Annotated in this window: 48 protein-coding genes and 3 tRNA genes (2 of these 51 cut by a window edge); 27 read left to right on the top strand and 24 right to left on the bottom strand. The window is 59.4% G+C overall.

From position 1 onward, the window contains the following. The 3 genes from rsmA to Q5H31_RS03100 all read left to right on the top strand — a co-directional run. Positions 1-83 carry the 3' portion of a 16S rRNA (adenine(1518)-N(6)/adenine(1519)-N(6))-dimethyltransferase RsmA gene (gene rsmA, locus Q5H31_RS03110; RefSeq protein ID WP_270555842.1) on the top strand. Its footprint begins 829 nt before the window's first position, so 83 of the gene's 912 nt are visible here — the last part of the coding sequence; its start codon lies off the left edge, out of view; its stop codon occupies positions 81-83. Then, a complete protein-coding gene (locus tag Q5H31_RS03105; RefSeq protein WP_021912893.1) occupies positions 80-1,006 on the top strand; it encodes a 4-(cytidine 5'-diphospho)-2-C-methyl-D-erythritol kinase in 927 nt (308 codons plus the stop codon). The genes rsmA and Q5H31_RS03105 overlap by 4 nt, the downstream gene beginning before the upstream one ends. Positions 1,007-1,067: 61 nt before the next feature. Next, positions 1,068-1,700: a LytR C-terminal domain-containing protein gene (locus tag Q5H31_RS03100; protein WP_038445289.1), complete on the top strand. Its 633-nt coding sequence runs from the start codon at positions 1,068-1,070 to the stop codon at positions 1,698-1,700. A gap of 130 nt (positions 1,701-1,830) precedes the next feature. Here the strand turns inward: Q5H31_RS03100 and Q5H31_RS03095 are convergent, their stop codons facing one another. After that, positions 1,831-3,249 (bottom strand): CCA tRNA nucleotidyltransferase, encoded by a 1,419-nt coding sequence (locus tag Q5H31_RS03095; RefSeq protein WP_011743909.1) that lies wholly within the window; start codon positions 3,247-3,249, stop codon positions 1,831-1,833. Positions 3,250-3,333: 84 nt separating this feature from the next. On the opposite strand from Q5H31_RS03095, the gene Q5H31_RS03090 reads away from it, so the two are divergent. From Q5H31_RS03090 to trxB, 5 genes are all read left to right on the top strand, one after another. After that, positions 3,334-4,011, top strand: a complete 678-nt coding sequence (locus tag Q5H31_RS03090; RefSeq protein ID WP_021912890.1) for an NUDIX hydrolase — start codon at positions 3,334-3,336, stop codon at positions 4,009-4,011. After that, the gene (locus tag Q5H31_RS03085; protein ID WP_302457480.1) at positions 3,975-6,134 is read left to right on the top strand and encodes a DUF6049 family protein; all 2,160 of its coding nucleotides are present in this window, start codon (positions 3,975-3,977) and stop codon (positions 6,132-6,134) included. Before Q5H31_RS03090 ends, Q5H31_RS03085 begins: the two co-directional genes overlap by 37 nt. Further along, complete coding sequence (gene murJ, locus Q5H31_RS03080; RefSeq protein ID WP_302457479.1) at positions 6,131-7,870, top strand: murein biosynthesis integral membrane protein MurJ; 1,740 nt, start codon at positions 6,131-6,133, stop codon at positions 7,868-7,870. The genes Q5H31_RS03085 and murJ overlap by 4 nt, the downstream gene beginning before the upstream one ends. A gap of 40 nt (positions 7,871-7,910) precedes the next feature. After that, positions 7,911-9,938, top strand: a complete 2,028-nt coding sequence (locus Q5H31_RS03075) for a hypothetical protein (protein WP_302457478.1) — start codon at positions 7,911-7,913, stop codon at positions 9,936-9,938. Between the two features lie 184 nt (positions 9,939-10,122). After that, positions 10,123-11,064: a thioredoxin-disulfide reductase gene (gene trxB / locus Q5H31_RS03070; RefSeq protein WP_039776067.1), complete on the top strand. Its 942-nt coding sequence runs from the start codon at positions 10,123-10,125 to the stop codon at positions 11,062-11,064. A gap of 54 nt (positions 11,065-11,118) precedes the next feature. Here trxB and Q5H31_RS03065 read toward each other — a convergent pair whose 3' ends face one another. The 8 genes from Q5H31_RS03065 to rpmH all read right to left on the bottom strand — a co-directional run bounded on the left by Q5H31_RS03065 (position 11,119) and on the right by rpmH (position 16,999). Beyond that, complete coding sequence (locus Q5H31_RS03065; RefSeq protein WP_302457477.1) at positions 11,119-12,405, bottom strand: ParB/RepB/Spo0J family partition protein; 1,287 nt, start codon at positions 12,403-12,405, stop codon at positions 11,119-11,121. Positions 12,406-12,407: 2 nt separating this feature from the next. After that, positions 12,408-13,388, bottom strand: a complete 981-nt coding sequence (locus tag Q5H31_RS03060; RefSeq protein ID WP_223895891.1) for a ParA family protein — start codon at positions 13,386-13,388, stop codon at positions 12,408-12,410. Between the two features lie 242 nt (positions 13,389-13,630). Beyond that, positions 13,631-14,365, bottom strand: a complete 735-nt coding sequence (gene rsmG, locus Q5H31_RS03055; protein WP_033499642.1) for a 16S rRNA (guanine(527)-N(7))-methyltransferase RsmG — start codon at positions 14,363-14,365, stop codon at positions 13,631-13,633. 78 nt (positions 14,366-14,443) lie between these two features. Beyond that, positions 14,444-14,971, bottom strand: coding sequence for a R3H domain-containing nucleic acid-binding protein (locus Q5H31_RS03050; protein WP_033499641.1), 528 nt, complete (start codon positions 14,969-14,971; stop codon positions 14,444-14,446). A gap of 144 nt (positions 14,972-15,115) precedes the next feature. Then, positions 15,116-16,150, bottom strand: a complete 1,035-nt coding sequence (gene yidC, locus Q5H31_RS03045; protein WP_003807156.1) for a membrane protein insertase YidC — start codon at positions 16,148-16,150, stop codon at positions 15,116-15,118. Continuing rightward, positions 16,150-16,455 (bottom strand): membrane protein insertion efficiency factor YidD, encoded by a 306-nt coding sequence (gene yidD / locus Q5H31_RS03040; protein WP_204367728.1) that lies wholly within the window; start codon positions 16,453-16,455, stop codon positions 16,150-16,152. Before yidD ends, yidC begins: the two co-directional genes overlap by 1 nt. Before the next feature lie 23 nt (positions 16,456-16,478). Further along, on the bottom strand, positions 16,479-16,844 hold the full coding sequence (gene rnpA, locus Q5H31_RS03035) for a ribonuclease P protein component (protein ID WP_003807160.1): 366 nt from the start codon (positions 16,842-16,844) through the stop codon (positions 16,479-16,481). A gap of 20 nt (positions 16,845-16,864) precedes the next feature. Then, the gene (rpmH, locus tag Q5H31_RS03030) at positions 16,865-16,999 is read right to left on the bottom strand and encodes a 50S ribosomal protein L34 (protein ID WP_003807168.1); all 135 of its coding nucleotides are present in this window, start codon (positions 16,997-16,999) and stop codon (positions 16,865-16,867) included. A gap of 316 nt (positions 17,000-17,315) precedes the next feature. Here rpmH and dnaA point away from each other — a divergent pair, with 316 nt between their 5' ends. The 7 genes from dnaA (at position 17,316) to Q5H31_RS02995 (ending at position 27,996) form a co-directional block, all read left to right on the top strand. Then, entirely contained in the window at positions 17,316-18,815 is a 1,500-nt protein-coding gene (dnaA, locus tag Q5H31_RS03025; RefSeq protein ID WP_003807173.1) for a chromosomal replication initiator protein DnaA, read from the top strand. Positions 18,816-19,310: 495 nt separating this feature from the next. Then, positions 19,311-20,435, top strand: a complete 1,125-nt coding sequence (gene dnaN / locus Q5H31_RS03020) for a DNA polymerase III subunit beta (protein WP_085380084.1) — start codon at positions 19,311-19,313, stop codon at positions 20,433-20,435. Positions 20,436-20,513: 78 nt separating this feature from the next. Next, positions 20,514-21,725: a DNA replication/repair protein RecF gene (locus tag Q5H31_RS03015; protein ID WP_302457476.1), complete on the top strand. Its 1,212-nt coding sequence runs from the start codon at positions 20,514-20,516 to the stop codon at positions 21,723-21,725. Further along, a complete protein-coding gene (locus tag Q5H31_RS03010; RefSeq protein ID WP_003807180.1) occupies positions 21,725-22,210 on the top strand; it encodes a DUF721 domain-containing protein in 486 nt (161 codons plus the stop codon). The genes Q5H31_RS03015 and Q5H31_RS03010 overlap by 1 nt, the downstream gene beginning before the upstream one ends. A 292-nt stretch (positions 22,211-22,502) precedes the next feature. Continuing rightward, entirely contained in the window at positions 22,503-24,629 is a 2,127-nt protein-coding gene (gyrB, locus tag Q5H31_RS03005; RefSeq protein ID WP_033499638.1) for a DNA topoisomerase (ATP-hydrolyzing) subunit B, read from the top strand. Positions 24,630-24,670: 41 nt separating this feature from the next. Next, a complete protein-coding gene (gyrA, locus tag Q5H31_RS03000) occupies positions 24,671-27,385 on the top strand; it encodes a DNA gyrase subunit A (protein ID WP_302457475.1) in 2,715 nt (904 codons plus the stop codon). A 74-nt stretch (positions 27,386-27,459) separates the two neighbouring features. After that, positions 27,460-27,996, top strand: coding sequence for a DUF3566 domain-containing protein (locus tag Q5H31_RS02995; protein WP_003807186.1), 537 nt, complete (start codon positions 27,460-27,462; stop codon positions 27,994-27,996). Positions 27,997-28,228: 232 nt separating this feature from the next. Here the strand turns inward: Q5H31_RS02995 and gdhA are convergent, their stop codons facing one another. Next, complete coding sequence (gdhA, locus tag Q5H31_RS02990) at positions 28,229-29,575, bottom strand: NADP-specific glutamate dehydrogenase (RefSeq protein WP_302457474.1); 1,347 nt, start codon at positions 29,573-29,575, stop codon at positions 28,229-28,231. Positions 29,576-29,779: 204 nt separating this feature from the next. On the opposite strand from gdhA, the gene Q5H31_RS02985 reads away from it, so the two are divergent. After that, positions 29,780-30,223, top strand: coding sequence for an MscL family protein (locus Q5H31_RS02985; RefSeq protein ID WP_130082109.1), 444 nt, complete (start codon positions 29,780-29,782; stop codon positions 30,221-30,223). A 164-nt stretch (positions 30,224-30,387) separates the two neighbouring features. Here Q5H31_RS02985 and Q5H31_RS02980 read toward each other — a convergent pair. From Q5H31_RS02980 to Q5H31_RS02970, 3 genes are all read right to left on the bottom strand, one after another. After that, positions 30,388-30,460: transfer RNA gene (locus tag Q5H31_RS02980), tRNA-Ala, on the bottom strand. Between the two features lies 1 nt (position 30,461). Then, positions 30,462-30,534, bottom strand: a tRNA-Ala gene (locus tag Q5H31_RS02975). Between the two features lie 42 nt (positions 30,535-30,576). Then, positions 30,577-30,650 (bottom strand) — tRNA-Ile (locus Q5H31_RS02970). Between the two features lie 205 nt (positions 30,651-30,855). Between Q5H31_RS02970 and Q5H31_RS02965 the strand changes: the two genes are divergently transcribed. Next, entirely contained in the window at positions 30,856-31,452 is a 597-nt protein-coding gene (locus Q5H31_RS02965) for a M48 family metallopeptidase (RefSeq protein ID WP_011742567.1), read from the top strand. Positions 31,453-31,465: 13 nt separating this feature from the next. Here Q5H31_RS02965 and Q5H31_RS02960 read toward each other — a convergent pair whose 3' ends face one another. Beyond that, positions 31,466-32,806 carry a hemolysin family protein gene (locus Q5H31_RS02960; protein ID WP_302457473.1) on the bottom strand — a complete coding sequence of 447 codons (1,341 nt, stop codon included), beginning with the start codon at positions 32,804-32,806 and terminating at the stop codon, positions 31,466-31,468. Positions 32,807-33,186: 380 nt separating this feature from the next. On the opposite strand from Q5H31_RS02960, the gene Q5H31_RS02955 reads away from it, so the two are divergent. After that, a complete protein-coding gene (locus Q5H31_RS02955; protein ID WP_302457472.1) occupies positions 33,187-34,521 on the top strand; it encodes an ATP-binding protein in 1,335 nt (444 codons plus the stop codon). A gap of 13 nt (positions 34,522-34,534) precedes the next feature. On the opposite strand, the gene Q5H31_RS02950 is transcribed toward Q5H31_RS02955, so the two are convergent. The 4 genes from Q5H31_RS02950 to Q5H31_RS02935 form a co-directional block, all read right to left on the bottom strand. Continuing rightward, a complete protein-coding gene (locus Q5H31_RS02950) occupies positions 34,535-35,230 on the bottom strand; it encodes a carbonic anhydrase (RefSeq protein ID WP_151910578.1) in 696 nt (231 codons plus the stop codon). Positions 35,231-35,614: 384 nt separating this feature from the next. After that, complete coding sequence (locus tag Q5H31_RS08215; protein ID WP_353486225.1) at positions 35,615-35,770, bottom strand: hypothetical protein; 156 nt, start codon at positions 35,768-35,770, stop codon at positions 35,615-35,617. A 415-nt stretch (positions 35,771-36,185) separates the two neighbouring features. Continuing rightward, positions 36,186-36,587 (bottom strand): RDD family protein, encoded by a 402-nt coding sequence (locus Q5H31_RS02940; RefSeq protein ID WP_302165769.1) that lies wholly within the window; start codon positions 36,585-36,587, stop codon positions 36,186-36,188. Between the two features lie 209 nt (positions 36,588-36,796). Beyond that, a complete protein-coding gene (locus Q5H31_RS02935; protein WP_302457471.1) occupies positions 36,797-39,553 on the bottom strand; it encodes a phosphoenolpyruvate carboxylase in 2,757 nt (918 codons plus the stop codon). A 201-nt stretch (positions 39,554-39,754) separates the two neighbouring features. On the opposite strand from Q5H31_RS02935, the gene Q5H31_RS02930 reads away from it, so the two are divergent. Both Q5H31_RS02930 and Q5H31_RS02925 read left to right on the top strand, forming a co-directional pair. Continuing rightward, the gene (locus Q5H31_RS02930) at positions 39,755-41,587 is read left to right on the top strand and encodes a threonine/serine exporter ThrE family protein (RefSeq protein WP_302457470.1); all 1,833 of its coding nucleotides are present in this window, start codon (positions 39,755-39,757) and stop codon (positions 41,585-41,587) included. Between the two features lie 57 nt (positions 41,588-41,644). Next, complete coding sequence (locus Q5H31_RS02925; protein ID WP_171024953.1) at positions 41,645-43,240, top strand: sodium/proline symporter; 1,596 nt, start codon at positions 41,645-41,647, stop codon at positions 43,238-43,240. A 138-nt stretch (positions 43,241-43,378) separates the two neighbouring features. Here the strand turns inward: Q5H31_RS02925 and trpS are convergent, their stop codons facing one another. Next, positions 43,379-44,479 carry a tryptophan--tRNA ligase gene (trpS, locus tag Q5H31_RS02920; protein WP_302457469.1) on the bottom strand — a complete coding sequence of 367 codons (1,101 nt, stop codon included), beginning with the start codon at positions 44,477-44,479 and terminating at the stop codon, positions 43,379-43,381. 127 nt (positions 44,480-44,606) lie between these two features. On the opposite strand from trpS, the gene Q5H31_RS02915 reads away from it, so the two are divergent. Next, complete coding sequence (locus Q5H31_RS02915; protein WP_011742581.1) at positions 44,607-44,978, top strand: DUF3073 domain-containing protein; 372 nt, start codon at positions 44,607-44,609, stop codon at positions 44,976-44,978. Positions 44,979-45,113: 135 nt separating this feature from the next. On the opposite strand, the gene Q5H31_RS02910 is transcribed toward Q5H31_RS02915, so the two are convergent. Further along, complete coding sequence (locus Q5H31_RS02910; protein WP_038443756.1) at positions 45,114-45,551, bottom strand: sterol carrier family protein; 438 nt, start codon at positions 45,549-45,551, stop codon at positions 45,114-45,116. 328 nt (positions 45,552-45,879) lie between these two features. Between Q5H31_RS02910 and Q5H31_RS02905 the strand changes: the two genes are divergently transcribed. After that, positions 45,880-48,336, top strand: coding sequence for a glycogen/starch/alpha-glucan phosphorylase (locus Q5H31_RS02905; RefSeq protein WP_302457468.1), 2,457 nt, complete (start codon positions 45,880-45,882; stop codon positions 48,334-48,336). A gap of 327 nt (positions 48,337-48,663) precedes the next feature. Here the strand turns inward: Q5H31_RS02905 and Q5H31_RS02900 are convergent, their stop codons facing one another. Then, on the bottom strand, positions 48,664-48,894 hold the full coding sequence (locus Q5H31_RS02900; RefSeq protein WP_021913506.1) for a hypothetical protein: 231 nt from the start codon (positions 48,892-48,894) through the stop codon (positions 48,664-48,666). A gap of 140 nt (positions 48,895-49,034) precedes the next feature. On the opposite strand from Q5H31_RS02900, the gene Q5H31_RS02895 reads away from it, so the two are divergent. Together Q5H31_RS02895 and Q5H31_RS02890 are read left to right on the top strand one after the other, a co-directional pair. Beyond that, positions 49,035-49,823, top strand: coding sequence for a rhomboid family intramembrane serine protease (locus tag Q5H31_RS02895; RefSeq protein ID WP_151907484.1), 789 nt, complete (start codon positions 49,035-49,037; stop codon positions 49,821-49,823). A gap of 409 nt (positions 49,824-50,232) precedes the next feature. Next, positions 50,233-51,507: a class I SAM-dependent methyltransferase gene (locus Q5H31_RS02890; protein WP_035010404.1), complete on the top strand. Its 1,275-nt coding sequence runs from the start codon at positions 50,233-50,235 to the stop codon at positions 51,505-51,507. Positions 51,508-51,686: 179 nt separating this feature from the next. Here the strand turns inward: Q5H31_RS02890 and crgA are convergent, their stop codons facing one another. Continuing rightward, on the bottom strand, positions 51,687-52,148 hold the full coding sequence (gene crgA / locus Q5H31_RS02885; protein ID WP_021913503.1) for a cell division protein CrgA: 462 nt from the start codon (positions 52,146-52,148) through the stop codon (positions 51,687-51,689). Positions 52,149-52,289: 141 nt separating this feature from the next. Here crgA and Q5H31_RS02880 point away from each other — a divergent pair, with 141 nt between their 5' ends. The 3 genes from Q5H31_RS02880 to Q5H31_RS02870 all read left to right on the top strand — a co-directional run bounded on the left by Q5H31_RS02880 (position 52,290) and on the right by Q5H31_RS02870 (position 54,896). Next, positions 52,290-53,069: a DUF881 domain-containing protein gene (locus Q5H31_RS02880; RefSeq protein WP_011742588.1), complete on the top strand. Its 780-nt coding sequence runs from the start codon at positions 52,290-52,292 to the stop codon at positions 53,067-53,069. A gap of 6 nt (positions 53,070-53,075) precedes the next feature. Further along, a complete protein-coding gene (locus Q5H31_RS02875) occupies positions 53,076-54,170 on the top strand; it encodes a class E sortase (protein ID WP_302457467.1) in 1,095 nt (364 codons plus the stop codon). 81 nt (positions 54,171-54,251) lie between these two features. Continuing rightward, a complete protein-coding gene (locus Q5H31_RS02870; protein ID WP_195526713.1) occupies positions 54,252-54,896 on the top strand; it encodes an aminodeoxychorismate/anthranilate synthase component II in 645 nt (214 codons plus the stop codon). Positions 54,897-55,182: 286 nt separating this feature from the next. Here the strand turns inward: Q5H31_RS02870 and pknB are convergent, their stop codons facing one another. After that, positions 55,183-57,243: a Stk1 family PASTA domain-containing Ser/Thr kinase gene (pknB, locus tag Q5H31_RS02865; RefSeq protein ID WP_270306870.1), complete on the bottom strand. Its 2,061-nt coding sequence runs from the start codon at positions 57,241-57,243 to the stop codon at positions 55,183-55,185. Beyond that, a protein-coding gene (locus Q5H31_RS02860; protein WP_302457466.1) for a serine/threonine-protein kinase crosses the window boundary here: on the bottom strand, positions 57,240-57,671 show its final stretch. Its footprint extends 513 nt past the window's final position; the window shows 432 of its 945 coding nt (coding positions 514-945); its start codon lies beyond the right edge, outside the window; the stop codon is at positions 57,240-57,242. Before Q5H31_RS02860 ends, pknB begins: the two co-directional genes overlap by 4 nt.

Genomic DNA, 57,671 nt, shown 5'->3' with positions numbered 1-57,671 from the left:
ACCCGACCCGTCGTGGCGAGACGCTCACCATCGACGAATTCGTGGCGTTGGCACGCGCATTGGATGAGGTGTTCGCGTCATGAGCACCATTGATTCGCCCGCCATCGGAACGGCCACCATCAACGCCGTGAGCGTGGACTGCCCGGCGAAAACGAATCTGACCCTGCATGTGGGCCCGTCGCATGCCGAATGGGGCGGCCGTCATGAACTCGACACCATCTATTGCGCGGTCGGCGTATACGACACCGTCACCGCCACGCGCAAAGCGCCGGGAAGCGGCTTCTCGCTGAATCTCGAGGGCGCGTATCTGGGCGACCTGGCCTCTTCCGGCAGCGATATGCGCCGCAACCACGCCGTGCTGGCATTGTTCGCCATGGCCGAAGCGAGCGGCCATGAGCCGGACGTGGCGTTGAACATCGACAAGCGCATCCCCGTCGGCGCGGGCATGGCCGGCGGTTCCGCCGATGCGGCGGCGACGATTCTGGCATTGAACACGTTGTGGGATCTCGATTGGCCGATCGAACGCCTGCAGGAAGTCGCGGCCACGCTGGGCGCGGACATGCCGTTCTGTCTGACCGGCGGTTACGCGCGCGGCACCGGTTTCGGCGAACGCATCGAACAGCTTGATGACGATGGCGATATCGTACGCGATCTTACGGAACGTGGGTTTACCGGCCATCTGCTGGTCGGCGCATACCGTGCGGAACTGCGCACGCCGGAAGTGTATGCCACATTCGATCAGATCGGTGCCGGCGATGGCGATGAGAACCACCTGCAGAAGGCGGCGGTCTCCCTGCATCCGCGTAGCGGACAGGCGATCGAGGAAGCCTTGCGTGCGGGAGCCAGCCAGGCGTTCGTCTCCGGTTCCGGCCCGTCCGTCATCGCGTTCGTGCCGACGGAGGATGCGGCGGACGCCGTACAGCGGGCATGGCAGGACAGCCGTTGCGTCGATCGCATCATCGCCACGAACGCCCCAGCCCGACCGATTGTGCATATCACCGCATGACACATATCACCGCATGACAGTAAAGTTGATGGCAATTGGTTTGTTCAAAAGGAATTCGTAAATGACCCAGGCTAACGACGAGCGCGCCGCGCGCAAAGAGTACATTCGCCGCCGTCAGAAGACGGTGTTCAGCATCGTCGGAGCCGTCATGGTGGTCGCCATGGTGGTGTCCCTGCTGTTCTTTTTCCATGTCGGAGGCCTGGGCAACGTCAAGTCGGCCGCCGTACAGCCGAACTACGGCCAGCAGGCACCGTGCCCCATCAAGGAAGCCGACGGCAACAAGGCCAAGTATGTGGAGAATCGCAACATCACGCTGCGTGTGCTCAACGGCACGAAGTTCTCCGGCTTCGCCAAGGCGGTGAGCGACGCGTTGCAGAACCGCGAGTTCAACCCCCAGACGCCGGACAACTACACCAAGAAGGTGGATCGCACGATGATCGTCTTCGGCAAGAACGGCGTGAATCAGGCGTACACCGTGGCAAGCAATTTCACCGATGCCATGCTGGTTATGGACGACCGTCAGGACCAGCTGATCGACGTCATCGTGGGCGCCACATTCGACAATCTGCAGGATACGAAGAAGGTTCCCGCCGCAGGCAAGGCGATCACCGGCATCCAGGGCTGCGTCGCGGTGGACAAGATGACCGACCTGCCCAAGGCGCCCGAACATGATGCGGTGAATCCGCAAAGCTGACCGCCAATCGAAATCGATATAGGCAATATGAAAAACCCGCGCTCCCCCAATCGGGAACGCGGGTTTTCGTATTCGAGCTGTTCCAAGCACACTGTTCCATGCATGCGGCGAAACCACCGCATGTCAATCGCTATTCGCCCTGCTCCTTGTACCAGCGTTCCAGCTCGGCAACGGCCACGTCACGCTCCACCGGACCGTTATCGAGGCGGTATTCCAGCATGTGCTTGTACGCCTTGCCGACCATCGGGCCTGGTTCGATGCTTAGCAGCTGCATGATCTCGTCGCCGTTGAGGTCAGGACGGATCGCGTCGAAGTCTTCCTTTTCTTTCAGGTCGCGCACACGCTGTTCCATCTCGTCCATGGCCGCCGAGAACATCATGGCCTTGCGCTTGTTCTGTGTGGTCGTGTCGGCGCGCGTAAGGCGGTTCAGACGCTCGTACAGCGGGCCAGCGTCCTTGACGTAGCGGCGGACCGCGGAATCCGTCCACGGCTCCTCCACGTAGCCGTGGAAGCGCAGATGCAGGTTGACCAGCTCGCTGACGTCCTCGACCATGTGGTGGTCGAAATGCAGTGCCTTCAAACGCTTGCGCGTCATCTTCGCGCCGACGGCGTCATGACGGTGGAAGCTCACCTTGCCGCCCGCTTCGAAACGACGGGTCTTCGGCTTGCCGATGTCGTGCAGCAGAGCCGCCAGACGCAGCGTCAGGTCCGGGGCCGGCACCGGACCGTCGGAACCGGTTTCGAGGGCGACGGCGCGTTCGATGACGATCATGGTGTGTTCGAACACGTCCTTATGGCGATGGTGCTCGTCGATTTCCAGCTGCAGCGCGGGAATTTCCGGCAGCACGATGTCGGCAAGACCGGAATCGACCAACGCTTCGATGCCGGCGCGCGGGCGATCGGACAGCAGCAGCTTGACCAGTTCGTCGCGCACACGTTCGGCGGAGACGATTTCGATGCGATCGACCATGTCGGACAGCGCTTCGGCGGTTTCCGGCTCGATGCGGAAGCCGAGCTGCGCCACGAAACGCACGGCGCGCATCATGCGCAACGGATCGTCGTCGAACGACTGCCGCGGATCGACGGGGGTACGCAGCACGCCTTTGGCCAAATCGTTCGCACCGCCGAACGGATCGACGAATTCGAGTTCCGGAACACGCAACGCCATCGCGTTGACGGTGAAATCGCGGCGGGAAAGATCGCCTTCCAGCGTGTCGCCGTAATTGACTTCCGGCTTGCGCGAGTCGGGGTCGTACGTGTCGGAACGGTAGGTGGTCACCTCCACTTTCACCTCGGTGCCGTCCTCACGCCTGCGCATCGCGCCGAGCGTGCCGAATTTGCGGCCCATATCCCAGAAGCCATCATGCCCAAAACGGCGCAGAATATGCTCAAACTGCTCGGGACGCGCCGATGTGCAGAAATCCAAATCATGCGATTTGCGATGCAGCAGCAGGTCGCGGACAGGACCCCCGACCAGTGCCAGTTCGTAGCCTTCCGCAGCAAACATACGTCCTAATTCAATGGCCTCTGGCCACACTTCGAAGTTCACGCCATACCTTTCAGCACCACAAGTTTTCCGTTTACCAGCATACCGTTACCCCACCTGCACACAGAATTGAGTATGGTTGGAATCATGATTACGCCCGCAGACCTTGCACGCATGCTTGCCCATGCTGCGGACGACCATGCCCAAAATCCGCTGGAACCGGACGAACTGCTGTACACATCGCAGTCGGTTTCGCTGCAGCAGCTGCAACAACTACAGCAATTGCAGCAGCGCACGATCATCACGCCGAGCGCGCCTACGCCGGCGATGATGCCGCGCCGGCGCACCGCGGATGGTCCGACCACGTTCGCATCGCTTGACGCGCAGGAGCTGCCGGTGGTGCGCGAGTATTCGGCGGGCGGGCTGGTGTTCGACGACAAGGGTCGCGTGGCGATCATCGCACGTCATTCACGCAGCGGGCATTTGGAATGGTGCCTGCCGAAGGGACATATCGAAAAAGGCGAAACGCCGCAGCAGACGGCCGTGCGCGAAGTGCATGAGGAAACCGGCATTCTGGGCGAGGTGGTCGATTCCATCGCCACCATCGACTATTGGTTCACCGGTACCAGCCAACGCGTGCACAAGCTGGTGCACCACTTCGCGTTGCGGCAGATCGGCGGCGAGCTGACCGTCGAAGGCGATCCCGACCATGAGGCCGAAGACGCCATTTGGGTGGATTTTGCTGATTTGGACGATGTGCTGAGCTATCCGAACGAACGGAAGATAGCATGGTTGTACGCAAGGAAACTCAACAGACAGGCGTAATAGTGAATCAATCCGCACAACGGCACGTTTCGCGTGGCCTTCGCGCGTTATCATCCATCCTCGCCATGGTATTGACCATGGCGTTGATGTTGTTATACGCACCCACGCCATCGGCAAGGGCCATGGAATCGACCACATCGGCGGAGTCGACGGACGGTATGTTGTCCATCAACTCTTCCACGGCCGTATTGACGGACACCTCCGGATACCATCTGAACGCCACGGTGACCAACACGACCGGACAGGAGATTCCCGCGGGAACGCTGACGCTGGCCATGAACGCCTTCTACACGTTCGTTTCGCGCAACGACATCCAGGATTGGTCTGAAGGCAACGGGCGAATCCCCACCCCGCAATCCGTGGGACAGGCCGATGTGCCCGCGTTGCAGCCGGGAGCCAGCGCCAACGTGAGCATCGACGCGGACGCCCATCAGGAATCGCTCGCGGCCATCAACTCTTGGGGGCCGAAGCCGGTGCTGCTGAGCTATTCCGCCAACGGAACCCCCCTTGCTCAATCGCATACGTTCGTGACGCGCACCGGCGCGGGACTCCACACGCCCAGCACGCCGGCGCTGCACATCACCGTCGCCCAGCCGCTGGCCGCCAACGGGTGGACCACCGACAGCAAGCTGCTTGGACAGCTGGTCGATGAAGGGGGTATTTCCTCCTCGAAACTGGCGAAAATCGCCATGCCCAGCAAGGATGACGACGCACGGCTCAAATCGTTGCAGCAGACCTTCGCCAAGCACGACATGCTGCAGGTCGTAGGAGATCCGACCTACCTGCAGGCGATGGCGATGCCAACGCGGGTCGACGGCATCACCCAGCCCGCATTGTTCGACATAACCGCCTACAGCGCCATGAACAACGCTCCGGCCTACAGCGCAGCCGGTATCAACGACCGTCAATGGTCCGCAGCCAAAGCCCGGAAAACCTATCAATCGGCATTGGGTGACAGCAACGCGGACATCACCGCATACGCGTGGCAGGGCAACGGCAATTGGACCCTACAAGCGTTGACGAAGGCCCGCCAGCAGGGGTACGGCACCGTCATCGCCACGCATGACTTCGAAGAGGACGATGCGGCTACCGTACGTACCGGCAAGACGGTGGTCTCCACCGACGCCGGGGACGTCACCGTGCTTTCCGCGCAGAATGTGCTTTCCGGCCTGGCCCAAGGCAAGGCGACCAGTGACGATGCCAACGCCGACAGCGAGGGAACCACGGCCGGCAGATTGGCGCGATTCGTCGCGCAAAGCGCGTTCTACCAGATGGAACAGCCTTATGCGGAACGCAACCTGCTGGTCTGTCTGAACGAGGATTCCGACCCCAGTGTTGTAGACGCGCTGATGAGCGACATCGAGCAGTCGCCGTGGCTGAACCTCACTGACCTTGCCACGTTGAAGGATGCCGACATCTCCGAAGATGCGGCCAGCATGTCAACCGATCTTCCCCAAACGGACGGCCTTACCGATAGCATGCGCAGCGACGTCCAGCAGACTCTGAGCGCGCTGGCGAACTCATCGAGCAACATCAAACGTTTCAATACGTCGATCCTCGTCAAGCCGAACGGAAAAGACGAATCCGACGTCAACATCTGGAGCAGGCAGCTGACGAACGCCCACACCATCATGGCCCTGCACGCGTTGGGCGGCGAAAGCCCTTCCAGAAGCACGATGGCGGAAGGCGCGAACCAGCTCGCGGCCCTGCTGATCAACGGTGTGGCGATCACGCCGACGGAAAGCGTGAACGTGGTCAGCGAAACCGCGAAAATGCCGGTGACCATCAGCAACAGCCACCCGTACCCGGTAAAGGTGAAGGTCTCGTCGCTGACCGATTCCATGCAGATCGTCACGTCCCGATTCGACACCGTGCAGGTGCCGCCCCACGGCGAGGCACAGGTGGCGTTCACCATCCGTGTGTCCACGTCCGGCACCGCCAACGCCACCATCAGCCTGTTCGACAGGAATGGTGCAGCGTTTGGAGCCACGCAGGTCACCCACATCACCAGCGCGCTGCAGATCAGCGACAAGAGCGGTTTCGTCATCATCGGCTTCGCCGTGCTCTTGGGCGCTGTGGGACTGTGGCGTCAATTCAACCGTAAGAAGGATCCCGACGAATGAGTTCTTCCGTTGGCCGTAACTCACTGATCATGGCCTCCGGTACCGCCGCTTCGCGCGTGACCGGCCAAATCCGCACCATCCTGCTTGCCTGGGCCTTGGGCACCACCGGCTATGCCGCCAACGCCTACCAGGCCGGTTCGATGATTCCGCAGGTCATCTACACGCTGGTTTCCGGCGGCATCTTCAACGCGGTGCTTGTGCCGCAGATCGTGCGCACGCTGAAATCGAAGGACGCCGAAACCAAGCTCAACAAGCTCATCACCCTTGCCATCACCTTGTTATTGGGTGTGACGCTGCTCATGGCCGTTGCCACGCCGTTGTTGACCAAACTGTATGTCAACGGCAGCGCCGAAACCATGGCTCTCGCCACCTCCTTCACCTTGTGGTGCATGCCCCAGATCTTCTTCTACGGCCTGTATACGGTGATCGGGCAGATTCTCGCGGCGAAGGACCATTTCGTCACGTATGCGTGGAGCTCGGTCGGCGCGAACATCATCAGCTGCATCGGTTTCGGCGCGTTCATCGCGATGTTCGGCAGGGCCACGGAACGTCCGCTGGACTTCTGGACGCCGACGAAAATCGCGCTGACCGCCGGCACTTGGACGCTTGGCGTGGCGTTCCAGGCGCTGGTGCTGTTCATTCCTTTGACGAGAATCGGCCTGAAATACCGTCCGAAATTCGGCGTTCACGACATCGGACTACGTTCGATGGGACCGGTCGCCGCGTGGAGCCTCGGCATCGTCGGCGTCGATCAGATCGTCAACATCATCGTCACCCGCGTGGCCACCAGCGCGCCGTTCAGGGCTTCGGAACAGCTGCATATGAGCCAGTTGGACGTGGCCGGCAACGCCTCGTATCAGAATGCGTACACCATCTACATGCTGCCGTATTCGCTGATCGCCGTGTCCATCGCCACTGCGATCTTCCCGAAAATATCGAAAGCCATCGCGGACCGCAATATCGACGAGGCGCGCAAGGATCTGAGCTCGGCCCTGCGTAATCTCAATCTCATCATGTGCTTCTTCGCAGCGGCGTTCATCGTGCTTCCGTTGCCGATCATCCTCGCACTGCTGCCGTCCATCAGCGTGCGTGAGGCGCTGCTCATCAGCGCGCCGCTCGCCGCTTTGGGCATCGGCCTGCCACTTTCCAGCTCGTATTTGGTCATCCAACGCACGTTCTACGCGTTCGAAGACGGCAAGCATCCGTTTATTTTCATGGCGATCACCATGGCCATCCAGGGTGGCGTCATCATCGCGTCGACGTTCATTCTGCCGCCCACGCAGTGGATCACCGTCATCGGATTGGCGATTTCGGTGAGCTTCATCCTGCCGTATCCGCTGCTTACGCACATGCTCCGTTCCCGTTTCGACGGCGATGTGGACGACAAGCGCATCATCACCGCCTATGCGAAGGCGCTGGTGGCCACGATAGCCGCCTGCGTGATTGGCCTGCTGTGCCGCAACGGCGTCTACCGGCTGGTCGGAGCGCATATCGGCCCCGACGACGGCACTATGAACTGGGGTCAGGCGGTTCTGTCCGCGATACTGCTCACCATCGTCATCGCCATCGTCTATCTGGCGTGCCTGTGGGCGCTGCGTGCCGAGGAGCTCACTTCGGTCGTGGGCATGCTCGCCGCCCGCATACCAGGGCTTGGCAACAAGCCTAAGTCTGGCGGAACGGCCAGCCCCAACGGTAAACTTGAGCAAAGTACCGCCGAAAACGGCGACCAAGAATAACAGCGTAGGTAGAACAATCGTTACAGAGTTGAAGGAAACCATGAAACCTCAACTGGGAGATACCATCAGCAACCGCTATGTGCTGGTTTCGCCATTGCGCGAGGAAACCGGCTTGCAGGTTTGGAAGGCAAGCGATCACGTGCTTGCCCGGGATTGCCAGCTTTTTATCGTCAACAACCGCAAGGCTTTGCAGGACGTCAATGCGACGGCCTCCATGCTGGCGATTTCCCACGACGCCCATTTCACGCAGGTGCTGCAGCTTCAGCACGTGGGCGAGGTGGCGTTGGTGATCACGCAGCTCGATGCCGGCATGTCGTTGAGCGAGTATCTCACGCAGTCCAGCAAGCCGCTGAGCTTCACCGCGATCCGTTCCATTCTTGGTGAGGTCGTCGAAGCCCTGCACGTGTTGCAGAAAGACAATCTCACGCATTTCTCGATCAGCACGGACACCGTGCGATTGACCCGCAACGGCATTGAAATCGCCGACGCGCCGGTAAGCATCATGCTGGCCGATACTTCGCGCGTGCAATCCGTGGAAAACCAGGAGCAGCTTGCGATTCGCCAGGTCGCTTCCCTGCTGTATTCCCTGCTGACGCGCACGCCGTCGACGCTGTCCACGAACTACCATCTTGACGCGATTTCACCGAACGTGCCGATGGAGTTCCGCGTGATTTGCAAGCGTGGTCTGGATCTCAAGGAGAAGGACGGTTTCCCGACCGTTCCGATGGCCACCATCGCCGAATTGGAGGCGTTGCTGGGCGACTACGAGCCGCTGGCGAAGCTTAACGGCCCCGATATTGCGTTACCGTCCGCGGATTCGGAATGCTCGATTGTGAACGTGCCCCTGCTGCAGATTCTCGAGCAGGATGCCATCGCCTTGCCCGATACGCTGGCTGAAACCGGAAGCATTCCGGAAATGACGTTCGAAGCACCTGAACCACACACTGATTTCTCCGACAGCAAGGAAGCCTTGGCCAAGGGTATGGCCGCGACCGGCGGTGCCGTGAAATCGCTGTGGAACAACAGCCGCGAACTACTCAGCGAAGAGGACCTCGACGGATCCTCCGAAGATGTGGATTCGCCGTTCTCCTTCCCCATCCGTGTTTCCACGCCGTCGCCGCAGGGCGATTATCATACGGACGATTCGCAATTGGAGAAGACCGGTCGCATTCCGGTGATCGGACCTGACGGACGGGTCATCGAGCCGGGCGAGGAATCCGCACGCGCGTTGAAGGCGGAGCAGGAAGCGATCGACGCGGCATATCAGAACGAAAACGGAGCCCCCGTTGCGGTGCCGCCGAGCTTTGCCCCTAAAGCCTCTTCCTCCAGTCCGGCCGAGGTCGCCAATGCCAAATTGTTCGGCAAGCTCACCACCAAGGTCGTGGCCATTGTGGTCGCGTTCATTGTGGTGACCGTCGCATTGGGATTCGCCATTCATGGTTTGACCAAGAAGCCGGATGACGGCATCACCAATACGAATTCCAACAATCCGTGGCCGGAAATGAACCTTGACGACGTGCCTTTCGGCAATAATGGCGATTCCGGCAATGGCAGCAGCTCCGCCAGCGATGCAAACAACGATTCCAACGATGCCAACAGCTCCGACAACGGCAGCTCCGATTCCAGCAAGCCGAAGAAAACCACGAAGAAGAGCCATTCCGCCAAGAAGGACGTCGACAAGGTGGTGACTTCGGATAAGAAGGTGCGGAAGGTTCCGGAACCGAAGATGCCAGAGAACACGACTCCGTATGAGATCGACAACCGCCAGTTCCTGTCCAATCCGGACGGACAACAGGGTTACGGTTATTACCTCCACCTCAGCCAGCCCCAGAAAGCGTATCGCATGGTCATCAAGATCCGTTCTTCCGGCGGCCAGGGCTACATTCGCGTGAACGCCAAGTCCAGCCCGAACCAGGGTGAACAGGTCGCCCAGTTCGAGTTCGACGCCAGCGGCACCACCGAAATCAAGTTCAACAAGGCCGTGGAGACCCAGGACATCCTCTTGTGGGTGCCGTTCGACAGCCTTCCCGGCAACCAGCTGTACATCGATTCGGTGCAGATTTTCTGACGCATCGGCAGACAAGGAGGGTGTGCGGATTGTTCCGCACGCCCTCTTTTTGTTTCACGTGAAACAACGTGACGGATAGCTGACTTTTTTGAACGCCTTTTTGAACGCTTTTTTGAACGCTTTTTTGAACGCCATCTGCAAAACCGCCCGCAACCGTCGTGGAAACTGCATTACAGTAGCAACCATGAATGATATGCGTGATGTGGTGATTATCGGTTCCGGCCCGGCTGGCTATACTGCCGCGATCTATCTTGGCCGCGCCGGCTTCGAGCCGCTGGTCGTCGCCGGCGCGCTGACGCCCGGCGGCCAGTTGGTCAACACCACCGAAGTGGAGAATTTCCCAGGCTTTCCCGATGGCATCATGGGTCCGGATCTGATGGACAATATGCGCAAGCAGGCGGAACGGTTCGGCACGCATATCGTTTGGGACGATGTTGTTTCGGTTGCTTCGAATGCCGATTCCGGCATCAAAACCGTCACCCTTGACGGCGGCGACGTGTACGACGCACGCGCGCTGGTCATCGCAACAGGCTCAAACTATCGTAAGCTGGGCGTGCCAGGCGAGACGGAATACGCAGGCAAAGGTGTCTCCTACTGCGCCACCTGCGATGGTTTCTTCTTCCGCAACAAGCCGATTGTGGTGGTCGGCGGCGGCGACAGCGCGTTCGAAGAAGCTGATTTCCTGTCCCGTTTCGGCTCGTCCGTCACCCTTATTCATAGGCGTTCCACGTTCCGTGCTTCCCGCATCATGGTGGAGCGTGCGCAACGCAATCCGAAAATCGATTTCATGCTTGACGCTGTGGTGCAGGAGATTCGCGGCGACGAGAACGGCGTGCAGGAGGTGGAGGTGCGCAACACCTCCACCGAAAAGACCTCTGTAATCCCCGCTAACGGCGTTTTCGTGGCGATTGGGCACACTCCTGCCACTGCTTTTCTTAACGGGCTTGTAGACGTCGATTCAGCCGGTTATATCACGGTCGATGGCGCCAGCACGCGCACCAGCGAACCCGGCGTTTTCGCCGCGGGAGACTGCGTGGATAGCGTCTATCGGCAGGCCATCAGCGCGGCGGGCATGGGGTGCCGCGCCGCGCTGGACGCGCAGGCTTATCTCGATTCGCTCAAGTAAGGCTCAAATCGTTCAAATCATTATCGCTCGCCGAGCTCGATTGGCTCGGTTCGTTCAGCTCTGCTGCTGCATAAGCAGGTCGACGATGCGTTTCATATCGTCTTCCGATTTGAACACGATTTCGATTCGCCCGTGCTTCTTCGATCCCTTGATGGAGACCTTGGTGCCGAAACGCTGCTCCAGACCAACCTGAACGGGGGTACCAGCCCACGGATTGAGCTTGCTGGCCTTCGGCTTCTTGGGCTGGTCGCTTTCGGCGGCCTTCATCGACACGATTTCCTCGGTGCTGCGTACGGACAGTCCCTCGGCGATGATGCGCGTGGCCAGCTGTTCCATATCCGCTTCCGTCGGCAGTCCCAGCAGCGCACGCGCGTGGCCCGCGGACAGCAGTCCGGATGCGACCTTCTTTTGCACGGCGGCCGGCAGGTTGAGCAATCGCAAGGTGTTGGCGATTTGCGGACGGGATTTCGACACCGACTTGGACAGTTTGGCCTGCGTCAGGCCGAAATCGTCGATCATCTGCTGGTAGGCAGCCGCCTCTTCCAGTGGATTCAGCGCGACGCGATGCAGGTTTTCCAGCAGTGCGTCACGTAGCATGTCGTCATCGGCGGTGGTTTTGACGATGGCCGGAATCGTTTTCAGGCCGGCGATCTGCGATGCGCGCCAACGACGTTCACCCATGATGAGCTCGTACATGCTATCCATGCGCCCGTCGAACATGTTGTGCGGTTCGGCCGGTTTGGCTGCGGCTTCCCTGCGGGCGGCTTCGATTTGCGATTGCGGACGCTTGCGTACGACGATTGGCTGCAGTACGCCGACTTCCTTGATGGATTCGGCTAGCTCGCGCAGGTCGTCTTCATCGAAAATGGTACGTGGCTGATGCAGATTGGGACCGACGTCGCTCAAACGCAGTTCAACCAGATATCCACCCTGCACGGGAAGCAGTTCCGGTTCGTCCTTCTTATGTTCGGTCGGCGTGGTTTCACGTGAAACACTCCCCTGCCGCTCGCCCTGTTCGGAAGCTGGCTGAGCGGTGGAGCCGAAGAACATGTCCGCGGGATGCGCGCTTTCGTTCAACGAAATCGACGGCATGCTGGCACGACGATGCTGGTTTTTCTTGGTTGTTTCACGTGAAACAGCATGCTTCATCCCCTGCACGGCGTTCACCGATGCCTGTGCGGTAGCGGACGCGCTCTTGGATTCCACATGCCCATCAGTCTTGGAAGCCTTGACTTCCTTGACGGCAGCGGCAGGCGCCGCATGCTCCTGATGCTGCGGCTCCCCCGGAAGAGAAGGAAACAGTGCGCCAAGACCTTTACCCAAACGCGACTTAGTTGCCATGATCAGTTCTCATTCCTTCTTGCATCGATTGCCTGCAGCACCGTATCGGAACGACGCGAAAGTTCCAGCGCAGCTTCGCAGTACGCGATCGCACCCATGCCCTTGGGGTCGTATGCGATCACGCTTTGGTTGAAGCTTGGCGCTTCGGAAATCTTCACCGTGCGCGGAATGGTGGTGTCGAGCACGATTGTCGGATAGTGCTTCTTCACTTCCCCATGCACTTCGCGGCTCAGCAGCGTGCGCTTGTCGTACATGGTGATGAGCATCGTGGAGACCAGCAGCGACGGATTGTAATGTTCCTGCACCAGTCCGATGGTGTTGATGAGCTGGCCCAAACCTTCCAAGGCGTAATACTCGGCCTGAATCGGAATCAGCATTTCGTGCACGGCGCACATGGCGTTGATCACCAGCAGACCCAGGCTCGGCGGGCAGTCGATGATCACGTAATCGTAATGCTCTTCGCTGGTGGCGAGGAACTCGTCCACCGCGTTCTTCAGCAGCGAGTTGCGGTCCGCCATGTCGGCGACCTCAAGTTCGGCGCCACTCAAATCGATGGATGCGGGGACCACGTCGAGGTTGTCGAAATCAGGGCACGTGCACTTGACTTCCGCGATGCGCTTGCGTCCTTCGATGACGTCATACACCGAAGGCTGACCGGAGGCGTGCGGGGCACCCAATGCCGTGGAGGCGTTGCCCTGCGGATCCATATCAATAAGCAGGACCTTGCATCCGAAACGGGCCAAGGCCGCGGACAGGTTCACCGCGGATGTGGTTTTGCCGACGCCACCTTTCTGGTTGGCGACTGCGATCAGGCGCGTTTGGGCCGGCTTCGGGCAGACCGCATGCTCCAATGCCTTGTATCGCGTCGATTCATCAGCGATTTGCGCGCCTACGGGGGATGTCGAGCCTTCGAAGATTCGCTTGATGGTTTCCGTGGCGGATTCCATCGACGTCAAATTGTCTGGTTCTTCAGGTCCAGTCATGAACTAGCCTTCCTATACATATTCAACAATCAAGTTTCATCATTTGGGTGGACAGATTTTCGCCTGTTCACGGCCATGTGCACCATTGTGAACAACGGTGGATAGTTGGTGGATAACTCATCCGACCACCCAAAAGTTATCCACAGAACAATCGCTGCAATTTCAAGCTTCTTCAAGATGCTTCGTAACACATTTCCGCGATTGTGGATACTGTGGATAACTCACGCGATTTTGTGGATAACTTATCGCTTGTCCACCATCAGCACATGCGTCGGTTCCAGACCCGGACCGACCTCGGCCTCCACCACGCGGGGATGGATACCGCCGTTTTTGGAGATCTCTTTGGTGGCCTTGACGATTTCCTCCTGCGCGGATCGTCCTTTCAGGGCAACCAGCCGTCCGCCTTTGTCCAGCAACGGCAGCGTCCATCCGGATAGTTTGGTCATCGGCGCGACCGCACGGCAGGTCACCACGGCAAACGGATGCCTGACCGGGATGGGATTCCCGTCGAGATCGACGGCATCCTCTCCCCTGCCCTTCCGGCCACCGTTCGAACCGCGGACGGCTTCGATTACGGCGTTGGCTCGGGAGCGCACTATCGAGACATTGTCCAATCCCATTTCGTCAACGCACTCATGAAGCCATTCGATACGGCGTTCCATCGGTTCCACCAAGGTGAACTGGTGGTCCGGCAGGCAGGCGGCCGCCACGATACCGGGGAATCCTCCGCCACTGCCGATATCCGCCACCGTCTTGAATTGCCTCTTGGCCGTTGCTTCACGGATGAACGGTACGATGGCCGCGGAGTTCAGAATATGCCGTTCCCAAATAATACCGACATCGCGTGGCCCTATCAGCCCGCGCGGCTCTCCTTCCGCAGCAAGTTTCACGTGAAACACCTTCAACTTGCCCAATGCATCGCCAAGCACTTCCTCAAGAATCGGCGACCCATCCAATTCGTCATTCACATCACTCATGCACACCATCCTAATCTACAGGCATCAAAAAAGCGCCGCGAGAAACTCGCGACGCTTCATGTTTCACGTGAAACTATTTCAGGCTTCGTTGATCTCGTCGGCGTCATCGGCTGCGGAAGCCTTGACGTACACCGTGACGTAACGATGCGGTTCTTCGCCATGGGACCGAGACTTCATGCCTTCCTCGCGCACCACATCATGGATGATCTTGCGTTCGAAGGAGTTCATCGGCTTCAGGTCCACCGGCTCGCCAGTCTCGCGCGCCTCGTCGATGGCATCCAGCGCAAGGTCGTGCAGGCGCTGGCGCTTGCGCTTCAGATAGCCGTCCACGTCCACGATGAGGTGGGACCGCTCGCCGGTCTTCTGCTGTACGGCGAGTCGGGTGAGCTGCTGCAGGGCGTCCACGACTTCGCCGTTGCGTCCGATCAGATGTTTGATGTCGGTGTCGTCGTCGGCAACGATCTGCACGGTCGGACGGTTGTTGCGCACGCCCATTTCGATATCGCCCTCGTAGTCGACGATGTCAAGCAATCCTTCAAGGTAATCGGCAGCGATGTCAGCTTCGTCATTGAGCTGATCGATGGTTTTCTCAGCATCCTGCGCCATGGTGTTTTACTCCTTTGAGCGGGGTTCGTATTATTTCAAGTCTACTGAAAGTCTACTGATTGGGTTGTATCATATGGGCGATTCGCCCGATACAAAAGCGGTGTGTCCTGCGTTTCACGTGAAACACAGGACACACACTTGATGTTATTTCTTCTTCTTTTTGCGGCTTGGCTGCTGACGCTGGAAGCCGTTCTTTTCCTTCGCCTCCGCGGCCTTCTTGGCTTTCTGCAGCTCCTCCTCTTCGAGGGACGGCAGACCGGCCTTGGCGCGGCGGGCGTTCTCGTGGGCGTGGTCGCGCTTTTCCTTCGCTTCGGCGGCCGGGGATCCCGGAGTCGGGAAGACGTGGATCTGCCAGACGGAACGCAGCAGGTTGCAGATGTTGTTGGTCAGCCAGTACACCAGCACTGCGAACGGCATGGCGACGCCGGAGAAGATGTACATGATCGGGAACATCCACAGCATCATCTTCTGCATCATTTCAGTCTGCTTGTTCGCAGCGCTCTGGGCCATGTTGCGCTTCATGCTGTTGTACTGCATGAGCCACAGGCAGAAGCACATCAACGCCACGAAGATGCCGATGATGATCTTGCCGTGGATGTCGGCGGTGGTGAAGTTCTCGGCCACGTTCACGCCGAACACGTTGGTGGAGGTGAACTGCTTGGCGGTGGCGATGTCGAAGGCGCCGAGGCCGGAACCGTTCCTGAACTTGCCACGGGCGATGTATGGAATGGCCGACAGGGTGTAGAACATGCACATGAACACAGGACCCTGCACGAACATAGGCAGCATCGACGTGCAGCCGCCCATCGGGTTCGCGTCGTTGTCCTGGTAGAGCTTCATCATCTCGCGTTGCAAAGCCTCTTTGCTGGCGGGATCGTTCTTGCCCTTGTACTTGTTTTGGATGCGCTGCATCTTGGGCTGCAAAACGGCCATCTGGGCCTGCATCTTGCGCATGCCCTTCATGGACTTGTAGAACAGCGGGAACACGCACGCCTGGACCACAATCACCAGGAACACGATGGACATGACCCACGAGAAACCGATCTCGTTCATGCCCAGCATCACCATGAATCGGTGGAATCCGGCCATAATCTGCGTCATGAGCCACTCGACGGGGTACAGGAGCTTGTACAGCCAGCCCCAGAAACCACTATCGAGGAGGAATTGATCTTGATTCATTACAGGCCATTCTCCTTATCGCCTATAGGTTCATCTACATCCAGAGGCGTGAGACGAGGCTCCTCGTGTGCCTTCGACCACGAACATCTGTAAAACAAGGAATAGAGCTGTGGAACGTCGTCGATTCCTCCACGGTTCCACTGGTTGCAACGAAGAAGGCGTAATAACGCAAGAAGACCACCTTTAAGGCAGCCAAATCGTTCAATCGCCTGAATCGCATAATTGGAGCAGCTGGGATAATACCGGCACCGAGGTGCGGTATGGGCGGAAATATGTTTCTGATACCAGCGGATGAGCCGCACCATCCAATTGCGATGATGCCCCTTGCTCATTGCCGGGAAGCGGTTTTACGTTTCACCGCTTCGAAACACGATGCCATCTGCTGCTCAAGCGACAGGAAATCGGCACGTGCGGCACTTGGCTTGGCACGCAACACGATATCGCAGGATTCGGGTAATAGTGATTCGTACTTTCGTGCAAGCACACGGAAACGCCTTTTCACGGCGTTGCGCGTGACCGCGTTGCCAACAGCTTTGGAAACGGCCAAGCCGACACGGCGGCCTTGCACCGTCGCTGTATCGCCCGTTACGACATCGTCGTGCATCAGATAATGCACGACGATGTCTTCTCGCGATACCCTACGACGGCGTTTGAGCACCGCAACAAAATCGCGATGGCTTTTCAGCCGTTCCACCGCTCTATGCCACTAAAAAATCAGGCAGCGAGGGACTTGCGGCCCTTGGCGCGGCGACGGTTGATCAGAGCGCGGCCTGCGCGGGTGCGCATGCGCTGACGGAAACCGTGCTTCATGTGACGACGACGGTTGTTCGGCTGGAATGTCCTCTTCATAATTAATGCTCCCGGTGTTTTAGCCATGCCAAGGCACGGCTCCTCATGAGTCAAGCTCTACTAAATTACTCTGACCCCTGAACAGATTGCCGCGTCGTCCATTTTTCTTCACATTTTCATGGGGATTCCCCGCATAAAACAATCCACATAATCGTTGCGATTCCGCCGAATTCCCCACAAAAGTTATCCACAAACTACAACAATGTTATTCACATTTCAATCTTTTCAACACGCACGCCGGTGGATAACTCGGGGAAAAGAGAGTACAAATATACAGTTGCACATCAGTGGTACGTCTGTCGAGAAAGGATTATCCGTGGCTGATAACACGACAACAGATCCTCTCGAGCAGGCTCGTGGGGTGTGGTCCGACGCTTTGGCCCTGCTGCACCAGAATCCGTCGCTGTCCGTACGCGACAAAAGCTGGCTGGAGAACGTCTATCCCGAAGGCATGTGGGGTCCGACCATCATGCTGTGCGTGCCCAGTGAGGCGGCTCAGCAGGCTTTGCAGACCGAATTGAACAAGCCGTTGATGGAGGCGTTGCGCGAATCCGCCGAACAGGACATCTTCCCCGCCTTCAAAATCGTTGAAATGAAGCCGAAAACGGAGGAACAGCCGGAGGAAACCTATCCGCGCTTCTCCCCCGCGAAATCGCCGGCGAAATCCCCTGCGAACGAGACGATGCAAGGCCAGTTGCCGATTCCCGCGACGATGCCGCCGGAACAGGACCATTTCCAGAGCGGCCAGAACAGGCCGCTGCTCGACCCCGAAACGCATTTGAACAAGAACGCCACCTTCGACACCTTCGTGCCCGGCGATTCCAACCGTTTCGCACGTACCGTGGCGCTGGCCGTGGCGGAGGGTTCCGGCCATGATTTCAATCCGTTGTGTATCTACGGAGGCTCCGGCCTGGGCAAAACCCATTTGCTGAACGCCATCGGCAACTACGCGCTGGTCAAGGACCCCAATCTGAAGGTCCGCTACGTCACCAGTGAGGAATTCACCAACGAATTCATCGAGGCTCTGGCCGATACGAACCAAAGTTCCGGCCAGATCAAGGAATTCAACCGCCGCTACCGCGAGGTCGACGTGCTGCTCATCGACGATATCCAGTTCCTGAGCGGCAAGGACGCGACCCTTGAGCAGTTCTTCCACACGTTCAACACCCTGCATCAGGCCAACAAGCGCATCGTGATCGCCTCCGATGTGCCGCCGAAGGACCTGCAGGGCTTCAACGAACGTCTGATCTCCCGCTTCGAATCGGGCCTGACCGTGGACGTCAAACCGCCGGATCTGGAGACGCGAATCGCCATTCTGCGCATGATCGCCACCATGAACGGCTCCAATATTCCCAACGACGTGTTCAACCTGATCGCGGAACGGTTCACCGAGAACATCCGCGAGCTGGAAGGCGCGCTGAACCGTGTGACCGCCATGGCGTCGCTGAGCAACCAGCCGGTCACCAAAGCCCTTGCGGAGCAGACTTTGCAGGACTTCTTCACCACCGACGTGGAAATCAAGCCCGCGGACATCATCACGCAGGTGGCCAAGTACTTCTATTTGACGTTCGACGACATCGTCGGCCGTTCGCGTACCAAGAAGATCGCGCTGGCACGCCAGATCGCCATGTATCTGGTACGCGAGCTGACCAGCATGAGCCTCAACGACATCGGCCTGGTCTTCGGTGGCAAGGACCACACCACCGTGATGCACGCGTATACGCGCATCAACGACGAGATGCAGGAGAAGCAGGAGATCTACAACTACGTGACCGAGTTGACTCTGCAGCTCAAGCAGCGTTCCAACGACAAGTAACGGAAGCAACCACAACAAACGGCGTATTTCCAACGGTTTTCCTTAGGCTGGTAAATTATTTACCAGCCTTTTTACTATCCGCGTGACACGCCCGGACATAATTTCTTGTACATCGAGTTTTCCACATACATATCCACATTTCGGGGAAAGGTCTGTGGAAAAGCCGTTGGAAACACGGAAAACGGCAGTGGATGGCTCGTGGATTATTCACAGTGAATTGTGGATAAGTTTTGCGCGGCCATGAGCCTGTGGATAACCCATGCTCTTATCCACATTCGACTCAGAAGTTATCCACAGATGTCGCCTCGTACTGAGACGTTGCTGCGCTTGGGCTGAACGAGCTTATCCACACTATCCACAGGGCTTATTATTACGAAAGTACGTTTTTCTTACTTTCATCGTCATTCTCGTAATGCGGGGAATTCCCCACGCTTTCGTCGTCGTTGCTCTTATCGCTAGAATGGCATGTGGATCGAACGAAACGAGGAATACCCCATGAAAGTCGAAGTCAATTCCCAAGCTCTTGCCGATGCCGTGGCATGGACCACACGTGTCATCGACGCACGTCCCGCAACCCCGATTCTGGCGGGCATCCGTCTGGAAGCCATTGACGGCACACTCCAGCTTTCCGCCTTCAACTACGCCATTTCCGCACGCCATCACATCGAAGCCGGCGTGGATGAGGCCGGTAGCGTTCTGGTGCTGGGCAAACTGCTTGCCGACATCACCAAGTCGCTGCCCGCTGCGAAAACCTATCTTTCCACCGATGGTTCCACGATGACCATCACGTCGGGCAAGTCGACCTTCACCATGCAGCTCATGCCGGAAAGCGAATATCCGGATCTGCCCGTGGTGCCGATGAAACTGGGTCAGGTGGACTCCCCCACCTTCGCTCAGGCCGTCAACCAGGCGTCCGTCGCGGTCTCCCGTGAGGAGAACCGTCCGGTGCTCACCGGCATCCGCGTCCAGTTCCAGGGCGACAAGGTCATCATGAGCTCCACCGACCGTTTCCGTCTGGCCCGTTCCAGCTTCACCTGGACGCCGGAGGATGCGACCATCAGCACCACCGCTTTGGTCCGTGGCTCGCTGCTGCGCGACATGGCGCGTTCGCTGGACGAGCATCAGAACGTCACCATCGATTTCGATGCGGACAACCCGTCCCTGCTGGGCTTCGAGAACGCCGGCCGCGTGTCCACCTCCCAGCTCATCGACGGCGAATTCCCGGCCGTTGACCGCCTGTATGCCGATGAATACCCGATTCATGCCGTCATCAACAAGCAGGCCCTCATCGACGCCATCAAGCGCGTTTCGCTGGTCGCCGAACGCAACGCCCCGATCCGCATGGTCTTCTCCGGCCAGGAGCTGACGCTGTCGGCCGGCACCGCCGACGAAGCACAGGCGAAGGAGATTCTCGACATCGACATGGACGGCGAGGACATCACCGTGGCGTTCAACCCCTCCTATCTGGTCGACGGCCTGAGCGCCATCAGCGAGCCGTTCGTGCGCATGAAGATGACCACCGCGGTCAAGCCCGTGGAATTCAACGGCCAGCAGGAAGCGGATTCCGACGAATCCATGGACTACCGTTACCTGCTCGTTCCGATGCGCTTCAACAACTGATTTCGTTCCACCTGTGGCCCGGACGGCAAGTTCCCGTCCGGGCCACCATGCCATCACCTTCAAGGAATCCCGGTTTTCATGCATATCTCCCGTCTCGCGCTCGACCATTACCGGTCATGGGACCATTGCGTGCTTGATTTCGAACCGGGAATCAACATTCTCCAAGGCTCGAACGGCCTAGGGAAAACCAATATCGTGGAAGCCGTGGAAGTGCTGTCCACCGGCTCCAGCCACCGCACCTCGTCATCGCTGCCGCTGGTCGAAAAAGGCCACCCTTCCGCCACTGTCCGGGCCAACGTCGAAGATGCGGGCGAACAGCGCACATATGAGATCACCATCGCCGCGCGAGGCGCCAACAGGGCGCGCGTGGACGGCGGAAAATCGCAATATATGAGGGATATCGTGGGTTTGGTCCCCTCCGTGTCCTTTACCCCCGAAGACCAGCGGTTGGTGTCTGGCGATCCGGCCACCCGAAGGAACTTCCTCAACCAGGCGGCTTCGCTGCTGTTGCCCCGTTATGCGCAGTCGTTGCAACAGTTCACGCACGTTGCCAAACAGCGTGCCGCATTGCTCAAACAGCTGTCCGACGGCTCCGGCATCGACCCCGAATACGGGCGTCAGGCCGTGCTGAGCGGTCTGGAAGTGTGGACCGGCCAATTCATCGCCCTCGGCGTGCAATTGACCAAGGACCGGAACGATGTGATCGGACTGCTGCGCGAGCCGTTCACCCGCATCTATGCTTCGCTGGCGGGCGAAGAGGAACAGGCCGACCTGGTGTATGAGCCGTCCTTCGACGAGGTGCTTCTGTTCGACGAGCCGGCCGCGGAAATCAGCCGTCATTTCCAACGCATCTACCCCGGCGAAGTGGCCCGTGGGCAGAATCTGATCGGACCGCAGCGCGATGATCTGACATTGCGGCTCAACGACATGCCAGCCCGCGAATTCGCTTCGAACGGCGAGACGTGGACGATGGCGTTGGCCTTGAAAATGGCGCTGTACGAAGTGGTTTCGGCGCAGCGCGACGTCAAGCCGATCGTGATCCTCGACGATGTGTTCGCCCAGCTCGACGAGTCCCGTCGCGGGCAGATCCTCGACTTCGCGCGACGGCAGGACCAGGTGCTGATCACCGTCGCCGCGGCAAGCGATATTCCGCAAGGCGAGGCGCATGTCATCGACGTTGCCGCGCTGCGTGCGCAATCGCAGGAGACGGACGGCGATATCGCGGCGATGGCGGCCATGCTTGCCGCCGGACGTGGCGCGCAATCGCAAGGAATCGAGGCCGAATCCTAATGCCGAAACCACCAATCTGCGAACTGCTGAACCTCGACCAACGCAAACTGCCGGCCGAAGTGTTCGACCGCATCAGCGACCGTGCCGGGCGGCTCAAGGAACGCGAGGAACGCGCGCGCAAGGCGTGGGAAAGCTTCGGCAAACCCGGACGCGATCCGGAAACCGTCGGCAGCCTGTTCAATCTGCTGGCATCGAACGGCGCATGGATACCCCACCTCAAAATGGCGCAGATGCGCGACCATTGGGACCAGGTGGTGGGCGTGGAGAACGCGAAGCACTCCTACCCCGCCAGCCTGCGAGACGGCGTGCTGACGATACGTTGCGACAGCCCGGCCTGGACCACCACCCTGTCGTATATGACGCCGTTGCTGACGGACACCATCCGCAGGAAACTCGAAGGTCTGACCATCAATGAGGTGAGGGTCACCGGCCCGCAGAGCCAAGGGTTCAGCCGTGGGCGTATCTCAAGGAAGATTCGCTACTGAGGGCTATTGCGAAGTCGACTTACAATCGACCTCTCTGACAGGAGAGATCGATTGTGGCGCGCGTGAAACAGGCCGTTGCGACGGGGTTTACGGAGGTTTTCCGGCTTGTCGGACGCGTTCGGAACCATGCCGAAGCCGTTGGAAACCGTTGAATTCCAAGGACAAATGTCTATAGCGCGCTGTCCCCCTCCATGAGTAGAATATCCAGCAGTGTATGTAAACGCCTAGAAGGGGCCTTTATTTGCGTTCTAGGTGGTATCACCTGCGGAAATGACCCTTGATGGCGGGAAAAATGCAGGAAGGAATCTCTGTGGCAGACCTTGATGCGGATTCGCTGAACGAATCAGCTGAAAACACGCAGGAAGATCAGATTCAGGATCAGATCCAGAACGACCAGCTCGAAGATGCGCAACTTGACGATTCGCTGTCTCCGGAACACTACGACGCGTCCGATCTGAGGGTGCTGGAAGGCCTTGAGGCGGTGCGTATCCGCCCTGGCATGTATATCGGCTCCACCGGCCCCCGCGGCCTGCACCATCTGGTGTATGAGATCGTCGACAACTCCGTCGACGAGGCGCTTGCCGGCTACGCGTCACACATCGAAGTGACGATTCTGCCGGACGGCGGCGTGCGCGTGGTGGACGACGGCCGAGGCATCCCGGTCGACGAAGTGCCGGGCGAAGGCATCTCCGGCGTCGAAACCGTGATGACCAAGCTGCACGCTGGCGGCAAGTTCGGTGGCGGCGGCTACGCGGTCTCCGGCGGCCTGCACGGCGTGGGCATCTCCGTGGTGAACGCGCTGTCCACCCGTGTGGACATCGAAGTGCGCCGTCAGGGCTTCCACTGGACCCAGACCTACATCGACCAGAAGCCGACCGCGCGTCTGCTCAAGGGCAAGCCGATGGAGGAAGGCGAGTCCACCGGCACTTCCGTGACCTTCTGGGCCGACGGCAAGATCTTCGAAACCACCACCTACGATTTCGAGATCCTGCGCAACCGCTTTCAGCAGATGGCGTTCCTGAACAAGGGCCTGAAGATCTCCCTGACCGATTTGCGCGAGCCCGACCAGGCCGGCGACGAGGTTTCCGGCGAGGAATCCGAAACCGAAGACAAGTTCCAGACCGTCACCTACCAGTACAACGACGGCATCAAGGACTACGTCGACTACCTGGTGAAGTCCCGCAAGGCCACCCCGGTCGAACCGGACGTCATCGACTTCGAGGCCGAGGACCTGAAGATCGGCATCTCCGCGGAAATCGCCATGCAGTGGACCACCGCGTATTCCGAAGCCGTGCACACCTTCGCCAACACCATCTCCACCACCGAGGGCGGCACCCATGAGGAGGGCTTCCGCGCCGCGCTGACCTCGCTGGTCAACCGCTACGCCCGCGAGAAGAACATCCTCAAGGACAAGGACGAGAACCTGTCCGGCGACGACGTGCGCGAAGGCCTGACCGCCGTCGTGTCCGTCAAGCTCACCAACCCGCAGTTCGAAGGCCAGACCAAGACCAAGCTCGGCAATTCCGAGGCGAAGACCTTCGTGCAGCGCGTCATGACCGACAAGCTCGGCGACTGGTTCGACGCCCACCCGAACGAGGCCAAGAACATCATCCAGAAGGCCATCGAGGCCTCCCGTGCGCGCCTGGCCGCCAAGAAGGCACGTGAGAACACCCGCCGCAAGTCGATCTTCGAATCGGCCGGCATGCCGGACAAGCTCAAGGACTGCCAGTCCAACAATCCGGAGGAATGCGAGCTGTTCATCGTGGAGGGTGATTCCGCAGGCGGCTCCGCCATCCAGGGACGCAACCCGATCACGCAGGCCATCCTGCCTCTGCGAGGCAAGATCCTCAACACCGAGCGCGCAAGCCTGGACCGCATGATGAAGTCGGACACCATCGAATCGCTGATCACCGCCGTCGGCGGCGGCTACGGCGAGGACTTCGACCTCAACAAGGTGCGCTACCACAAGGTCATCATCATGGCCGATGCAGATGTGGACGGCGCGCATATCGCAACCCTGAACCTGACGCTGTTCTTCCGCTACATGCGCCCGATGATCACCGCCGGCTACGTGTACGTGGCCATGCCGCCGCTGTACCGCCTCAAGTGGACCAAGGGCCCGCACGACTTCGTGTACACCGACGCCGAACGCGACCGCGTGCTCGCCGAAGGCAAGGCCGCCGGCCGCCAGCTGCCGAAGGGCGAAGGCATCCAGCGCTACAAGGGTCTGGGCGAGATGAGCTACCAGGAACTGTGGGAGACCACCATGGATCCTGACCATCGCATTCTGAAGCAGGTGCAGATCGAAGACGCGGCCGCGGCCGACGAGACCTTCTCCATGCTCATGGGCGACGAAGTCGAACCACGTCGTCTGTTCATCCAGCGCAACGCACGCAACGTCAGCTGGATCGACGCGTAAACGCGTAGGGTTTCGCAGGACTTCAAAGCAAGGATTAGAAATTGGCAGACGAAAACAACAGCAACGAAGACGGCCAGTTCGTGCCTGACGGCTCCATGGAACCGTTGAGCCCGCAGGAGGCCGACAACACCGATTACGGCCTGATGGTCGGCGAACGCGTCCAGAAGAAGGATCTGCAGCAGGAAATGCGCGAATCCTATCTGGCGTACGCCATGTCCGTCATCGTCGATCGTGCCCTTCCGGACGTGCGAGACGGCATGAAGCCGGTGCACCGCCGCGTGATCTACGCGATGTACGACGGCGGCTACCGCCCCGACCGCGGCTACTCCAAGTGCGCACGCGTCGTCGGCGAAGTCATGGGCAAGTACCATCCGCACGGCGATTCCGCCATCTACGACACGTTGGTGCGTATGGCGCAGTCGTGGTCGATGCGATACACGCTCGTCGACGGCCAGGGCAACTTCGGCTCCCCCGGCGACGACCCGGCAGCCGCAATGCGTTACACGGAATGCCGTATGGCGCCGCTCGCCATGGAAATGGTGCGTGACATCGACAAGGACACCGTCGATTTCCTGCCGAACTACGATGGCAAGACGCAGGAGCCGACCGTGCTGCCGGCCCGCTTCCCGAACCTGCTGTGCAACGGCTCGTCCGGCATCGCCGTCGGCATGGCGACCAACATTCCTCCACACAACATGCGCGAGGTGGCAGAAGGCGTGCATTGGGCGCTCGACCATCCGGACGCGAGCCGTGAGGAACTGCTCGACAACCTGATCCGCATCATCAAGGGACCGGACTTCCCTACCGGCGCCACGATTCTCGGCCATAAGGGCATCGAACAGGCGTACCGTACCGGCCGTGGCCTCATCACCATGCGAGCCGTGGTGAACACCGAGGAGATCAAGGGCCGCATGTGCCTCGTGATCACCGAACTGCCGTACCAGGTCAACCCGGATCGTCTGGTCGTGTCCATCCGCGAAGCGGTGCGCGACGGCAAGATCCAAGGCATCGCCGACATGCGCGACGAAACCTCCGGCCGTACTGGCCAGCGCCTCGTGCTCGTGCTCAAGCGCGACGCCGTGCCGAAGGTCGTGCTCAACAACCTGTACAAGCATTCCCAGCTGCAGCAGACCTTCGGCGCGAACATGCTGGCACTGGTCGACGGTGTGCCGCGCACGCTGTCCCTGGATGCGTTCATCCGTCATTGGGTAAACCACCAGCTCGAAGTCATCGCACGCCGTACCGCCTACCTCAAGCGCGAGGCCGAGGAACGCGACCACATCCTGCAGGGCTATCTGAAGGCCCTTGACATGATCGATGAGGTCATCGCCCTCATCCGTGCCTCCGAGTCCGCGGAGACCGCCCGCACGGGCCTTATGGACCTGCTTGACGTGGACGAGGTGCAGGCCGACGCCATCCTCGCCATGCAGCTGCGCCGACTGGCCGCCCTGGAACGTCAGAAGATCCTCGACGAGCACAACGAGCTCATGCGCAAGATCGCCGACTACAACGACATCCTCGCCAAGCCGGAACGCCAGCGCAAGATCGTCGGCGACGAGCTGGACGAAATCGTCGCCAAGTATGGCGACGAACGCCGTACCAAGATTCTGCCGTACTCCGGCGAGATGAACGTCGAAGACCTGATCGCCGAAGAAAACGTGGTCGTCACCGTGACCCACTCCGGTTTCATCAAGCGCACCAAGGCCGACGAATACCGCGCGCAGCACCGCGGCGGCAAGGGCATCAAGGGCGCCAAGCTGCGCGAGGACGACGTGGTGGACCACTTCTTCCTCACCAGCACGCACAACTGGCTGCTGTTCTTCACCAACAAGGGACGCGTGTACCGCCTGAAGGCGTACGAGCTGCCGGAGGGATCGCGCGATTCCAAGGGACAGCATGTGGCCAACCTGCTGCAGTTCGGGCCGGACGAGACGATCCAGACCGTGCTGTCGATTCCGAACTACGAAGTGGCCAAGTATCTGGTGCTCGCCACCCGTTCCGGCAAGGTCAAGAAGACCGCGCTCGCCGAATACGACTCCCCGCGTCAGGGTGGTCTGATCGCGGTACGACTCATGACCGACGAGAACGGCGAGAACGCCGACGAGCTGATCGGTGCCGCGCTGTGCAACGCCGACGACGACATCATCCTCGTCTCCAAGCAGGGCATGAGCCTGAAGTTCGAAGCCAACGACGAGCAGCTGCGCCCGATGGGCCGCCAGACCGCCGGTGTGCAGGGCATGAAGTTCCGCGACGGCGACGAGCTTTTGGCCATGGATGTGGTGCAGGGCGATTCCGACAGGGATCTGCTCGTGGTCACCAACGAGGGCTTCGCCAAGCGCACCGCCATCAGCGAATACCGTCTGCAGGGCCGTAACGGCTACGGCGTCAAGGCCGTGCAGCTCGCCGAAGGCCGTGGCTCCCTGGTGGGTGCCGTGATCGTGGAGGAATCCGACCAGATCATGGCCATCATGAAGTCCGGCAAGGTCATCCGCTCCAACGTCGCCGAAGTCAAGCGCACCGGACGTACCACCCAGGGTGTGACGCTCGCCAAGCCTGACAAGAACGACGAAATCATCTCCATAGCACGTAACGAGGAGACCGACGAGGATGACGCCGAGCAGGCCGCCGCGGAAAACGGAGCAGTCCAGAACGACGCAGCCGCGCAATCGCAAGCCGAAACCACTACTGAAAACTCCGCTGAAACCGGTACGGAAGCCACTTCCGATGCCGGCGATGGCGAGAATGTAGAGGCCTGAGACACAGGCGGGGAATCGTCTGCGAAAACTGGTAGCCTCAGCTAGAAGTAGGCAAGATTCTGCAAGGAGCAACGATGAGCGAGAACAATGAAAGCCATCAGGCGCAGGCAGGGGCGCAGGCCCCACGCGTGGCCCGTTCCGCATCCAGCCAGCCGTTGAGCGGTACGGAACAGTCTCAGGCGCATGAGAACATGGCCGCCGCGTCCGGCGGTGTGAAGGTTCGTGAAAAAGCGCGTCGTGGCGCGCCTCGCGCCCGCCGCATGAGCCTGTCCCTGACCCGCATCGACGCATGGTCCGCGGCCAAGGTGGCGTTCATGCTTTCCATCGCGGGAGGCATCATCCAGATTGTCGCGGTGACGCTGCTGTGGCTGCTGCTGAACGTGGTCGGCGTGTTCGATCAGGTGACGCAGATCGTGTCCTCCACCGGTCTTGACGCCGGCGGATTCGACCTTGCCAATGTGCTTTCGCTGAGCACCGTGCTGAGCGCGGTCACCATCTTCTCCATCATCGAAGTGGTGCTGTTCACTGTGCTGGTGGTGATTCTCACGCTGCTGTACAACGTGGTGAGCACGCTGGTCGGCGGCATCCACGTGACGCTCGGCGACGACTGATCGATTCGTCATACGGCGTTCGTACGGCGCTTGCGCAACGTAAGCCGTTCGTGCAACATAAGAAGACGGCGCTTCCCTACTTCGGGAGGCGCCGTCTTTTCTTATGTAATCGCGATTATGCGGTCGCTTTTATGCAATCGTCATACTGCGTTGCGCGTTATGCCGTAACGCATATGAAAACGGTCCGTGCGAACGAATCGCACGGACCGTTGAAACGGATTGTGAAAGACGATCAGAGCACGCCCTGGGCGACCATGGCGTTGGCGACCTTGACGAAGCCGGCGGCGTTGGCGCCGAGCATCAGATCGCCCTCATGGCCGTACTCCTTGGCGGCGGCCAGGGAATTGGCGACGATGTTCTCCATGATGGACTTGAGCTTGTTGTCCACCTCTTCGAACGTCCAGGAAAGGCGGTAGGAGTTCTGGCTCATCTCAAGGCCGGACACCGCCACACCACCCGCGTTGGCGGCCTTAGCCGGGCCGTACAGCAGGCCGTTGTCCTGATAGACGGCGATTGCCTCCGGGGTGGACGGCATGTTGGCGCCTTCGCACACGACCTTGCAGCCGTTGGCGACGAGGGCCTTGGCGGACTCCTCATCGATTTCGTTCTGGGTGGCGCACGGCAGCGCGATGTCGCACGGCACGGTCCACACGCCCTTGCAGCCCTCGTGGTATTCGGCACCCGGAACACGCTCCGCGTACTCCTTGATGCGGCCGCGGTGGCCGAGCTTGATGTCCTTGACGATGTCGAGCTTGATGCCGTCCGGATCGTAGACGTAGCCGTTGGAATCGGAGGCGGTGACGACCTTCGCGCCGAGGGCCTGGGCCTTCTCGGTGGCGAAGATGGCCACGTTGCCGGAGCCGGAGATGACCACGGTCTTGCCTTCGAAGGAATCGTTGCGCAGCACGCGCATTGCCTCGGCGGTGTAATAGCACAGGCCGTAACCGGTGGCTTCGGTACGAGCCAGGGAGCCGCCGAATTCGAGGCCCTTGCCGGTCAGCACGCCGGAATACTCGTCGCGGATGCGCTTGTACTGGCCGAACAGGTAGCCGATCTCACGGGCGCCGACGTTGATGTCGCCTGCGGGAACGTCGGTGAACTGTCCGATGTGACGGCACAGCTCGGTCATGAAGGCTTGGCAGAAGCGCATGACCTCGGCGTCGGACTTGCCCTTCGGGTCGAAGTCGGAGCCGCCCTTGCCGCCGCCCATCGGCAGCGTGGTCAGGGAGTTCTTGAGGATCTGCTCGAAACCGAGGAACTTGATGACACCCTCGTTCACGGTCGGGTGGAAGCGCAGGCCGCCCTTGTACGGTCCGATCGCGGAGTTGAACTGGATGCGGTAACCGCGGTTGACCTGCACCTTGCCCTCATCGTCCGTCCAAGCGACACGGAACTTCACCACGCGCTCCGGCTCGACGAGGCGCTCGAGCACTCCCGCCTTCTCATACTCCGGGTGCTTCTCGACTACGGGCTGAAGGCTTTCGAAGACCTCGCGAACGGCCTGCAGGAATTCCGGCTGATCGCCATCGCGCTTTTCGACCTGCGCATACACGCGCTTGACGTACTCATCAGTGAGCATATTTTTCCCCTTCGGGATAGTTGGGTTATCAATAAGGCGATTTCATTCTATGTGCATGGTAGAGGGACACACAAGATATTGCTCAGGATTTGGCTGGAGCGTGCGGATATAGGATGGATTCGGGCATGCAAGAGAGACACGTCCAAAGAGAGACTTGTCCATTGACGCGATTCACGGAATCGCGAATGCAGAACAGGAGCAAAAATGTTCGAAGGATTCAAGAAATTCATCGCACGCGGCAATATGATCGACATGGCTGTCGGTGTTGTTATGGGCGGTGCCGTCACCACCGTGGTCAATTCGATCGTGAACAGCGTGATCAATCCGTTCATCGCCATGATCTTCGGCAAGCCGAACATGGATGGTCTGCTGGCGATCACATTCAACGGCGCGACCGTTTCGTTCGGCGCAGTGCTGGGCGCTATTCTGAATTTCCTCATCATCGCCGTCGCCGTCTATTTCTGCATTCTGGTGCCGATCAACAAATTCCGCGACATGACCGAGGCGCTGCTTGCCAAGACCAAGCTTGCCGAGCAGAAGGAAGCCGAGGAAAAGGCCGCTGAAGAGCCGTCTGCCGAAGAGCAGACCGTCCAGCTGCTGCAGCAGATTCGTGACGAGCTGTCCAAGCAGAACGCGGCCCGCAACTAGTTGCGATTCGTGGTGCCACTCCCCTATTGATTTGATGATTCCGGCCGCTTGCGGGTATGCAGGCGGCCGTTTTATTTGGTTTGCGGGCGATCGCGTCCGTTGGATGGTCGACAAGAGGCTGAATACGAAAAAGGCTTCCGATTACTCGGAAGCCTTCAATTCTGTGGAGCTAAGGGGATTCGAACCCCTGACCCTCTCCATGCCATGGAGATGCGCTACCAGCTGCGCCATAGCCCCGTGGAGCTAGCCGGGTTCGAACCGGCGACCCTCTGCTTGCAAAGCAGATGCGCTACCAGCTGCGCTATAGCCCCGTGAGAAAAAAAGAGCGGCTCGCGGCCGCTTCATTTTTCCTGTGGGCCCGGGAGGACTTGAACCTCCGACCTCATCCTTATCAGGGATGCGCTCTAACCACCTGAGCTACGGGCCCAACTTGCTGTGTCTTGAACACAACGAATTGAAATAATACTTGAATCACAGGGAAAGTCAAGTGCCGCCGTGTCATCGGCGTGTCGTGGCATAATGCAGGCATGACATACGGGCAGCGCAACGGCGGTAACGGCCGCAACGGCAGGAGAGTGGGGCATCGCAACCGCAATCGCGTGATTTCCGAAACGACGGCGAGCATCGCCGGCATGCGGGTGGCCATCGTGCGCAAACCCATCAAAAACATGTACCTGCGCATCAAACCGCCGAACGCGGATATCGTCATCTCCGCGCCGCAACGAATGTCGCAAAGCGCTATCGAACGGTTTGTGACGGAACGCAAGCCGTGGATCGAACGGGCGCAACGCAGCATGCGACAGGCCAGAGACGCGCAACTCAACGCGCAGCGTGCGCAAAACGGCAATATTGGCGATACTGGCGCTTCCGCCAACCCGCCCGCTTTCGTATGGACGGACGAGGCCAAGGCGCGGGCGCAACGCAACATCGAATCGCAATTGCCTGTGTTGCTTGCCAAATGGGGCCCGATCGTTGGCCGTACGCCGACGCATATCACGTTGCGTCTGATGAGTTCGCGTTGGGGATCGTGCACGCCGAAGACCGGACGTATCCGACTTAACCTGCAGCTTGGTTTAATGGCCCCTAGATTCCTCGAATACGTGCTGGTGCATGAGATGACCCACCTGTGGGAGAACGGCCACGGAGAGGGCTTTCAAAGGCGTATGAGCGCCTATCTGCCGCAATGGAGGCAGTTACGCCGCGACATCAACCGGCAGGTGGTGCTGTAAGAGGCTGCTCGGGTTACTTGCCGTCCGTCGCGGAATCGCCAGCCGCGGAACTGTCCTCATCGGCGGTGTGCCGACGCACTTCCAGCGTTTCGATACGACGGCCGTCCACTTCGGTGACGACCATGTCATAACCGTCATCGGATGACAGCACGTCGCCGACCTCGCCCATTTTGCCGGTGTGCGCCAGGAAATAGCCGGCAACCGTCTCGTACGGGCCGTCTTCCAGCTCGATGCCGGTCAAATCCGCGAAATCCTCGATCGTCATGCCACCTTCGATGGTGGCCACGCCATTGACGAAAGCGGCGCGTTCTGTGCGTTCGCCGCCCTTTTCCTCCGGCAGGTCGTATTCGTCGCGGATGTCGCCGACCAATTCCTCGGTCATGTCTTCCAACGTGACGATGCCGTCGGTGCCGCCGTATTCGTCGATCACCACGGCCAGGTGAATGCCTCGTTTGCGCAGCAGCTCAAGGCTTGGCAGCAGCTTCGACGTGCCCGGCAGGGAAATGCCCTCACGCGTCACGTCGGCAACGGTTCTCGCCTTCGGATCGCGGATGTCAAGCAGGTCGCGCACGTGCACGAAGCCGAGCACGTCATCGAAATCCTTGCCGGTGACGGGGTAACGCGAATACGGCATTTCACGCACGTACGCGGCGGCTTCCGCAATCGGCATGGAGCCGTCCAGGAACGCGACGTCGGCACGAGGACGCATGACCTCCGCCACGATGGTTTCGGATGCGTCGAACACGTCGTCGAGGATGGTGCGCTCGTCCTTGCTGAGGTTGGTGTTGGTGTTGACGAGCACGCGCAGCTCGTCGTCGGACACCTCGCTGTCGGTTTCGTTCGGATCGAAGCCGAGCAGCCGCACGATGCCGTTCGTGTTCTTGCCGATCAGCCAGATGATCGGCTTGCACACTTTGGCGAACACATGGATGGCCGGCACCACGGCACGCGCGATCTGCTCGTTGCGTTGCATGGCGATACGCTTCGGCACCAGTTCGGAAATGACGATCGAGCAATACGAGATGATCAGCGTCAACGCGATGGTGGTCAGGGGAGCGGCGACGTTATGCGGCACACCCCAGTCTTCGATGGCCGGCACGATATACGGGGCGATTGAGGATTCGCCGAACGACGCGGACAGGAAGCCGCACAGCGTCACGCCGATCTGCACGGTGGACAGGAACGTGTTCGGGTCGCGTGCGATCTGCGCCACACGCTTGCCGCGCGCATCCTCCTGTTCCATCTGGTCGATCTGCGATCCGCGCAGACTGACCAACGCCAGTTCGGTGCCGGCGAACACGGAACCGAGCAGCAGGAAGATGAAGATCAGGAGGATATTCAAACCGAGTGACATGGTTCCAATCTAAAGCAACGGCATGTCAAAACAGCGCGACGCAACGGACTTGGAAGCTTGGAAGCCGTCTTTTCCGGAAAACGTCAGAAGCTCAATACTTCGACTTTTCCGGTGTCGAGCTGGTAGCGTGCTCCGGTGATCATCAGCCGGTCCTTGTCGGTATTCGGTTGCTCCTAGTCCAGTGGGGCAACATGACGTCGATATGATGTTGATATGGAGATTATGTATGTGCAAACTTTTAATTTCCCCTAGAAAATGTAGCTTAAGCTGGTAATTATCCCCTAGAAAATGGTATTTTTGTTTAAAACGACTATTCCTGTCAATTCGCCATTCCGACAGCAAATGGTGTATTGGGAAAGTTGATCGAGCGAGGTGCATCTATGAAACGTTGGATGATGAAACGGCTTATCGCATGGAAGAACGATGCGCATCGCAAGCCTTTGATTCTGGACGGTGCCCGACAGACCGGTAAAAGCTGGTTGGTTAAAGAGTTCGGACGCACTCAGTTTGAATCGATGGCGTATGTCTCACTGGAGAACAATGAGGCTATGGATCAACTTTTTTCCGGTTCTCTACGTCCTGAACGGTTGATTGCAGGTATCGCTTTGGCTTCGCGAACGCGCATTGAACCCGGGAAGACTTTGATTGTGCTTGATGAGGTGCAGGCGATTCCCAGAGCCGTCGAGGCGTTGAAATATTTCGCAGAGGAAGCTTGCGAATACGCGCTGATCGCAACCGGATCATCGTTGGGCATCACCGTGCATCCAGGCACTTCCTATCCCGTGGGGAAGGTGGATCGCTACCGTCTATATCCGATGAATTTTCTGGAATTTCTGGACGCCGTTGGCTACCATAATCTTACGGAAATCATCGAAAACGCGGATTTGGACATGATGTCGGTATTCCACGAGCAGCTCATGGAATGGCTGAAATACTACATGGTGGTAGGTGGCATGCCGGAAGCCGTCGAGATTTTCGCCGATACATATCCTGGTGCTGATTTCAATCGGATAATGCAGGTGCAGGAAGACATCCTGCAGGGCTATCGCGGTGATTTTTCGAAGTATGCCGATGCGATGCCGAGGGGATTTTCCTTGCGCCTTGCACAGGTTTGGGATTCAATTCCCTCCCAGCTTGCGCGTGAGAATAAGAAGTTTCTTTATGGTGCGGTGCGTTCCGGTGGACGTGGCAAAGATTTTGAATTAGCGATTCAGCGGTTGCTTGATTCATCGATCGCATTGAAGGTCGCGCGGGTCACCGCTCCGGAATATCCGCTCAAGTCATTCGATGATGTCGATGCGTTCAAGCTTTATACGTCCGATGTCGGTTTGTTGCGTACCATGAATGGCGCGAGTCCGGAGAGTATTTTGGATGGCGATTCGGTATTTGGTTCAGCGAAAGGCGCTTTTGCCGAGCAATTGGTATGTCAGGAACTTGTTTCGTACGGATTTGAGCCCCGCTATTGGACGAATGCCAATTCGACGAACGAACTTGATTTTCTTGCGCAGAACGATCGGTATGTTATACCGATTGAAGTGAAGGCCGGCATCAATCTTCACGCGAAAAGTCTGAAGGCCGCCATCAAACGATTCGGCTTTGAGCATGCTGTGCGGTTCTCGCCGTTGCCTCCACGCAAGGATGGTGACATACAGGATCTACCGTTGTATGCGGTGGCTGTGCTTGCACGTACAACGGCAGATCGACGTCTGTCATGAATCGTATAGAAAATCAGAAGCTCAGCACTTCCACCTTGCCGGTGTCGAGCTGGTAGCGTGCGCCCGTGATCATCAGCCGATCCTCGGCCAGCGCGTGCTGGATCACTTCGGAACGTTCCACCAGCTGTTCGATGGTGCGTGCGATGTGCACGCGCTCGAAATCCTCCGCCGATTCCAGTTCCGATTCGTGCGCCTGCCAAATCGAAAAACCGACCGTGCGCATCATGATCGAATCCGAATCGCAGATGCGTTCGTCGATGTCGGAAATGCTGTCGGCGGCCATCAGCGAATCCTCCGCGTCGGCGGTCAGCTCGTGCAGCAGCGCCTCGTATTCCTTGCATGCCTGCTTGATCGCGCCGCAATTCTGATGGCCGAGTACCACCAAAAGGCGCACGCCGAGCACGTCCACCGCGTATTCCAAAGAGGCGATCACAGCATCGTCTATGACCTGCCCTGCCGTGCGCACGGTGAACAGATCGCCGATGCCTGCGTCGAAAATAATATCGGGGCTGACACGCGCATCAGAGCAGCTCAGTATGGCCGCTTCCGGTGCGTGTGTGTCCACAAGTGCCTCGCGTGCTTCAGCGCCACGATTCGGATGTTCCGGTTTGCCCTCCGCAAACCTGCGATTACCTGCCAGCATGCGGCTCCAAACGCCGCTTGCCGTGCCTTCGACCTCGTCTTGGTCTACAAACAGTTCGTCTGCCATTGACTCCACCCCTCATTGTTCAGGCTAGCCAACATCATACGTTTTGGTCTGACCGTTCGCTGGGAAATAGAGCGATATCTCGCTTATGTATGGCAGATTTCGTGTTCTGTCCGGTGATATTTCGCTTATGTATGGCAGTCCCAAAGGTGAAAAACCGGAAAAATGTACCCCCGAAGTGGGTTTTTCGCATGATGGTCTGCCATATATAAGCGAGAAGGCTCATGACAAGGCTCCGATTCTGCCATATATAAGGCAGATATAGGTATGAAAAAGGGTCCCCGATCGGCAGTGCGAACGGGGACCCTGAAAGAAACTGGCTAAAATCAGCCGGTGTTCTGCAGGCCTGCTGCGACACCCGACACGGTGCACAGGATCAGGTAGGTGTTACTGCAGTCTGCAGAAGATGAAAAGAATAAGAGCTAAAACAAGAAAGGCGGCACCGCTTATTCTCATTAAGGATGTGTATAGATTGCTCGGATCTCCTTTTTGAGTCCAGAGGAAATTGCTTATTTTCCAGAGTTGCCTTGGAAAAATAAGCATACATAATCCTAGCAGGGCAAGTGCTGTGAGATATATGTACTGCACTGTTCTCCTTCTGGTTTGTCCCTACTGTTTTATTGATAACCCTTTTGCCTGAGGTTGTGGACAAGGCTAGAACTATATTGGCTCCAAAATCGACGGGGTTAGCTCTATGCGCGTGCATTTCGAAACTGGTCACACGGCTGGAGACTTGAGGGCGCATATAGAATTCGCCCCCATTGGTGCCATTGTTGAAAACAATGGAAGGTGAAACCATATAGGTGGAATATTGATCATTTGAACTTTGCCCATCGAGATTGACTACCCGGTCGATGACGTTATTGGCGACAATCCATCCAACCTGCCACCAATTTACAGCAAAGGCTGGAGTGGTCATAACTGTGCATAGGCAAACTGAGATAATTGTGGAGAATATCTATTCTATACTGATTATCGTTGTTCTCATAATTTTGTCGGCGAAGGTTTGTCCTTTGGTGTCCCATAAAGGCCAAAGAAACCCAATGAAACATGGCACGAAATCAACGCAGTGAGCTATCTCGCGTAAACCCATCCTTACTCCCGATATGGGCAGGTTGGAATATTGATCGACTACCTGCAGTCCTAAAAAATGATGCGACCAAGCTTGTCCGTTGCGCGTAGAACAGGCAGAAATCACGCAAACGATGATTATGGAGACGCAGTTAATCCAGATTCCCATGGTTCCATCTACGGAAGATCTCCCATATAAAACGCTGTTTATTAATTGTGATAGCAATGAAGTTGGCAGTATTATGCGAAGAATATATGCCGCTGCTCTGCGACACCATATTTTCCCCATTGACGTCCTCCTTGACGAACCCGACCAGATTGGAAAACGTATAAGAAAAGGTTTAGTGTAATGCTGTAGCTCCTCTTCTAAGCTATTTCAATCTTATGTTTGATTCCATAAGAATAGGACAAAACGCCGGATAACGCGAACGGGGAGGCCCGCGCCGTTTATCGGTACGGAACCTCCCCGCTCGCTTTTGTCAGGCGGTCAGCCGAAGATCAGCCCGTGTTCTGCAGGCCTGCTGCGACACCCGACACGGTGCACAGGATCAGGTAGGTGTAGTTCTCCTTCTGTCCATGCGTGAGCTCTTCCTTGTCCACGCGCTTGCGTAGCGAGCCGAGGGCGAGCACCTGGGTGGCGGACAGCGCGTCCACGTACGGCGAGCGGATGCGGATGGCCTGGCCGAGCACGTGGCGGTGCTGCAGAGGCCACTTGTCGCCTACGATCTCGAGCACCCACTTGCGGGTGAGCTCCATCTCGTCGAGGACCTTCTTGTTGAGGTCCTCACGGTCTCCGAGAGCAAGGTACATCTTGGCGATGCGCTCGTCGGTCTTGGCCAGCGACATTTCGATGTTGTCGATGAACGTGGAGAACAGCGGCCACTCCTCGTACGCCTGACGCAAGGTGTTCAGGTCACCGAACTGCTCGCACGCGGTGCCGAGGCCGTACCATGCGGCCAGGTTGATGCGGGCCTGTGCCCAGGAGAAGATCCACGGAATGGTGCGCAGATCGTCGAGGGACTTGGCGCCCAGACCACGCTTCGCCGGACGGGAGCCAATCGGCAGCAGGCCGATTTCGGTCAGCGGCGTGACGGTGGAGAACCACGGTGCGAAGCCGTCGGTGTTCAGCAGGTCGAGGAAGCGGTTGTGCGCGGCCTCGTCGAGCTTGTTGGCCATGTCGGCGTACTTCTTGGTCATGTCCGTGTTGCGCTTCTCCACGCTCGGAGCGGACTGCAGCAGCGTTGCGGCTGCGACGGACTCCACGTGGCGGATGGCAAGCACCGGGTTGCCGTAGCGGGCGAAGATGACTTCGCCCTGCTCGGTGAGCTTGAAACGGCACTTCACGGAGCCGACCGGCTGCGCGAGCACGGCGCGGTTGGCCGGGCCGCCGCCACGACCGACGGCGCCGCCGCGGCCATGGAACAGGGTCAGGTCGATGTCGTGCGATTCGGCCCACTTGGCGATGCGCTCCTGCGCGGAGTGCAGGGCAAGGGTGGCGGAGGTCGGGCCGGCGTCCTTCGAGGAGTCGGAGTAGCCGAGCATGACTTCCATCTTGCCGCCGGTGGCCTTCAGACGAGCCTGGACCTCCGGGATCTTGATCATTTCCTCAAGCACGTCCACCGAGTTCTGCAGATCCTCAAGCTGCTCGAACAGCGGGATCACGTCGATGGTCGGAACATCCTCGGGGTGGGAGAACGCCAGACGGTTCAGTTCGTACACGTCCTTGATGTTCTGGGCGCTCTTGGTGAAGGAGATGATGTAACGGCGGGCGGCCTTGATGCCATTGCGCTTCTGGATGGAACCGAGCGCGCGGAAGGTGTCGAGCACCTCGTGGGTCATCGGCTGCAGCTCGCCACGCTCACCGTGCAGGCCATGCTCGCGGATGTCCTCCAGAGCGCGGGAATGCACGACGGAATGCTGACGGAACTCCATCTCGACCATGTGGAAGCCGAAGGTCTCGGCCTGCCAGATGAGGTCCTGCAGCGGGCCGTAGGCGGAACGCTTGGCGTTGGCTTCGGCGAGGGAGCGCTGCACGGTCTTCAGATCGGCGATGTAGTCCTCGCAGGAGTGGTACATGAGGTCGGCGTCGCGGTCGATGGTGGCCTTCAGACGGTCTGCCATGACCAGCATGACGGCGCGGTGCAGCTCCTTGGTGGAGATCAGCGCGGCCTTGTCGGTCAGACGCTCGCTCATTTCCTTCTGGTGGTTCCACAGGGACTTGAGCTCGGCGCTCGGCGGGGTGGTCTCGGCCTCCATCGTCAGGTTCTTGCCGACGCGGCGGGTCTCGATCTCCAGCGCGCCCAGCACGTGGTCGCTGAACTTGCGGGCCACCTGACGGCTCACCTTGGCGGTGACGTTCGGGTTGCCGTCACGGTCGGAACCGATCCAGCTTCCCGGATGGAAGAACGCCGGGCACACCGGCGGCACGAGGCCGGCCTTGTCTCCGAGGACCCAGTCGTCGAAACGACGGTAGACCTGCGGAATGGTGTAGAACAGCGTGTTGTCGAAGATATCAAGAATGGTGTCGGCTTCCTCAACCGGAGTCGGCTTCTTCAGCGCGATCGGGGAGGTGCGGAACAGCGCGTCGATCTCGTTGAAGAGTCGACGGGAGTTTTCCTTCTTGTCCGAGCCGCCGAGCAGCTTATGCGCTTCGAGCAGCTGGGAGATGCGGCGGATCTTGCCTTCCACGGCCTTACGGCGGGCTTCGGTCGGATGCGCGGTGAACACCGGATGGAACTCGAGCTGGTCGAGCAGCTCCTTGGCTCTGGCCGGACCCATCTCGTTGATGAGCTGGTGGTAGGCGCAGGTCATTTCGTTCACCGGATCGACGGCCTGGGTGTCGTCAACGGCGTTCTCACGGCTGTGCAGCACGGAGACACGGTAGTTCTCCTCGCACAGATTGGCCAGATGGAAGTAAGTGGTGAAGGCACGAGCCAACAGCTGGGCCTCATGCACGTCCGTCTTGTCGATGATGTCGACAACCTTCTGCAGGTCGTCCTGATCGGGATTCGTGTCGGTCAGAATGCCGGAGAAACGTTCGTCACTGGCCTTCAGTGCATGTTCGCGCACTTCATCGAACTTGGCCAGCAGGTTTTCATCGAACTCACCGAGCACCTCGCGAAGAATCTGCAGACACAGATCCATTTCCTCTTTGAGGGATGCGGGAAGATCACGCTCCTCAGGGCCCTTGGTGCCGGTGCCGGACGAGACGATAGCCGCGTCCGCAGGCGTGATCTGTTCGTTTTCAGTTGTCATCAGACCTCCTTCTCCAAACCATCGGGTTGCTCGGTCTGTCGGTCCTTCGCGGCACCTCCGCGATTGTTTTGGCCGTCTGTTGCGAGCCCACAGCCCTAAGCTTGGTGGGTAAATGCTTGACCATTGTAGGCGCGGCAAATCGACAGTTTGGTTACGGAAACGACGGAAAGGTTCGCATCGTGGACATTGCGCGTCCGGAAAATGGGCATGTGGGAATGTTTGGAAAATATCCGACCAGCCCACACGTTAGACCTGAATAGTGTGAGCGCACTACATGAACATGATGAGAACGCCGAACGCGTTGACAGCAGCGCGAAGGCGGTCAGCAAATTCCACACCCACTCCATTCCGCTTGATATGGAAGACATCGAACGCGATTGGGACAAGCCGGTCACCGAAGCGGGAATCGCAGCGAAAGCCAGCGTGATCGTCCGTGTCGGCATGCTCGACCTTGGCGCCGGAACGGGAAGCTTCCGCGTCCGCGAAATGATGCACCGCATCGCCTATCCGTTAGGCGTGCACGTGCGCGCCGACGTGAACCTCACCGACATCGAGGCATCCTGCACGGACGGCAAGGACCGCATCACCGAAGTCGTCGACCTACCCACAACTGGCGTCAACACCGAGTGCATCTGGCTGCTCGAACACTTCGCCGACTGGTTCAACGTCAACCTCGGCAAAGGCTCGATGTACCACAGCCAATCCGACGTTTCCGAAGGGCTGATGCAGCATCTCGACAAGCGCGACGCCTCGCAGGTGTCGGCCGAACTGTCCAAGCAGCTCAAGGAACGGCAGAAGGCCGAGCAGAACCAGGAAGGTTCCGACGATCCCGTGCTCGACGCGCTGGAAATGGTCACGGAACGCGCGCAGGAAGGCGATTCCACCGCACGTCCGCTGCACATGCGCGATATCGAGGCGGCGGCCGCGGCCGGACGTAGCAATGGCGATTCGGTCGCGGAAAAGCCGCGTAAGAACCGCAACTGCAAACCGCCGAAGGAATATGCCGAGCATTTCGACCATATCGGGAAAGCCGCGGGCGAATCGCAAGGCGTCACCGTACGGCAGGCGCACGAGCGACTCGACATGATCGAACGTCGCAAACCGCTGTATTCGCCGGCCTTCGCGGGACTCGCGTCCGCCTGCGCCTGCGCATCCTTCGTGTTCCTGCTCGGCGGCGGCCCGTACGACATGATCGGCGCGTTCGTCGGCGCCGGCCTCGGCCACTGGCTGCGTCGCCGCCTGTTCGCCCACCATCTCAACCAATTCTTCGTGACGTTCGTCTGCGTGGCCGTCGCCGCGCTGGCATGCACCGGCATGCTGCGACTGATTGGCCTGTTCGATCCGATCGCCTTGCAGCACGACACCGCGTATATCGGCGCGATGCTGTTCGTCATCCCCGGATTCCCGCTGATAACCGGCGGACTTGACATGGCGAAAATCGACTTCCCATCAGGCGTGCAACGACTCACCTACGTGCTGTGCATCATTCTGATGGCCACGTTGGCAGGCTGGATGGTCGCTTCGATCGTGCACCTGAATCCGCAGGGATTCGAGCCGCTCGGACTGAACCCCGTCATCAACTGCCTGCTGCGCATGCTGTTCGCGTTCATCGGTGTGTGGGGCTTCTCCGTGATGTTCAATTCCCCGCAGCGCATGTGCCTCGTCGCCGCCACCATCGGCGCCATCACCGATACTTTGCGATTGGAAATCGTCGACTTGGGCGTGCCCGCGGAAGCCGGCGCGTTCATCGGCGCGTTCCTTGCCGGCCTGCTCGCCTCCGCATGGCGTTCGGCGGTGCGCCACGGCCTGCTTGCTCCGCATTTGGGATATCCGCGCATCTGCCTGACGGTTCCGTCTATTGTGATCATGGTGCCCGGTTTGTATATGTACCAGGCCATGTTCCACCTCGGCCAGTTCGATACGCTGAACGCGCTCGATTGGGCGTTCCGTGCGTTCATGGTGATCATCTGCCTGCCGATCGGCCTGGCGATGGCACGAGTAGTGACCGATAAATCCTGGCGCTACGACATTTAATAACCTGCAGAAGGGTAAAAACACTTGGTAACCAAAGATTTCTGGGTGCTGCTGGCCATGGTCTTGTACTTCGCGGCCATGCTGACCATCGGCTTCGTCTACTCCAAGAGGTCCAATTCCTCCACCAAACAGTATTTCGCGGGTGGGCGTGGCGTCGGACCGTGGCTGACGGCATTGAGCGCGGAAGCCTCCGACATGAGCGGCTGGCTGCTTATGGGCCTGCCGGGCGTCGCCTACTTCACCGGCGCGGCCGACCCGATGTGGACGGCCATCGGTCTGGCGCTTGGTACTTACCTCAACTGGAAACTCGTCGCACGCCGTCTGCGCCGCTACTCCGTGGTGGCCGGCGACGCGATCACCATTCCCGACTTCTTCTCCAAGCGCTTCCATGACGATCGCAATATCGTATCCACCATCGCTGCGCTCATCATCCTCGTATTCTTCTGCGTGTACGTCGGCAGCTGCTTCGTGACCGTCGGCAAACTCTTCTCCACGCTGTTCGGCTGGGACTACCACCTGACCATGGTGATCGGCGCCGCCATCGTGTTCGCGTACACCATCATCGGCGGCTATCTGTCCGTGGTCGTGACCGACTTCATCCAGGGCCTGCTCATGTTCTTCGCGCTGGCCGTGGTGTTCATCGGCTCCGTGGCGTCCGCCGGCGGCATCGACAACACCGTCGCCTTCCTCAAGGGCATTCCGGGATTCCTCGACGGCACGCATGTGGCCACGCCGATCCTCAACGACGCCGGCGAGCAGATCGTCAAGGCCGGACAGGCCATGTTCGGCGCGCCCGCCGACTACGGCATCATCACCATCATCTCCATGCTCGCGTGGGGCCTGGGCTACTTCGGCATGCCGCAGGTGCTCGTGCGGTTCCTGTCCATCCGCAGTTCCGAGGAAATCAAGAAATCCCGCATCATCGCCACCACGTGGTGCGTGATCTCGCTGGCGTGCGGCGTGTGCATCGGCCTGGTCGGCCGTGCCATGATGCCGACGCAGTTCGCCACGCAGGCGGCCGCGGAGAACATCTTCATCGTGGTGTCGCAGGCGCTGCTGCCGAGCTTCATGTGCGGCATCGTCGTGTCCGGCATCTTCGCCGCGTCCATGAGCTCCTCGTCCTCGTACATGATCATCGGCGCCTCGGCCGTCGGCGAGAACATCTTCCGCGGACTGCTGCACCGCAAGGCCACCGACCGCCAGGTGATGATGGTGGCGCGCATCACGCTGCTCGTCATGTTCATCTTCGGCATCGTGGTGGCGTTCGACCAGAACTCCTCGATCTTCCAAGTGGTCTCGTACGCGTGGGCCGGCCTCGGCGCATCCTTCGGACCGCTGATGCTCACCTCGCTGTACTGGAGGCGCACCAACAAGTACGGCGCGATCGCGGGCATGCTGTCCGGCACGGCCACCGTGCTCATCTGGCACAACCTCGTCAAGCCGCTCGGTGGCATCTTCGCCATCTACGAGCTGCTGCCGGCGTTCATCGTCTCGCTGCTGTTCATCGTGGTGATCTCGCTGCTCACGCCTGCGCCAAGCGCGGAAGTGCTGCACGAATTCGACCACTATCTCGACGATCCGGACGACCGCCACGTGGACGACGACCTCGTGGCCGCAGAAATCGCCGCAGGGGAGAAGCGCTCGCAGATCTAAGCGGGATGGCATCCGGCGGAAGGCGTAATCCGCCATTTGTAAGCGAAATGGGTCGGGAACCGATGTGGTTCCCGACCCATTTCTCGTTGTGAACGTGCGAACACGTAAGCGTGCGACGGCCGCGCGGCTCAAACGCGCTCAGTAGCGCATGCCCATGGCGTCGCGCACTTGGTCCAGCGTCTCGTTGGCGATGGCATTGGCCTTCTTGTTGCCCTCTTCGAGCACATCACGCACGTAATCCATGTCCTTGGCGAGTTCCGCGCGGCGCTCACGGTGCGGAGCCAGGAACCCGTTCACGGATTCGATGACGTACTTCTTCAGCGCGCCTGCACCGGAGTCGCCGATTTCCTCGGCGATGTCCTTCGGATCGCGGCCGGTCACCAGACCGGCGGTGGTCAGTAGCGCGGAGACCTGCGGGCGGGCAATCGGGTCGAAGGTGATGCGGCGCTCGGAATCGGTCGGGCTCTTCTTGATGAGCTTGGCGGTCTCCTCCGCGGTGGCGCCCAGCATGATGGAGTTGCCGTAGGACTTGCTCATCTTGCGGCCGTCAAGACCCGGGATCTCCGGCGCTTCGGACAGGATGGCGCTCGGCTCCGGGAACACCGGGTTCTTCTTCGCGTAGCGCTCGTTGAAGCGGCGTGCGATGGTGCGGGTGATTTCGACGTGCGGCAGGTTGTCCTTGCCGATCGGCACCACGTTGGCCTTGCAGAACAGGATGTCGCAAGCCTGATGCACCGGGTAGGTGAGCAGCAGGCCGGTCAGCGCATGGCCGGAAGCCTCCATTTCGGACTTCACGGTCGGGTTGCGGTGCAGCTCGGCCTCCGTGACCAGGGATAGGAACGGCAGCATGAGCTGGTTCTCGGCCGGAACGGCGGAATGGGTAAAGATCATGGTCTTGTTCGGGTCGATGCCGGCGGCCATGTAGTCGAGCACCAGGTTGAGCACATTGTCCTCGATGTGCTCGGTGGTGTCGCGGTCGGTGATCACCTGGTAGTCGGCGATGATGATGTTCGAGTTCACACCACGGTTCTGCATGGCCACGCGCTCGCGGATGGAGCCGAAGTAGTGGCCGAGGTGCAGACGGCCGGTCGGACGGTCGCCGGTGAGCATGGTGAACTTCTCCGGATGCTCCTCCAGCTTGGCCAGCGTCGCGTTCGAACGCTTCTTTGCGGCGAGGAAGCTGGCGCTCATTTCATTGCCGACAGCAGTGATCTGCTGCTCCTGGGTTTCGTCCGTCATACGTGTCCTTTTCTTAAGAAAATCAGCGATTTTATCGTAAAAGTCTGAGCCGACAACGAAATATGGCATAACAAGTGGTACTCTCTTGTTTGATGAATTGATAGCACAGTAATCCTCAGGGGGTCAGATGGGCCGCGGACGTCAGAAAGCCAAACAGCAGAAAATAGCCCGAAAGCTCAAGTACCTGACCACCGACACCGATTACGATGAGCTTGCCAAGGAGCTCGGTGCGCAGGAGCCCGGTTCTGGTTCCTTCGACCCGTTTGCCGATATCGAAGCCAAGTATTCTCACGATGTGGACGCCGAAGATGAGACCGTTGGGGACGGTCAAACGTCTTCCGATTCCGCCGATGACCTTGACGAATACGCCAAGTGGGCCGCGGAAGCCGCGGCGAAGGCCACGAGTGGCGAGTTTCCGGCGGCAAAGGCCGCGCCGAAGCCTCACAAGCCCATCCCGATGCCGGTGCCCAGCGCGCTGAAGCCGAAGAAGCAGGACTGACTGCACAGATTTTTTCAACGAATGGCTCGTGGTTTCAACCACGAGCCATTTTTTATTATTTCGATTTCGATTGTCGGGCGATTGTCGTGCTCGTCCCGCCAACCATCGCAGGTCGCGCCGCGCCGCGACCTATTCCTATGCCAGCGGCAGCAACCCGCTCAGATCGTCGCGTTCGCCGACGGCGGTGATGCGCCCGGCGTCCTTTTCCTCGTCCCAGCTGGTGATGCCGGTGGCGAGCCTCATCCACACGTCGGGGTCCAGTTCGATGACGTCCGGCGGCGTGAGATTGTGCGGATCGGACGCCGGCCCGTCGAGGATCTTGATGGCGCCCCACGGTGCCACGCGCACCTCCACGCCTTCGCCCGGCGCCTTCTTTTCCAGCAGGTATAGCGAGTAGCGCACCGCCATCGCCCACAGCTGGCGCGGCAGACGCGGCGAGAAGTTGAGCCGGAAATCGAAAGCGGCGTCGTCATCGGCCGGCAGCTGCTCGCTGAAAATGTTGTGCGCCGCGTCCTGCCACTGTTCGAAGGCGGCGCGTCCTTTGCCCAAGTCTTGTTCTCGTATGACAGCCATACCGGTATTGTGCAGCCCGCAAACGACTATGATGGAACTTTGCAAACGATGTAGTCGTAACTAAATAGGGGTTTGAGGGGCGATTTTCCTGCGATTGTGGTGCCCTCGCTTAATGGGCGCCATACGTTGCGTTTGCAGTTTTTGCAATGTTTTTTGCAAACGATACCGGCTTACGATTGCTAGGAATTTCGTCTTTTTATGATTACGTAGTATGCTGTACATGAGAACGTATGCATGATGTTACTTAGTGTTCATGCGGCCGCAAATGCAAGGACGCTGAAGTAAGGCATAATGTTCCTGGAGAGTATCCGTCAAAGGGAGTCAATCAATGACTGAAATTACCGCACCGAAGTCCGCGGTCACCGCGGAACAGTTCGCTGACGAAATCCGTGAGCAGCTGAAGTACACCCAGGGCGTCACCGTCGAGCAGGCCAAGCCGGCTGATGTGTACGTCGCCGCGTCCGCCGCAGTGCGTCGCCATCTCGTGGATTCCTGGATGAAGACCCAGGCCGACATGGTCAACGGCAACACCAAGGCCGTCGGCTACCTGTCCGCCGAGTTCCTGATGGGCAAGCAGCTGGAGAACGCGCTGCTCAACGCCGGACTGACCGATCAGTTCGACAAGGCCGTGGAAGCTCTCGGCTTCGATGCGCAGGAAGTCATCGACGCCGAATACGAGCCGGGCCTGGGCAACGGTGGTCTGGGCCGTCTGGCCGCCTGCTTCATCGACTCCCTCGCCTCCCTCGGCGTGCCGGCATTCGGCTACGGCATCCAGTACAAGTACGGCATCTTCAAGCAGGAATTCGACGAGAACGGCAAGCAGATCGAAACCCCGGATTACTGGCTGGCCAACGAGGAGCCGTGGGGCCACATCGACTACAACCGCGATCAGAAGGTCTCCTTCGGCGGCGAAGTCGTCGAGGAGAACGGCAAGAAGGTCTGGAAGCCGGCTTGGTCCGTGCGCGCCGTCCCGGTCGACTACATGGTTCCGGGCTACGCCTCCGGCCGCGTGAACACCCTGCGCCTGTGGACCGCCAAGAGCTACGACGAGTTCGACCTGCTCACCTTCAACCAGTCTGAGTACCTCGACGCCGTCAAGCCGCAGGTCGAGGCCGAGAACATCTCCAAGATCCTGTACCCGGAAGACTCCACCCCGCAGGGCAAGGCGCTGCGTCTCGAGCAGCAGTACTTCTTCGTGTCCGCCTCCATCCACGACGCCATCCGCGTCTTCTACCCGGGCCAGGACAAGCCGGATCTGACCACCTTCCCGGACAAGATCAACTTCCAGCTCAACGACACCCACCCGGTCATCGGCATTCCGGAGCTCATGCGCGTGCTCATGGACGAGTATGGCTACGATTGGGACACCGCCTGGACGATTACCAACAAGACCTTCAACTACACCTGCCACACCCTGCTTCCGGAAGCTCTGGAAGTGTGGCCGTCCAAGCTCATCGGCGAACTGCTGCCGCGTCATCTCGAGATCATCGAGAAGATCAACGACCAGTTCGAGGCCGAGCTCAAGGCCAAGGGCGTTGCCGAGGAGACCATCAAGGACATGGCCATCTACACCGGCGACTCCGTGCGCATGGCCTACCTGGCCACCTATGGCGGCTCCCACGTCAACGGCGTGGCCGAGCTGCACTCCCAGCTGCTCAAGGACGTCACCCTGAAGAACTTCTCCGACGTGTATCCGGACAAGTTCACCAACGTGACCAACGGCGTGACTCCTCGCCGCTTCATCAAGCTGGCCAACCCGCGTCTGTCCGACGTCATCACCGAGGGCCTCGGCACCGACAAGTGGCTGTCCGACCTCGAGCTGCTCAAGGGCCTCATCCCGCTGGCCGACGATGACGAGTTCGTCAAGAAGTTCGCCGCCGTCAAGCAGGCCAACAAGGTCGACTTCTCCAACTTCGCCAAGCGCAAGTACGGCTTCGACATCGACCCGAACACCATGATCAACACCATGGTCAAGCGTCTGCACGAGTACAAGCGCCAGGCCCTGAAGATCCTGTCCGTCATCGCCGACTACGCCGACATCAAGTCCGGCAAGGTCTCCGCCGACGACATCATGCCGCGCACCATCGTGTTCGGCGCCAAGGCCGCTCCGGGCTACTACCTGGCCAAGCAGACCATCCAGCTGATCAACAACGTCGCCCGCGTCATCAACAACGATCCGGACGTCAAGGGCAAGCTGAACGTCTACTTCCCGTGGAACTACAACATCGAGCTGGCCATGAACCTCATCCCGGCCACCGACCTCGACGAGCAGATTTCCCAGGCCGGCAAGGAAGCCTCCGGCACCGGCAACATGAAGTTCGCCCTCAACGGCGCTCTGACCGTCGGCACCCTCGACGGCGCCAACGTCGAGATCCGCGAGCGTGTGGGCGCCGAGAACTTCTTCCTGTTCGGCATGACCGAGCCGGAAGTCTCCGCGCTGTACGCCAAGGGCTACGACGCCAAGGGTCTGTCCCGCGAGTACTACGAGAAGGACCCGCAGCTCAAGGCCGCCATCGATATGGTTGCCGACGGTACCTTCTCCGACGGCGACAAGGACACCTACAAGGACCTCGTCAACGATTGGCTGAACAAGGATTACTTCATGACGCTCGCCGACTTCCGCGCGTACATGGACATCCAGGCCCAGATCGAGGAAACCTACCGCGATCCGATGAAGTGGAGCCGCATGGCCGTGCTCAACGTGGCCAACTCCGGCTACTTCAGCTCCGACCGCTCCATCGAGGATTACCTCGAGCGCATCTGGCACACCGGTCCGCTCAAGTGATTATGGAGCGGTCATGAAACGTCGCCGGCATCGCCGACGTACGCATGATCGCTTCCGTTCCGTCCGTTTCGCAATGGGCGGATAAGTGATGACGACGAAGGCCCTTGGGATTTTCCAAGGGCCTTTTCGTATGTTTTTCGCATGTCCGATTGCGTATGCCGGTAGTGCCCGAACGTACGTGCCGGACGTACGTGGCAATACAGTGACAGTACGACGGAAGGCCGCAAGTCAATCGCAATCGCAAAAGCAAAAGAAAAACCCTGTATCGCAAGATACAGGGCGAAGCAACAAACCCAACGCGGCATAGGTGTGCCGGGAAAGGCGAAATCAGGCGGCTTCCGGCTCAGCGGCAGGAGCGGCGGCAGTGGCGTCGGCCTCCGGCTCGGCGTCCTTGGTCAGGCCCAGGTCGACCGGCGAGGAGCTGTTCTCCCACGGTTCCTCCCACGGGTCATAGTCGGGATTCTGCTGCTTGTAGATGTACAGACCGACGACGCCAGCAAGCAAAGCTCCGAAGAGCAGTGCGAAGAACTTCCAACCGTTAGAAGACTTGTTCTCCATGACGGCTCCTTTCAAGGTTTCCAAACACTGGCTGACCTGCTCGTTCAAGCCAGCTCTGTTCCCTATCTTAATTCGTGGAATGTGTCGATTGGGTGGATTTACGCGCCGGAAAATACCGCATGTGCCGGTAGTGTTGAGCTATGGCATACCAACGATTCAGTCTGTTTCCCGATTCCCCATCGTTCAAGGATCTGTTCTCCGCCCGATCGCTGCGATACCGGTGGCGCAACGGCGACCCGGTCATCACCACCGCCATCATGGCGATCTGCATCGTGGTGTGGGCCATCGAAGCGGTTCTCTTCCTCGTCTGGCCCGAAGGCGGCAACGCGTTCGTGAACGCCGGCATGCTGCTGCCCGCCACGGCCGTCCGGCACCCGTGGACCTTCATCACCTCGATGTTCCTGCACCAGCCGACCTCGCTGTGGCACATCCTGTTCAACATGCTTACTTTGTGGTGCGTGGGGCCCGTGCTGGAACGCATGATGGGGCATTGGCCGTACCTCGCGCTGTACGTGCTGTCCGGATTGGGCGGCGGTGCCGGACTGATGGTGTGGGCCGTGTGCTCGCCGTCGGGATGGATGACCGCCGCATATGGCGCGTCCGGCGCGCTGTTCGGCCTGTTCGCCGCGATTCTGGTGGTGTACAGGAGAATAGGCATCGATATTCGTTCGATGCTGATTTGGATGCTGATCAACTTCCTGATGCCGGTGATCACGCCGGGCATTGCATGGCAGGCGCATGTCGGCGGATTCATCGTCGGCGGCGTGCTTGCGTGGCTGCTGGTCACCGGCCTGCATGCGTTCCGCGGCAAAAGCCTGGCGTGGCGCACCACGGTGTACGGCATCACGGTGTTCGTGGTGGTCGTGGCGATCATCGTGGGATGCAACGCCGGCAATCCGCTGATGCATATGTCACTTCTGTACCAGTAATGCGGGAACTACACACATGTAGTTTTCCACATCCGTGGATAACTTTGTGGATAAGTGAGGTCAGACCTGTGGGTAAGTCGGGGATGACGTGGTGGATTATCCACAAGGATATTCACAAAATGGCGGAACATAAGGAATTTCCTATGTGAAAATTGTGGATAACCGATATCCACACCCCACAAAAATGGGGAAAATCGCCGCCGATATTTCGTGGTGCGACGTTGACTCAGGCACAAAATATGGGCGTTATCCACATTCATCCACATTTGTCCACTTGTTATCCACAGGAAAGATAAGATGACGAAGGCAATCGACAAGGACGCAATACCGATGCGCCACGGACGCAGGATACGCGTGCGACGATATGCGTGCGACATGGCAGATACTTGCGAAGAAGGGGAGAGGAACCATGAGTGACGGACCACTGCTCAACGACGTGACGCGCGCCTTCGCCGAGGCGCATCGCAATGAAGACGTGCGTGACCTGGCGCTCAAAACCAAACGGACGGCGGACCTCGACCTGCCGGCCGCGCTCGACCAGATCGCGGGCTGGCAAATCGCCCGCAACAAACTGCCGCAATGGGCCGCCTGCGCGGATATCGTCTATCCCGCGCATATTTCCATGGAACAGTGCTCATCGCAGTTCACAGCGCAATACAAGGCCGAAATCGCCCGGCGTCTGTTGCGATCTCTGCCGCAATCGGCGGGACAGACGGCCAACGACGCGACCATGACGGACCTGACAGGCGGATTCGGCGTCGATTTCTCATATCTCGCCCGCGGATTCGGTCACGCCACGTACGTGGAACGCCAATCGCATCTATGCGAACTGGCCGCGCACAATATGGCGGCGCTGGGCCTCACGCAAGCACAGGTGGTGTGCGGCGACGGCGTCGAATACCTACGTGCGATGGAGCCGGCGCAGCTGATCTACATCGACCCGGCCCGCCGCGACGAGCACGGCGCCCGCACCTACGCGATCGAGGACTGCACGCCCGACGTGCTGGCGCTGCGCGATCTGCTGCTGGCTAAGGCGCGATATGTGATGATCAAACTGTCGCCGATGCTCGACTGGCGCAAGGCGGTCGACGATTTCGCGGGCACTGTGGCCGAAGTGCACATCGTCTCCACCGGCAACGAATGCAAGGAACTGCTGCTGGTGCTGGACGGCAAGGTTGCCGGGATAACGTCCGATGCCGCAGCGGCAGACACGCGCGCGCCGCACGTGTACTGCGTGAACGACGATCAGCGGCTCGACTACGATGCGGCCGCCTATACGCGCGGCCTGCGCATCGGGGACGCGCCGCTGCCGCACGAGCTGCGTTACCTGTACGAGCCGAACGCGTCGATCATGAAGGCCGGCTGCTTCGACGTGGTGGAAGCGCGATTCGGGGCGGTGCAGATCGGCCCGAGCAGCCACCTGTTCGTATCGGACGAGCCGGTCGATGGTTTTCCGGGGCGCGGTTTTGCGATTGAAACGATCGGCGGTATGGGCAAGAAGGAGCTGAAGCGATTGCTGTCCGGCTTGGACCGTGCCAACATCGCCGTGCGTAATTTCCCACTCACCGCGCCGCAATTGCGCAAGAAACTCAAGCTCGCCGACGGCGGCGACGCCTACCTGTTCGGCACCACCATGCAAGGCGGCGACCACGTGCTGATTCGGACGGCAAAAATCAGCAGATAATCGGCGGGTAAGCGGCGGCTTTCCACTCGACAGGAAACCGCTTTTCCTAAAGCTGAAGCGGGGCGATGCAGACGCGGTAAGTAAAGTGGTTGAAGCGGATAAAAGAGACGCCGGATCGCAATGGACCCGGCGTCTCTTACATAAGCTTCGATGGAATAGGCGAAACGGAGAAAACCGACTCAGCGCCACCACATGGTCATAATGAAACCGACCATGATGATTGCGAACGCGATGGCCAGGTTCCAAGCGCCGATGTGCGGAATCGGATAATCGGTGGTCAGGTAGTAGACCACGGCCCACACCAGACCGATGATCATCAGCGCGCAGAACAGCGGCACGAACCAGCGCGGGTTGGACTTGGTGCCCTTGATGCTTTCCTCCACACGGCGGGTGTTCTCCGCCTGACGGTTCATCATGCGTTGCATCTGCGGTGACAGCGAATCCTTATCAACGGTGGCGTTCAGCACCGCTTCGACACGGTCCATAGGAATATCGAGATCGTCATCGTCGGACTGGTCCTCGTCAACAGAAGTCTTGTCGACGACATCTTCGGTGGTTTCCTCGACGGCAGCGGTGTCGTCGGCGGACTGCAGATCCTTCTGGTCATCCGCGGTGGTTTCGTGCAGCTCTTCGTCAGCCATCAGCATAGTCTCCTTTAATAGGCTAAAAGTCATAATAGTGGGTAGACTCGAAAGCGGCGAACTCACGGCGTAAAACTGTTCAAAATCAGGACAATTGTTCAGTGAAACCCGGCGGATTCAGGCAGGTTTGGAAAGGCGCGTATGGCGAAGCATACCGGAAAGCACAGCGCGAAACGGTCGAAGGCGGCCGGCGTCGCGGCGTTCCTCGTGCTGCTGTTCTCCGGATTCCTGCTGTCCACCAACCTGCGCGTCAACCGTTCCGTGGTGGTGAGCAACGATACCGCCGAACTCGTGGAACAGCGCGTGAAAAAAGTGAACTCGCTACGGTCCGAAATCGATGCGCTGAGCACCAGAGTCAACGATCTGAGCAAAACACTCGACAGCCAGAACGCCGACGGATCGCAAGACAGCGAAAGCGCCGGCAACGGCACCATGCTCCCCGCCGTGGAAGGCCCGGGACTGGTGGTGACGCTCGACGATTCGCCGCTATGGGAGAACATGGTCGACGCCAACGGATCCAGCGCCAACATCAACGATTACGTGGTGCACCAGCAGGACATCGAAGCCGTGGTCAACGCGCTGTGGGCGGGAGGCGCCGAATCCATGCAGATCATGGACCAGCGCGTATTGTTCAATTCCGCCGTACGCTGCTCCGGCAACGTGCTGCTGCTGCAAGGCAAGAAGTATTCGCCGCCGTTCAAAATCTCGGCGATCGGACCAGTGGAGGGCATGAGAAAAGCGCTCGACGATTCCGAGGAAGTGTCCATCTACAAGCAGTACGTGAGCGCGTTCGGCCTGGGATGGCAGGTCGACGAGAAAACGAAACTGCATTTCGACGCGACCGACGCGTTGCAGCAGCCGTTGCAGTATGCGAAAGCGCTCGAAAACGACAAGAACGGCGACTCGCAAGAGGGGAAATAACAATCGATGAAATATGTGGCAAGCCGTGGCGGACGCACCAAAAGCGCGCTGTGGACGATACTCGGCATCCTCGCCGAACTCATGCTGACCGCCGCCGCCATCTGCGCGCTGTACATCGCATGGCAGATGTGGTGGACGGGCGTGCAGTCGGAGCATAACCAGATCGAAACCCGCCAATCCGTATCCTGGTCCGATCTAGGAAAGTCCGGCAACGTCACCGTGGCGAAGGCACAGCAGGGTGACCCGCCTGTACAGCCGCAAAGCGCCACGGAAGGCGAACTCATCGCCCAAATCTACATACCGCGATTCGGCAGCCAATGGCAGCGCAACCTGGTGGAAGGCACGGACCTGACACAGCTCAACAAGCACGGCCTCGGCCACTACACGGATTCGCAGATGCCCGGCCAGGTCGGCAACTTCGCATTCGCCGGCCACCGCAACGGCTACGGGCAGCCGCTCGGCGACGTCGACAAACTGCAGGAAGGCGACCCGATCATCGTCCGCACGCAGGATTACTGGTACGTGTACCACTACACCAGCTACAAAATCGTGCTGCCGACACAGACCGAAGTGGTGGCGGCCAACCCCGAAAACCCCGGCGCAACACCGACCAAACGCATGCTGACCATGACCACCTGCGAACCGAAATACTCCACGCCGACGCACCGCTGGATCAGCTACGCCGAATTCTCCTACTGGGCGAAGGTCTCCGACGGCATCCCACAGGAACTGGCCTCCCAAAACGCCAACGGCACAGTCAAATTCGTCAACAACGAACAGTCGTCGTTCCTGTCGTCGATCGATACGCTGAAACCGTGGATCTTCGGCGCGCTCGCCGCATACGTGATCATATTTATTTCCGCCGCCGTCGCCTGGCGATGGCCGTATCTCGCCGACGTGCGCGCAGGAAGACGAAAGAAGGCCGATTTCAGCCTGTACGGCAGCCTGGTGCGACTGCAGCCGGGCGTGCTGCCGATCCGCCTGCTGCTGGTGCTGCTGCTGGTTTTCGCAGCGGCCGCATCGTGCTTCGAATGGCTGTTCCCGTGGGCCGCGTCGACTATTCCGATGCTGCAGGAGATGTCGAACTACACGGCCATCTAAAGGCTGCCGCTGCGTGAGACGCGGACGTTGCTGCGGCACGGAACGCACGTACACTGCTGTTCAAACGTTGATTGGAGCATGATGACCGATTCCGCACGCATTCTGGTGGTAGATAATTACGATTCGTTCGTCTATACGATCGTCGGCTATCTCAAGACGCTCGGCGCCACGGTGACCGTGGTGCGCAACGACGCGATCGACCCGTCCCAGCCGGGCGTGATTGACGAATACGACGGCGTGCTGATTTCTCCTGGCCCCGGCGCTCCGGCCGAATCCGGCGCCAGCGAGGACATGATCCGCCTGTGCGCGAAGCTCGACAAGCCGATGTTCGGCGTATGCCTAGGCATGCAGGCGCTCGCCGAAGTGTTCGGTGCCACCGTGAGCCACGCGCCGACCATCATGCATGGCAAGACCAGTTTGGTGGAGCATATCGACGATGAGATTTTCGAAGGCGTCGCCAACCCGATGGTCGCCACACGGTACCATTCCCTGGCTGTCGAACCGGAGTCCGTGCCGGACGATCTGGTGGTGACCGCGTGGACGCAGGGCGACCACATCGTGCAGGGCATCAAGCATCGCAGCAAGCCGATGTACGCGGTGCAGTTCCATCCGGAATCCGTGATGACCCAGGACGGCTACCGTCTGCTGGCCAACTGGCTGAAGGTGTGCGGGCAGGATTCCGCGGTTGAGAAGTCGATTGGATTGCAGCCTAAGGTGAGCGAGTAGTTTTCTTTTTTTGAGCTTGCTGAATTGCGATTTTTTGCGATGAATGAGTGATGGGTGATGGCTGCTGTTTGGCTCGCAGTGTTGCTTGCTTGCGGCGCCGCTTTGCTTCCCGCAGGTCCTGTTCACGACACACTCAAGGCCGTTCGGCCAAGCTTACGGTCGTGAACAGGACCTGCGGGAAGCAAAGCTCCTTTGGCTTTATGGAGCTGCCTTCGGCTGCTTTTGTTTTTTGAGGGAAAGAGAAAGGGGAGGGAGCGGCTTCGAGCCGCTCCCTCCCCTGATTTTGTTAGTTGCCTTGCTGGTTGTTGGTGTTGCCGTTGTTGTTCGTGTCGGTGTTGTTCGTGTCGCTGGACGATTTCTTGGTGGTCAGCGTGATGGTCGATCCGCTGTCGGCCTGGCTGCCGCCATTCGGAGACATCGACACGACGGTCGCATCGTCGTCCTGTGGCCCGTTGACACTTACCTGGAATCCGGCGGCCTCCAAAATGCTCTTTGCTTCGGCAAGTGTGGAGTTGGTAACAAACGGCACGCTCACCTGCTGCTTGCCGGTGGACACCCAAATGGTCACCGCGGTGCCCATTTCGACGGTGCTGCCGGAACCCGGATCGATGCGGGTGACTGCACCGGACTGCACCGAATCGGAATACTCGCTTTCGATGGTGATCTGCGTCAGACCAGCCTGCTTGAGCTGCGCGATGACCGAATCCTTGGCCTGGCCCACCAGACCATCCGGAATCTTGGTCATGCCGGACGAAATGTACAGCGTGATGATGGTGCCCTTGGTCTGCTTCGAATTCGCGGCCGGATTGGTGTTCACCACCTTGTCTTTCTCGATGGAGGCACTGTCCACGGTCATGACATTGCCGATCTTGAAGCCTGCCGCCTCAAGAATGCCCTTCGCTTCCTCCTGCGTCTTGCCGGACACGTCAGGCACGCTGACCGCCTGCGGGCCGGTGGAGAACCATATGGAGACGGTGGAGCCCTTCGCCACCTTCTTACCGCCCTTCGGGTTCTGCTTGGTGATGGTGCCCTTCGGTTGGCTGGACGTGGCATCGTCACGGGCGTCAAGCTTCAGACCAAGGGTCTTAAGCTGTTCTTCCACACGCGCCTGGGAGATGTTCGACGTGTCGGTGAAGTCCGGCACGGACACCAGATCCGCAGTGTTCTTATGCCCGTTCAACGCGAAGAAAATACCGATGACGGCCAGCAAAACAACGATGCTGCCGATTACGGAAGCAATGATGATCTGCTTCTTCTTGCGCTCCTGCGCGGCCTTGGCACGCTGTTCCGCACGGGTCTTCGTTTCGACTCCGACATTCGGATTCGGCACGGCCTCGAACTGGCCGGTGACCGGATTGAACGCCTGCGTCGGCGCATCCGTCGCCGGCGCCATGGGCACGGTGGCGGCATCCATTTCGGCCTGCTTGCGGGCCTTCATGTTGGTCAGGTCGGTCAACGGGTTGAACGCGGCAGCCATCGGCACACCGCCGTTCATGAACGTCAGCAGATCGTTCTTGAACTCGGAAGCGGTGGCGTAACGGTTCTGCCGATCCTTGGCCATCGCCTTCGCGCAGATCGAATCCCACATCTTCGGCAGGCCCGGCACGATCGTGCTTGGGGGAGTGGCGACTTCCGACACATGCTGGTAGGCGATCGCCACCGCCGAATCGCCGGTGAACGGCGGCCGGCCGGTGAGCATTTCGTACAGCACGCAGCCGGCGGAATACAGGTCGGAACGCATGTCGACGCTTTCGCCGCGCGCCTGCTCCGGAGACAGGTATTGCGCGGTGCCGACGACGCCCTGCGACTGCGTCATCGTGGCCGCGGAATCGTCGATCGCGCGGGCGATGCCGAAGTCCATGACCTTGACCACGCCCTGCTCGGAAATCATGATGTTGCCGGGCTTGATGTCGCGGTGGATGATGCCCATGCGGTGCGAGTATTCGAGCGCGTTGAGCACGCCCATCATCACCTGCTCGGCGTCGCGCTGGCTCAGCGCGCCATTCACCTTGAGGATGTCACGCAGGGTCTGGCCCTTGACGTACTCCATCACCAGATACGGCAGATGCTCGATCTCGCCGGTTTCCGTGGTGACGGTTTCCTCGCCCGAATCGTAGATGTTCACGATGTTCGGGTTGTTCATCTGCGCGACGGAATGGGCTTCACGGCGGAAACGCTCAAGGAAGATGCTGTCAGTGGCGAAATCGGCGCGCATGATCTTGACGGCGACGGTACGCCCCAGACGCGTGTCGGTCGCCACATGCACTTCGGCCATGCCGCCACGGCCGACGAGTTGGCCGAGCTGATAACGGCCCCCGGCCAGAGAGGTAGGCATGTTGATGTTCATCCCTGTTCCTTCCAATCATTGCTCACGGAGATATGGGGTTTGCTGACCACACGTCGGGGAAGCCTTCCTCCCGAAGAGACGATCATCGTGTCGGCCAGCTGCGTCTGCTGGTCGAGCAGACGGCGTTCGATGCGGGACAGGGTGCGTGACACCACCAGCGCGTCCTTCGGACGGTCCAGCGGGTCCTTGGCCAACATCGACATGACGAATTCACGCAACTGCACATCGACGGTGTCGGGCAGCGGCGGAACCGGATTATTGACATGTGCTGCGGCGATGTCGACCGGTGTGGCGCCCGTGAACGGACGGTGTCCGCACAGGCCCTCATAGGCGACGACGCCAAGCGAATAGATATCGGATTGCGGCGTGGCATGCTTGCCCTGCGCCTGCTCCGGGGAAATGTACTGCGCGGTGCCCACGACCATGCC

It is taken from the genome of uncultured Bifidobacterium sp. (assembly GCF_959020155.1).
Classification (GTDB): domain Bacteria; phylum Actinomycetota; class Actinomycetes; order Actinomycetales; family Bifidobacteriaceae; genus Bifidobacterium.
The sequence above is the reverse complement of the archived record's forward strand: the minus strand, read 5'-3'. Positions and strand labels throughout refer to the sequence as shown.

Excerpts from the sequence above, each read along its gene's own strand:
- Q5H31_RS02880 (WP_011742588.1), top strand. The coding sequence starts at position 52,290 with ATGGCGAAGCATACCGGAAAGCACAGCGCGAAACGGTCGAAGGCGGCC.
- gyrB (WP_033499638.1), top strand. The coding sequence starts at position 22,503 with ATGCAGGAAGGAATCTCTGTGGCAGACCTTGATGCGGATTCGCTGAAC.
- Q5H31_RS02890 (WP_035010404.1), top strand. The coding sequence starts at position 50,233 with ATGAGTGACGGACCACTGCTCAACGACGTGACGCGCGCCTTCGCCGAG.
- Q5H31_RS02950 (WP_151910578.1), bottom strand. The coding sequence starts at position 35,230 with ATGGCAGACGAACTGTTTGTAGACCAAGACGAGGTCGAAGGCACGGCA.
- Q5H31_RS03100 (WP_038445289.1), top strand. The coding sequence starts at position 1,068 with ATGACCCAGGCTAACGACGAGCGCGCCGCGCGCAAAGAGTACATTCGC.
- rsmG (WP_033499642.1), bottom strand. The coding sequence starts at position 14,365 with ATGAGTGATGTGAATGACGAATTGGATGGGTCGCCGATTCTTGAGGAA.
- Q5H31_RS08215 (WP_353486225.1), bottom strand. The coding sequence starts at position 35,770 with ATGCTTATTTTTCCAAGGCAACTCTGGAAAATAAGCAATTTCCTCTGG.
- Q5H31_RS02875 (WP_302457467.1), top strand. The coding sequence starts at position 53,076 with ATGAAATATGTGGCAAGCCGTGGCGGACGCACCAAAAGCGCGCTGTGG.
- crgA (WP_021913503.1), bottom strand. The coding sequence starts at position 52,148 with ATGGCTGACGAAGAGCTGCACGAAACCACCGCGGATGACCAGAAGGAT.
- Q5H31_RS03085 (WP_302457480.1), top strand. The coding sequence starts at position 3,975 with ATGGTTGTACGCAAGGAAACTCAACAGACAGGCGTAATAGTGAATCAA.
- Q5H31_RS03050 (WP_033499641.1), bottom strand. The coding sequence starts at position 14,971 with ATGGCGCAGGATGCTGAGAAAACCATCGATCAGCTCAATGACGAAGCT.
- Q5H31_RS02995 (WP_003807186.1), top strand. The coding sequence starts at position 27,460 with ATGAGCGAGAACAATGAAAGCCATCAGGCGCAGGCAGGGGCGCAGGCC.
- Q5H31_RS02910 (WP_038443756.1), bottom strand. The coding sequence starts at position 45,551 with ATGGCTGTCATACGAGAACAAGACTTGGGCAAAGGACGCGCCGCCTTC.
- Q5H31_RS02900 (WP_021913506.1), bottom strand. The coding sequence starts at position 48,894 with ATGGAGAACAAGTCTTCTAACGGTTGGAAGTTCTTCGCACTGCTCTTC.
- gdhA (WP_302457474.1), bottom strand. The coding sequence starts at position 29,575 with ATGCTCACTGATGAGTACGTCAAGCGCGTGTATGCGCAGGTCGAAAAG.
- Q5H31_RS03010 (WP_003807180.1), top strand. The coding sequence starts at position 21,725 with ATGCCGAAACCACCAATCTGCGAACTGCTGAACCTCGACCAACGCAAA.
- Q5H31_RS02915 (WP_011742581.1), top strand. The coding sequence starts at position 44,607 with ATGGGCCGCGGACGTCAGAAAGCCAAACAGCAGAAAATAGCCCGAAAG.
- Q5H31_RS03075 (WP_302457478.1), top strand. The coding sequence starts at position 7,911 with ATGAAACCTCAACTGGGAGATACCATCAGCAACCGCTATGTGCTGGTT.
- Q5H31_RS02870 (WP_195526713.1), top strand. The coding sequence starts at position 54,252 with ATGACCGATTCCGCACGCATTCTGGTGGTAGATAATTACGATTCGTTC.
- Q5H31_RS02985 (WP_130082109.1), top strand. The coding sequence starts at position 29,780 with ATGTTCGAAGGATTCAAGAAATTCATCGCACGCGGCAATATGATCGAC.
- Q5H31_RS02905 (WP_302457468.1), top strand. The coding sequence starts at position 45,880 with ATGACTGAAATTACCGCACCGAAGTCCGCGGTCACCGCGGAACAGTTC.
- Q5H31_RS03060 (WP_223895891.1), bottom strand. The coding sequence starts at position 13,388 with ATGACTGGACCTGAAGAACCAGACAATTTGACGTCGATGGAATCCGCC.
- trxB (WP_039776067.1), top strand. The coding sequence starts at position 10,123 with ATGAATGATATGCGTGATGTGGTGATTATCGGTTCCGGCCCGGCTGGC.
- Q5H31_RS02955 (WP_302457472.1), top strand. The coding sequence starts at position 33,187 with ATGAAACGTTGGATGATGAAACGGCTTATCGCATGGAAGAACGATGCG.
- Q5H31_RS03105 (WP_021912893.1), top strand. The coding sequence starts at position 80 with ATGAGCACCATTGATTCGCCCGCCATCGGAACGGCCACCATCAACGCC.
- yidC (WP_003807156.1), bottom strand. The coding sequence starts at position 16,150 with ATGAATCAAGATCAATTCCTCCTCGATAGTGGTTTCTGGGGCTGGCTG.
- Q5H31_RS02960 (WP_302457473.1), bottom strand. The coding sequence starts at position 32,806 with ATGTCACTCGGTTTGAATATCCTCCTGATCTTCATCTTCCTGCTGCTC.
- Q5H31_RS03065 (WP_302457477.1), bottom strand. The coding sequence starts at position 12,405 with ATGGCAACTAAGTCGCGTTTGGGTAAAGGTCTTGGCGCACTGTTTCCT.
- Q5H31_RS02925 (WP_171024953.1), top strand. The coding sequence starts at position 41,645 with ATGGTCTTGTACTTCGCGGCCATGCTGACCATCGGCTTCGTCTACTCC.
- Q5H31_RS02965 (WP_011742567.1), top strand. The coding sequence starts at position 30,856 with ATGCGGGTGGCCATCGTGCGCAAACCCATCAAAAACATGTACCTGCGC.
- Q5H31_RS02935 (WP_302457471.1), bottom strand. The coding sequence starts at position 39,553 with ATGACAACTGAAAACGAACAGATCACGCCTGCGGACGCGGCTATCGTC.
- Q5H31_RS02895 (WP_151907484.1), top strand. The coding sequence starts at position 49,035 with ATGGCATACCAACGATTCAGTCTGTTTCCCGATTCCCCATCGTTCAAG.
- trpS (WP_302457469.1), bottom strand. The coding sequence starts at position 44,479 with ATGACGGACGAAACCCAGGAGCAGCAGATCACTGCTGTCGGCAATGAA.
- Q5H31_RS03015 (WP_302457476.1), top strand. The coding sequence starts at position 20,514 with ATGCATATCTCCCGTCTCGCGCTCGACCATTACCGGTCATGGGACCAT.
- Q5H31_RS02930 (WP_302457470.1), top strand. The coding sequence starts at position 39,755 with ATGGGCATGTGGGAATGTTTGGAAAATATCCGACCAGCCCACACGTTA.
- rpmH (WP_003807168.1), bottom strand. The coding sequence starts at position 16,999 with ATGAAGAGGACATTCCAGCCGAACAACCGTCGTCGTCACATGAAGCAC.
- yidD (WP_204367728.1), bottom strand. The coding sequence starts at position 16,455 with ATGGTGCGGCTCATCCGCTGGTATCAGAAACATATTTCCGCCCATACC.
- murJ (WP_302457479.1), top strand. The coding sequence starts at position 6,131 with ATGAGTTCTTCCGTTGGCCGTAACTCACTGATCATGGCCTCCGGTACC.
- pknB (WP_270306870.1), bottom strand. The coding sequence starts at position 57,243 with ATGAACATCAACATGCCTACCTCTCTGGCCGGGGGCCGTTATCAGCTC.
- dnaN (WP_085380084.1), top strand. The coding sequence starts at position 19,311 with ATGAAAGTCGAAGTCAATTCCCAAGCTCTTGCCGATGCCGTGGCATGG.
- Q5H31_RS03090 (WP_021912890.1), top strand. The coding sequence starts at position 3,334 with ATGATTACGCCCGCAGACCTTGCACGCATGCTTGCCCATGCTGCGGAC.
- Q5H31_RS02940 (WP_302165769.1), bottom strand. The coding sequence starts at position 36,587 with ATGGGGAAAATATGGTGTCGCAGAGCAGCGGCATATATTCTTCGCATA.